Annotated in this window: 39 protein-coding genes and 3 pseudogenes (2 of these 42 running past the window's edge); 20 read left to right on the top strand and 22 right to left on the bottom strand. The window is 71.4% G+C overall.

The features are described 5' to 3' along the window. The 3 genes in view from CP982_RS36890 to CP982_RS36880 are tightly spaced (at most 39 nt apart) and all read left to right on the top strand, a layout consistent with a single transcriptional unit that may run on beyond the window. A protein-coding gene (locus CP982_RS36890) for an acyl-CoA desaturase (protein WP_150514453.1) crosses the window boundary here: on the top strand, window positions 1-251 show its end. Its footprint begins 751 nt before the window's first position; the window shows 251 of its 1002 coding nt (coding positions 752-1002); its start codon lies off the left edge, out of view; it ends in the stop codon at window positions 249-251. Window positions 252-282: 31 nt separating this feature from the next. Beyond that, window positions 283-720 carry a DUF5994 family protein gene (locus tag CP982_RS36885; RefSeq protein WP_184925386.1) on the top strand — a complete coding sequence of 146 codons (438 nt, stop codon included), beginning with the start codon at window positions 283-285 and terminating at the stop codon, window positions 718-720. A 39-nt stretch (window positions 721-759) separates the two neighbouring features. Then, on the top strand, window positions 760-1728 hold the full coding sequence (locus CP982_RS36880; RefSeq protein ID WP_150514452.1) for a helix-turn-helix domain-containing protein: 969 nt from the start codon (window positions 760-762) through the stop codon (window positions 1726-1728). A 444-nt stretch (window positions 1729-2172) separates the two neighbouring features. On the opposite strand, the gene CP982_RS36875 is transcribed toward CP982_RS36880, so the two are convergent. Beyond that, window positions 2173-2550, bottom strand: a complete 378-nt coding sequence (locus CP982_RS36875) for an STAS domain-containing protein (protein WP_150514451.1) — start codon at window positions 2548-2550, stop codon at window positions 2173-2175. 1139 nt (window positions 2551-3689) lie between these two features. Between CP982_RS36875 and CP982_RS36870 the strand changes: the two genes are divergently transcribed. After that, on the top strand, window positions 3690-4037 hold the full coding sequence (locus CP982_RS36870; RefSeq protein WP_170316573.1) for a transposase: 348 nt from the start codon (window positions 3690-3692) through the stop codon (window positions 4035-4037). A 436-nt stretch (window positions 4038-4473) separates the two neighbouring features. Next, window positions 4474-4872, top strand: a complete 399-nt coding sequence (locus CP982_RS36865) for a nuclear transport factor 2 family protein (RefSeq protein WP_150514449.1) — start codon at window positions 4474-4476, stop codon at window positions 4870-4872. Between the two features lie 47 nt (window positions 4873-4919). On the opposite strand, the pseudogene CP982_RS36860 reads toward CP982_RS36865, so the two are convergent. The 4 genes and pseudogenes from CP982_RS36860 to CP982_RS36850 form a co-directional block, all read right to left on the bottom strand. Continuing rightward, window positions 4920-5735 (bottom strand): annotated as a pseudogene (locus CP982_RS36860) (IS5 family transposase). 310 nt (window positions 5736-6045) lie between these two features. Continuing rightward, the gene (locus CP982_RS42260; protein ID WP_212669206.1) at window positions 6046-6219 is read right to left on the bottom strand and encodes a hypothetical protein; all 174 of its coding nucleotides are present in this window, start codon (window positions 6217-6219) and stop codon (window positions 6046-6048) included. Window positions 6220-6231: 12 nt separating this feature from the next. Further along, window positions 6232-6888: a hypothetical protein gene (locus CP982_RS36855; protein ID WP_212669205.1), complete on the bottom strand. Its 657-nt coding sequence runs from the start codon at window positions 6886-6888 to the stop codon at window positions 6232-6234. Beyond that, the gene (locus tag CP982_RS36850; protein ID WP_170316572.1) at window positions 6888-10943 is read right to left on the bottom strand and encodes an AAA domain-containing protein; all 4056 of its coding nucleotides are present in this window, start codon (window positions 10941-10943) and stop codon (window positions 6888-6890) included. The genes CP982_RS36855 and CP982_RS36850 overlap by 1 nt, the downstream gene beginning before the upstream one ends. Window positions 10944-11256: 313 nt before the next feature. On the opposite strand from CP982_RS36850, the gene CP982_RS36845 reads away from it, so the two are divergent. Further along, the gene (locus CP982_RS36845; protein ID WP_150514447.1) at window positions 11257-11661 is read left to right on the top strand and encodes a hypothetical protein; all 405 of its coding nucleotides are present in this window, start codon (window positions 11257-11259) and stop codon (window positions 11659-11661) included. 696 nt (window positions 11662-12357) lie between these two features. Here the strand turns inward: CP982_RS36845 and CP982_RS36840 are convergent. From CP982_RS36840 to CP982_RS36810, 7 genes are all read right to left on the bottom strand, one after another. After that, entirely contained in the window at window positions 12358-13122 is a 765-nt protein-coding gene (locus CP982_RS36840; protein ID WP_170316571.1) for a thioesterase II family protein, read from the bottom strand. Next, a complete protein-coding gene (locus CP982_RS36835; RefSeq protein WP_150514445.1) occupies window positions 13119-16106 on the bottom strand; it encodes a type I polyketide synthase in 2988 nt (995 codons plus the stop codon). Before CP982_RS36835 ends, CP982_RS36840 begins: the two co-directional genes overlap by 4 nt. Before the next feature lies 1 nt (window position 16107). After that, window positions 16108-17334 carry an MFS transporter gene (locus CP982_RS36830; protein ID WP_150514444.1) on the bottom strand — a complete coding sequence of 409 codons (1227 nt, stop codon included), beginning with the start codon at window positions 17332-17334 and terminating at the stop codon, window positions 16108-16110. Further along, the gene (locus tag CP982_RS36825) at window positions 17331-24014 is read right to left on the bottom strand and encodes a non-ribosomal peptide synthetase (RefSeq protein WP_150514443.1); all 6684 of its coding nucleotides are present in this window, start codon (window positions 24012-24014) and stop codon (window positions 17331-17333) included. The genes CP982_RS36830 and CP982_RS36825 overlap by 4 nt, the downstream gene beginning before the upstream one ends. Continuing rightward, window positions 24011-27361 (bottom strand): amino acid adenylation domain-containing protein, encoded by a 3351-nt coding sequence (locus CP982_RS36820; RefSeq protein WP_170316570.1) that lies wholly within the window; start codon window positions 27359-27361, stop codon window positions 24011-24013. Before CP982_RS36820 ends, CP982_RS36825 begins: the two co-directional genes overlap by 4 nt. 44 nt (window positions 27362-27405) lie before the next feature. Continuing rightward, a complete protein-coding gene (locus tag CP982_RS36815; protein ID WP_150514441.1) occupies window positions 27406-29157 on the bottom strand; it encodes an asparagine synthetase B family protein in 1752 nt (583 codons plus the stop codon). 76 nt (window positions 29158-29233) lie between these two features. Next, window positions 29234-31042, bottom strand: coding sequence for a non-ribosomal peptide synthetase (locus CP982_RS36810; RefSeq protein ID WP_150514440.1), 1809 nt, complete (start codon window positions 31040-31042; stop codon window positions 29234-29236). A gap of 663 nt (window positions 31043-31705) precedes the next feature. Between CP982_RS36810 and CP982_RS36805 the strand changes: the two genes are divergently transcribed. Then, window positions 31706-32722 (top strand): hypothetical protein, encoded by a 1017-nt coding sequence (locus CP982_RS36805; RefSeq protein ID WP_150514439.1) that lies wholly within the window; start codon window positions 31706-31708, stop codon window positions 32720-32722. A gap of 102 nt (window positions 32723-32824) precedes the next feature. Continuing rightward, entirely contained in the window at window positions 32825-34351 is a 1527-nt protein-coding gene (locus tag CP982_RS36800; RefSeq protein ID WP_150514438.1) for an amino acid permease, read from the top strand. A gap of 82 nt (window positions 34352-34433) precedes the next feature. On the opposite strand, the gene CP982_RS36795 is transcribed toward CP982_RS36800, so the two are convergent. Further along, on the bottom strand, window positions 34434-34925 hold the full coding sequence (locus tag CP982_RS36795; RefSeq protein ID WP_150514437.1) for a peptidylprolyl isomerase: 492 nt from the start codon (window positions 34923-34925) through the stop codon (window positions 34434-34436). Window positions 34926-35366: 441 nt separating this feature from the next. On the opposite strand from CP982_RS36795, the gene CP982_RS36790 reads away from it, so the two are divergent. From CP982_RS36790 to CP982_RS36760, 7 genes and pseudogenes are all read left to right on the top strand, one after another. Next, window positions 35367-37001, top strand: a complete 1635-nt coding sequence (locus tag CP982_RS36790; protein ID WP_150514436.1) for an ABC-F family ATP-binding cassette domain-containing protein — start codon at window positions 35367-35369, stop codon at window positions 36999-37001. A 1-nt stretch (window position 37002) separates the two neighbouring features. Next, a pseudogene (locus CP982_RS36785) lies at window positions 37003-37497 on the top strand (ATP-binding cassette domain-containing protein); the annotation flags it as partial. Between the two features lie 63 nt (window positions 37498-37560). Next, entirely contained in the window at window positions 37561-38121 is a 561-nt protein-coding gene (locus CP982_RS36780; RefSeq protein ID WP_150514435.1) for a CGNR zinc finger domain-containing protein, read from the top strand. Window positions 38122-38223: 102 nt separating this feature from the next. Then, a complete protein-coding gene (locus CP982_RS36775; RefSeq protein WP_184925384.1) occupies window positions 38224-38796 on the top strand; it encodes a BlaI/MecI/CopY family transcriptional regulator in 573 nt (190 codons plus the stop codon). A gap of 130 nt (window positions 38797-38926) precedes the next feature. Then, window positions 38927-40270 carry a diacylglycerol/lipid kinase family protein gene (locus CP982_RS36770; protein WP_150514434.1) on the top strand — a complete coding sequence of 448 codons (1344 nt, stop codon included), beginning with the start codon at window positions 38927-38929 and terminating at the stop codon, window positions 40268-40270. Beyond that, window positions 40263-40889: a phosphatase PAP2 family protein gene (locus CP982_RS36765; RefSeq protein ID WP_150514433.1), complete on the top strand. Its 627-nt coding sequence runs from the start codon at window positions 40263-40265 to the stop codon at window positions 40887-40889. Before CP982_RS36770 ends, CP982_RS36765 begins: the two co-directional genes overlap by 8 nt. A gap of 20 nt (window positions 40890-40909) precedes the next feature. Next, window positions 40910-42568: an alpha/beta hydrolase gene (locus CP982_RS36760; RefSeq protein WP_184925381.1), complete on the top strand. Its 1659-nt coding sequence runs from the start codon at window positions 40910-40912 to the stop codon at window positions 42566-42568. A gap of 330 nt (window positions 42569-42898) precedes the next feature. Here CP982_RS36760 and CP982_RS42790 read toward each other — a convergent pair. The 4 genes and pseudogenes from CP982_RS42790 to CP982_RS36740 all read right to left on the bottom strand — a co-directional run. Further along, window positions 42899-43183 (bottom strand): annotated as a pseudogene (locus CP982_RS42790) (pyridoxal-phosphate dependent enzyme); the annotation flags it as partial. Window positions 43184-43792: 609 nt separating this feature from the next. Continuing rightward, window positions 43793-45010 (bottom strand): hypothetical protein, encoded by a 1218-nt coding sequence (locus CP982_RS36750; protein WP_150514432.1) that lies wholly within the window; start codon window positions 45008-45010, stop codon window positions 43793-43795. A 338-nt stretch (window positions 45011-45348) separates the two neighbouring features. After that, window positions 45349-45966, bottom strand: a complete 618-nt coding sequence (locus CP982_RS36745) for a TOPRIM nucleotidyl transferase/hydrolase domain-containing protein (protein WP_150514431.1) — start codon at window positions 45964-45966, stop codon at window positions 45349-45351. Window positions 45967-46024: 58 nt separating this feature from the next. Further along, entirely contained in the window at window positions 46025-47140 is a 1116-nt protein-coding gene (locus tag CP982_RS36740; protein WP_150514430.1) for a hypothetical protein, read from the bottom strand. Between the two features lie 236 nt (window positions 47141-47376). On the opposite strand from CP982_RS36740, the gene CP982_RS36735 reads away from it, so the two are divergent. Next, complete coding sequence (locus tag CP982_RS36735; protein ID WP_150514429.1) at window positions 47377-48879, top strand: carotenoid oxygenase family protein; 1503 nt, start codon at window positions 47377-47379, stop codon at window positions 48877-48879. Between the two features lie 37 nt (window positions 48880-48916). Here the strand turns inward: CP982_RS36735 and CP982_RS36730 are convergent, their stop codons facing one another. The 4 genes from CP982_RS36730 to CP982_RS36715 form a co-directional block, all read right to left on the bottom strand. Beyond that, on the bottom strand, window positions 48917-50044 hold the full coding sequence (locus CP982_RS36730) for a ferritin-like domain-containing protein (protein WP_150514428.1): 1128 nt from the start codon (window positions 50042-50044) through the stop codon (window positions 48917-48919). A gap of 32 nt (window positions 50045-50076) precedes the next feature. Next, entirely contained in the window at window positions 50077-51135 is a 1059-nt protein-coding gene (locus CP982_RS36725) for a hypothetical protein (protein ID WP_150514427.1), read from the bottom strand. Next, a complete protein-coding gene (locus CP982_RS36720) occupies window positions 51135-53369 on the bottom strand; it encodes a hypothetical protein (RefSeq protein WP_150514426.1) in 2235 nt (744 codons plus the stop codon). Before CP982_RS36720 ends, CP982_RS36725 begins: the two co-directional genes overlap by 1 nt. 64 nt (window positions 53370-53433) lie before the next feature. Beyond that, window positions 53434-53667, bottom strand: a complete 234-nt coding sequence (locus CP982_RS36715) for a hypothetical protein (protein WP_150514425.1) — start codon at window positions 53665-53667, stop codon at window positions 53434-53436. A 586-nt stretch (window positions 53668-54253) separates the two neighbouring features. Between CP982_RS36715 and CP982_RS36710 the strand changes: the two genes are divergently transcribed. The 4 genes from CP982_RS36710 (at window position 54254) to CP982_RS36695 (ending at window position 57317) form a co-directional block, all read left to right on the top strand. Next, window positions 54254-55321: a polyprenyl synthetase family protein gene (locus tag CP982_RS36710; RefSeq protein WP_150514424.1), complete on the top strand. Its 1068-nt coding sequence runs from the start codon at window positions 54254-54256 to the stop codon at window positions 55319-55321. Window positions 55322-55417: 96 nt separating this feature from the next. Beyond that, on the top strand, window positions 55418-56071 hold the full coding sequence (locus CP982_RS36705; protein WP_150514423.1) for an ABC transporter ATP-binding protein: 654 nt from the start codon (window positions 55418-55420) through the stop codon (window positions 56069-56071). After that, complete coding sequence (locus CP982_RS36700; RefSeq protein WP_150514422.1) at window positions 56068-56868, top strand: ABC transporter permease; 801 nt, start codon at window positions 56068-56070, stop codon at window positions 56866-56868. Before CP982_RS36705 ends, CP982_RS36700 begins: the two co-directional genes overlap by 4 nt. Next, entirely contained in the window at window positions 56865-57317 is a 453-nt protein-coding gene (locus CP982_RS36695) for an SRPBCC family protein (RefSeq protein ID WP_170316569.1), read from the top strand. The genes CP982_RS36700 and CP982_RS36695 overlap by 4 nt, the downstream gene beginning before the upstream one ends. A gap of 46 nt (window positions 57318-57363) precedes the next feature. Here CP982_RS36695 and CP982_RS36690 read toward each other — a convergent pair whose 3' ends face one another. Beyond that, a protein-coding gene (locus tag CP982_RS36690; RefSeq protein ID WP_150514420.1) for a sulfite exporter TauE/SafE family protein crosses the window boundary here: on the bottom strand, window positions 57364-57671 show its 3' end. Its footprint extends 460 nt past the window's final position; the window shows 308 of its 768 coding nt (coding positions 461-768); the start codon falls outside the window, past its right edge; it ends in the stop codon at window positions 57364-57366.

The following is a 57671-nucleotide window of genomic DNA, read 5'->3' as shown; positions in this document are numbered from 1 at the left end:
ACGTCATCGGACGGCGCCCCTTCCGCACCCGGCGCCACGACCGCGCCACCAACCTGTGGCCCCTGGCCCTGCTCTCCTTCGGCGAGAGCTGGCACAACCTCCACCACGCCGACCCCACCAGCGCCCGCCACGGCGTGGACCGCGGACAGATCGACCCCTCCGCCGCCGCCATCCGCCTCCTCGAGCGCCTCGGCTGGGCACACGACGTGCACTGGCCCACCCCCGACCGCATCGGCACCCGCCGCGCCTGAAGTCTCCCCCCCCGTACTGGAGGACCCACCGATGACCACCACCCTGCGCCCCCTGACGTCCCTTCGACCGGTACGTCTGCGCCTGGCGCCGAGAAGAAACGGCCCCCGCCCCATCGACGGCGTCTGGTGGCCACGCTCCGACGACCTGACCGCCGAACTGCCGCTCCTGATCCGCGCCTTGCCGCGCAACTGGCCCCAGATGGCCCACGTGACCGTGAACGACACCATGTGGTCCGCCTTCCCCGGCCGGATCCTCATCGCCAATCACGTCGTCCACCTGCACCGTTCCACCGCCCGGCACACGCCGAACACGATCTGCCTCGTCGCACCCGGCAAAGGCAGGTGGGACCTGCTGGTCATCCCGCCCCGCACCGCCACACCCGAGGCCCTGCGCCTGATGGCCACCGCCGACACCACCGAAGGCCCCTCTCGGCCAGACCTCTTCCCGGAGCGGACGCTCGCCTCCTAGCGTGTCGAGTCTTCACTTCGCCATAGACGTAAGCTGTCCATGTCCCGGATGGGGCCGCTGACGGTCGAAGTGTTACTGACGGATGAGGAGCGGCAGGTCCTGCTGCGGTGGGCACGTCGGCCGACGTCGTCACAGGCTCTGGAGTTGCGGTGCCGGATGGTGCTGGCTTGTGCTGAGGGCGCTTCGCATACCAGGTCAGGGGCGGAGCTTGGGGTTCATCCGACCGCGGTGGCGAAATGGCGCAAGCGGTTCGCGGCCGACCGGCTGGAGGGGCTGGTTGACGCGCCCCGCCCGGGTGCCCCGCGCACCGTTGGCGACGACCGGGTCGAGGACGTGATCGTCAGGATCCTGGAGAGCACCCCAGGGCGCCACACACTGGTCGACGAGATTGATGGCCCAGGCCACCGGTCTGTCACAGTCGGCTGTCTCCCAGATCTGGCGGACGTTTGGCCTCAAGCCGCACATGATGGAGCATGGTGGAGATCTTCCCACTGTCCAACGATCCTCAGTTCATCGATGAGGCCCGTGACATCGTCGACCTCTACCTGGCCCCGCCCGAGCAGGCCTGGTCCTCTGCGTGGACGAGAAGTCCCAAATCCAGGCGCTGGACCGGTCCGCATCGGTGCTGCCGATGACGCCCGGCATGCCCGAGCGCCGCACCCACGACTACCTGCGCGGCGGAACCACACCCTGTTCGCCTCCCTCACCGTCGCCACCGGCGAGGTGATCGGGCAACTGCACGGCCGCCACCCCCGGCACCGGGACCGGACGCGGTTACAGCCTGGCCCCGGACTCGTCATCGCACCGATCCGTCACCGGCAGGTGGCGGTGACCCTGCCCGTCGGGTTGGGTGGACCCGGCGCTGGAACCGGACCCGGTCACCGGGCCTACCAGCGGAACACGCATCACCACGGCTCTCCCCTTGTCGCGTCCAGCCCACGGTGCTGGCCGGCCCCAGCACCCGCGGCTCCACGTCGGACCAACTCCTGGCGCCAGAGAAGGTGGTAGAGCATCGGCATCACCGCGATCCGGTCCCTTGCCACCTCACCTCCCGCGAACAGCGGCCTCGGCTCGGCGAGCACCTCCAGCAGCTGTGCGGCCGAATCCAACCACCAGTACCAGGGGCGCCCGTAACCGCGCAGCCGGCGCACCTTCGCCAGCCCGACGGGCCGGTCGCCCCCACCCGGCGAGACGACCGGCCGACCAGATCGCAGACCCGCTCGGCTGGCGCGAGCGCCTGGGCATCATCCGGCTCGATCCGGTCGCCCGGGCGGATATCAACCACCGCCCCCGTGTCGTCGGCCAGGTGGGCGAAGAAGTCGGGACCATACCCCGCCGACCGTGGCTGCGTGGCCGGGACAACCGAAACGTCCGCGCCACCAGGCCAGTTACCTGCGGATCGAAGCCCACCGGCGTCAGCGCGATCACGCTCAAAGGGGCCGGGACGTGCAATCACGGGGCCGCAACGGGCCCGGAGCCGGGGATGGCGTCGGCCACGGACGGCAGCACCGTGAAGTCGTCGTCCAGCCCGGTGATACGCAGCAGTAGCAGGATGCGGGGACGGACGCAGACGAGCACCAGATGGCCGGCTCGTGCGGCGCTCCGACGCCGCGCCCGGCACAGCAGTTCCAGCCCGCAGGCGTCGAGGAAACAGACCGCGTTCAGGTCGAGGACGACCCGGCGGCGCGGAAGCGCGGTGATCGTGTCCAGCCGGGGACCGATGGTGAGAGCGGCAGCGATATCGATCTCGCCGTGAAGGGCGACCACGGTCCAGCCACCAGTGTGACGGACGGGGAGGTATTCGAAGGACGGCGTGATGCCCTGGCGCATGGTGGTACCGCCTGAAACGGCAGGCCACCCGCCCCTGACCGGGTTCGGGTGGTGCAACGGTCGAGGAAGACCACCGGGTCCGGGGTGGCAGTGTGCGGCCAGCCTAGACCGGCCACCGCAGGCTTGTACGGCGAAGAATCGCTTTACAAGACACAACATTCCCTCAAGAGAGGGAATTGTAACCATGTTCCTTGACATAGTGGTTCGTCAATTCGACGTAGAACCCGTTGCGTTGACGCTGCTCGCCTCCATGTGGTCAAAGCCCCGCCTCGCCACACTCCACCACGCGGCGTAGGTGCCCCGACTGGTCCCAGATCCCGGACGTTGCTGTAGACACGCAGCCAGGAGGTGTCGAACTGGCCCCGCCTCCTGCGGCTGCCTCGCTCACCCGCCACGGCAGGGGCCCGTCCATGCCCACCGCCGCCCAGTACCCCGCGTCCGTGCCGCAAGCGCCGCATGCGTCACCGCTGCCTCCGCCCTGCCTGTCCCTGGTCGTGGAGGCCGACCGGGCCGAACGCATCCATGTCCTGCTGGGCGAGGCTGCCCAGAGCCTGCTCACGGCGATCGGCGCACCGGCGTCGATCATCCGGCACGTCGCGGACGCGGCCAGCGTCGCCGGTCACTGTCTGGGCGGGCACAGCGAACGGCCCCGCTGCCAGTTGCGGATCACCAGCGACGCGGCCGGGATCACCTGGCCACCACCGATTACATCGCACAGGAGGCCGTCGGCCCGCCCGCCTGGCTGTCTGCCTCACACACCGGCTGCCTCCAGCCCGCTCCCTCCCCGCTGGACAGTTGAGCGGCTGACGCTTGCCCAGGACGAAGTGCTCGTGGCAGCTCGGGCCCGGGGCCACGGGGCGGTCTGTCCGGAGTGCGGCCGGCGATCGTCTCGGGTGCGCTGCTCTTACGATCGGCGGCTCTCGGACCGGTCTCTCGCTGGGCGGCGTCTGCAGATCCGGCTGCGAGCACGTGGGTTCACCTGCGAGAACACCGCATGATCGCATCGAACTTCCGCTGAGCAGATACCAGAGCTAGCGTGTCGATACGCGCGACGGACCGAGGACCTGACGGGGCTGCTCACGGACATCGCATTGTTCCTGGGCGGTCGGCCTGGTGCTCGGCTGGCCGACCGGATGTCCATGGCGATCGGCAAGGATTCCATGTTCCGGCTGATCCGGTCCTTGCCCGAGTCGGATCACCGCCCTGTCCAGATCCTGGGCGCCGATGAAGTCGCCCTGCGCCGCCGGCGGAAGTACGCAGCCATCCTGATCGATATGGCCACCCACCGTCCCGTCGTGCTCGCCGACCGGACCGCCGCCACCTTCGCGTCTTGGCTCAAGCGGCACCCAGAAGTCCAGATGATCTGCCGCGATCGTGCTGGCTCCTTCCGTGACGGCGCCTGTGCCGGAACATCGCAGGCCAAGCAAGTTGCCGACATCTGGCACGTGCACCCCTCCCGCGAGCCCGCTCCCCTACCACGAGGCTAGGCCCACGGCAGCCGCAGCGAAGAGGGCCTTGCGCTGCTTGCCGCGCCTCCCTGGCGAAGCCGTCGCGCCTCCTTCCACACCGGCGCTCCACGACGCCAAGAAAGGGACCAGTGCCGGACCACGTCGCCCATGCGTCCGCAAGCAACATCGATCTGCCCTGGTCAGCAGCCCTCCGGCCGTGTACCACCAGCAGACGAAGAACGTTCTTTGTTCATACAGCCCTAAGAGTTCGTAACACGATCATGGTGAAGGGCTGTTGAGCCGTCTCCAGCAGATCAGTCCGCAGGCCAGGGAGACTATGGCGTTGTGGAGGTCGAGCCGTCTGCCAGCGGACTGCGAGGCGCTTGAACTGGTGCGCGACGGTCTGCCTCGACGACCTCCCGCAGCCTGTCGAGACCGACGATGTCCGGCACCCCTTCGCTGTTACTGTCGCACCATGTCCAAGATCGAGATAGACGTCGTGACCGCCGAGTTCTTCGATGCCTTTGACAACCGGGGCGGCAAGGCTGCCGACGTGGCCCGGATCCGCCGGCTGGTTCTTCCGGGTGGCGTGATCGTCAAGACCGGCCCGGAGTTCACGGTCTACACCGTGGACGAGTTCATCGAGCCTCGTCAGCGGCTGCTGACCGACGGTCGGCTGGTCGAGTTCTCCGAGTGGGAGACCTCTGAACGGACAGAGATCGCGGGCGATATCGCGTCGCGGTTCGGCGAGTACCGCAAGTCCGGGATCTTGGATGGTGAGCCGTTCGAGGGAGACGGGACCAAGACCATCCAGTTCGTTCGCACCTCAGAGGGCTGGCGGATCGCAGCGTTTGCCTGGTACGACCGGCCCTGACCGCGGGGCGGTCCGGCTGCGGCCTATCAGCTTGGGTTGATGTGGGGTCATGAGTGGTGCTTCTTGAGGCGTCTCCAGCAGATGAGGCTGCAGGCGAGGGAGACGAAGGCGTCGTGGAGTTCGGTACGGCGTTCCCATCGGACGGCGAGTCGTCTGAAGTGGTGTAGCAGGGCGAAGGTCTGCTCGACGACGTAACGGAGCTTGCCCATACCCTGGATGTTCGGGGCGCCCTTCCGGGAGATGACAGGCAGGATCCGCCGCTTGCGGAGCTCTTCGCGGTTCGGATTGGAGTCGTAGCCCTTGTCTCCGAGCAGGGCCTCTGGACGCCTTCGAGGACGGCCGGAGCGGCCGGCGACGGGTGGGATGCCGTCGACGAGGGCGAGGGTCTGGGTGACGTCGTTGACGTTGCCTGCGGTGGTGACGACCTTGAGCGGAGTTCCGCGTCCGTCGCAGATCAGGTGGTGTTTGCTGCCCGTGTTGCGCCGGTCGACCGGCGACGGACCGGTGTCGGCACCCCCTTTTTCGCACGGACATGGGAGCCGTCCACGCAGGCCCGCGACCAGTCGAGTTGGCCGGCCGCGTTCAGCTCGGCGAGCAGGATGCGGTGCAGCTGGTCGAAGACTCCTGCCTGCTGCCGCCGCTCCAGGCGCCGCCAGCAGGTCTGTCCGGAGCCGAACCCCAGCTCCAGCGGCAGGAGTTGCCAGTTGCCAGGCTATGTCGTTGCAGAGGACATAGAGGATGCCCTGGAGGCAGAGCCTATCTGCCACCGGCCGCGGACCCGGTGACCGCTCGGGCCAGGGCGGCAACAGCGGTTCGATCAGCGCCCACAAGCCGTCGTCCACGATCCAGGGCCGAGTACTCACAGCATCACGAACGGCCGAATCATCAGACCGGTCACGCCCAACCAGCGCACCTGAACAAGATCGTGTTACGAGCTCTAAGAAACCTGGGTTCTTCTAGAGCCTCAAGTTGGGTGCCTGGAGGGAGCTGTCCCCCTTCCAGGCACCCACAGACCGCAGCCACCATCCGTGACCATTCAGTGGCCTTCCGCACTCGTTTGCTGCGAATCTGCGCGCGTCCCGGACCAGCCACGGACCAGCTGGGTCGCTACATTGCGTCGCCCTCGGCGGGGCGAAGCATGCGAAGAAGTGCGGACGTGGGTGACGGGCGTGATCACACGGCAGTGGGCTCTCGGGTGGTCTCGAGGTCGTTGAGCACCGCGAGGACTGGCCCCCAGCACATGCCAACGGTGTCGCGGTCCGGGATGACGCCACGTTCTCGTTGTTTGCGGAGGTGCACGAAATTTCGGTACTCACGGACGATCGCCATGAAGTCGTGGGCGTCCATCTGGATCCATCCTCAGGTGCGCGCGGTGTCCAGCAACAGAGCGAAGCTAGCTCGTTCAGGGGCAACACGCCTCTCCCCTTGAGGGAAGCCCCGCTGCAGGCTCGGATCTCTGTGTGTGAGGACGTCGAGGAGGAGAGCCTCAGTGAAGCTGCCGATGCCGATGAGCGCCATTCCGTACGCACCGTGCTTCTCACAGATCTGCGTCTCGGTGACCCTCTCCATAAGTTGTTGCAGGAACTCCCCACTGCTGACGAGGGGGCGGATGCGCTCTTCCAGATCCTCGGGGGCGGAGAACACCGTGCTGTGGCCGTCGAGGCCGACCTCTCCCAGGACAGGGCGGTCGGCGACGTAGGTGATGGCCACTCCTTCGGCCGCCAGGAGGCTATTCAGCTCTTGGCGGATGAGGTCGGCGGAAGACAGGCCGTCGTCGTATTCGAGTGGGTCACAGATCCGGCAGAGCAGCCGACTGACAGCGGCGTGATCATCGGTTTCCGTCATGATGTCCGTGAGCCACACTATGCGCGGGGAGCCGTCATACTCGGGAGGTGATGGCCAGGCTGCGCGTCGCAGGAGTTGTTCGAGCTGATAGCCGCGGCGCTCAAAGGGGCCGTCGATGTCGACGATGAGACGAGCAACGCGCTCAATGGTCAGGACGTCGAGCGTTTTCATCACTGCTGTTCCTTGTCTGCCGGGTGCTGGGCCTGTTCGAAGGCGCGGAGGAGACGTTCGGTGATGACGCGACCGCGGCGTTTGAAGCCGAGTTCGGCGAGGGCCTGACCTACGCGGGTGTCGCGATCGAGCTGGTACCCGTCGCTCAGAAGCCAGTTGGCCAGCATGAGCAGGTCGGTGTCGCTGTAGTCGCCGGTGCGTCCTCCTTGCGGCACGGCCGGGCGGGCGCCACGGCCAACCGCCGGAGGCGAAGCTGGCTCGCGGTGGATCGGATCGGGGGCAGGTGTGCGATCGGCTTGCTCCGTGGCATCTCTCCAGGCAACAAGGAGCCGTTCGAGCTCGGCACTTGGGTTGGCGAACCAACTGGACGCCCAGATGCGGTGGAAACGCCACCCCAATCGTTGGAGGTGCTCTTGGCGCAGTCGGTCGCGGTCGCGGGCACTGGGGGCTCGGTGGTACCGGTCGCCGTCCGTTTCGACTGCGAGGACCATCCGTCCGGGCCGTTTGGGGTGGCCGAGCGCGAAATCGATGCGGTAGCCAGACACGCCCCATTGCGGTGTGACGGGGACGTCGGCTGCTTCGAGAGCGGCGAGGATCTGCTGTTCGAATCCATTCAGGTTCCAGTCGGTGCGTGCGCTTCCCATGCGCTGGAGGTTCCCTCCGTGGGAGGCGTACTCCAAAAAGGCACGCAGCATTTCGGGGCCGCGGTGCCGGGTGGCCAGGAGTTTGGAGGGGTCGAAATCGTGGTGGGTGAAGGAGGTGACGACGGTCATGGACTGGCGGGCGCGGGTGATGGCCACGTTGAGGCGCCGTTCTCCCCCGTCATTGTTGAGCGGGCCGAAGTTCATGGCCAGGCGTCCGTTGGCGGCCTTTCCGTAGCCGATACTGAGGATGATGGCGTCACGTTCATCGCCTTGCACTTGTTCAAGGCTTTTGGCGAAGAAGCGTCGGCGTGGGCCTGCTTCGGGGCTGAAGTAGTCCTGCAGGTCAGGGTGTTCCTGGAGGGCTTGTCTCAGAGCGAGGTCGATCCGGTCCGCGTGGCGCTGTCCCATAGTGATGACGCCGAGGCTCTGGTGCGGTGTGTGGGTGGCATGCGCCAGAGCGAGGTCGACGACACGCTGTACTTCTTCGTCCGACGAGCCGGACTGGCCGGGACGTATCTGGGCGTCGACGATGTCCAGGCGTAGCGGGCTGGCCTGGGTGGTGCCCGGGAAGGTGACGAGTGTGTCGTTGTAGATGGTGTGGTTGGCGAAGGCGATGAGGCGTTCGTCGCGGCTGCGGTAGTGCCATTTGAGGGTGTGGACGGGCAGGCGACTGCAGAGCATGTCGAGGAGGGACTCGAAGGCATCGGGTGCGGCGTCGCCGGAGTCTTCGTCCTCGGTGTTTTCGTTTGCGCCGCTGAGAAGTTTCTGGAAGAAGGTCGTCGGGGGGAGCTGGTGCGGGTCGCCAGCGACGATGACCTGGCGGGCGCGCATGATGGATGTGATGGCATCGTGCGGGAGGACCTGGCTGGCTTCGTCGAAGATGACGACGTCGAAGAGGCGGGTGGGGGGAAGGACGCGGCTGACGACGAGTGGGGACATGGCCCAGCACGGTTTGGCGGCCATGAGGACATCCGGTGCCCTCTCAACGAGTCTGCGCAGGGCCAGGTGCCGTGATTTGCGGTGTGCCTGGGTGCGCACGAGGGTGTTCTGTTCGGGGTGGGTGTCGCGGGCTTTTCGCAGGCGGGTGGCGACTTGGTATCGGATGCGGGCAGGGTTGAGGTCGCGGTGGGTACGGTCGAGGCGTTGGAACTGTTCGATTGTGTGGTCGTGCTCGGTTCCGGTGAAGGAGCGCAGGTAGGGGTGCTGCATGCGGGCCTCGTCAAGGACGGAAGCCCACCAGAGGTGGTTCAGGGTTCCTACGGCGATGTCCGGGGTGGTGCTGCCGACTTCGGCGAGCTCGTCCAGGAGGTGGCCGAGCCCGGCTGACTCCAGGCGGTCTGTGAGCTGGTTGAGCTCGGGCATCCGCAGCAGCGTCTCTCGGTCTTGGTCAAGACGCTGGATGAACCGGTCTACTTCGCCGGTGGAGGTGTTGTCCCATCCGTGCCAGTGGACGCACAGTGCTATCGCGGCCAGATGATTGCGTACTTCTGTGAATGAGGCGATGGCGGAGGACAGGCCGGGAACAGCCCACGGACTGCTGTCGTCATCTGCGGCCTGTTCCTGCCACCGGGTCTTCTGATCGGCAGCGTCCATGAGTGCCGCGTGCAGCAAGCGGCGAGTACGGCAGCCGTCCTTGGCCAGTCCCCGTGCTCTCGCTGCCAGTTTTCGGCGTCGCCACCAACTAACCCTGAGTGAGTACTCCTTGCGCCAGGCGCGGTCAGCTGTCGCGGCGATCATGTCGTTCAGGTCAGAGTCGAAGACGGCTGCCTCGAAGCGACTGAGGGTGGTGGTGACGTCGTGCAGCAAGGTGAGAAGGGATTGCCATCCTAGGACGTCGTCGGCCCGTCGCAGCCCCGCGGTGTCCACCAGCTTCTCGACGCTGCGTCGGGCATCTGTCAAGGCACGGCCGGTGAGCTGGTCGAGGCTGACTACGACGGAATGCAGTTCGCTGTCGGAGCGAACCGGCAGGTGAGACCAGGGGGATGAGCCACGCCGCACCAGGAGGCCGTTCTTGGCTACGAGCGCGCGGAGATCTTTTACGGTCTGGAGCAGCTGCTCGCCGTGGAGGCGGTGCAGGTCGCTTCCGCGCAATCGCAGTCGAGTGTGCTCCTCGCGAGGGCTGGCCATGAGGTGCGTGAGCAATTGGTGCGGGCTGATCTCCCAGGGCTCCAGAGGCTGGTGAAACTCCTGGACGTGTTGCAGGGCCTGCTGGCGATGGCCTTCCAGACTTCTGTGGAGATCGTCAGGGCGGGGTGGGGGTTCTTGTCCGGCGCGTTCCAGGGCCTCGTACAGCTGCTGGGCGGTCTGGCGGCGGCTGAGTTTGTTGCCGTGCAGGTCGAAGACCAGTCCATCGAGGTCGGCTTCGGCAAGGTTGTCGGTCACCGCTTCGATCGCGGCACGCTTCTCGGCGACGAAAAGCGTGCGTTTACCCAACGCCGCAAAGGCAGCGATCAGGTTGGCGATGGTCTGGCTCTTTCCTGTGCCGGGTGGCCCCTCGATGACCAGGTGGGCGCCGGCCAGTGCGGCGCTGATGGCCCTGTGTTGGGAGCCATCAGCGTCCCTGACCAGGTACTCCGACCGGGGTGTGATGGCGTCCGCGCTGGAGGGCGCGCGGGGAACTGCGTCTGCGCGCAAGGTGCGTTCGGCGTCCTTGTCGTTAGCGAGGGCCGCTACCACAGGGTGGCTCGCCAATAGGTCGACCGACTGGGCTAGGTCATTGACCATGGGAAGCCGGTCGAAGCTGAAGACGCCGGCGACCAGGCGCTCTTCCAGTTCGACGGTGAGATTGCTACGCGTGCAGGCCGTCCGCAGCACCTCATAGGCGCAACGCGTACGGTCATCGAGATCCGCACACTCGTCGACCGCGTTCGTGAACTTGTCGGTCAGTTCCTCAAGGTCACCGTCCAGGCCGTACTGGTGGCTCAGGGCGTAGAGCAGAACCGGGTTGATCTCGGCTTCGCCCACCGCTTCGAGGACGAAGTCGTTCTCCGTCGCGGTGCGCGGTTCAATGGATAGCGGCTGCAAAAGAAGGGGAGCACGCAGAGCTGCGAGCGGCCGACTGCCACGCGTTGTTGGGGGATCGACACACACCAGGCCAAGTGCCAGGCGCCCGGCGTCGATGCCTTGCTCCTCCGCCAGTTCGACCATCTTGCGGCGGAGACCACGCGCTCGCGCCCACGCCGCTTTGTGATCCTCAGAGGCCGGGAAAAGGCTGGCCAGCCGGGTTGCGCGGCCGTTCAGTAGCGAGGCCAGTGCCTGCGGTGCCGCATCGGTGACGTCCAGCGTCGCCCGCTTCGTGTCCTTGAAGTGCAGCAGAGTGTTGTAGGGACCGAAGTCGATCAGCGCATCGGACCACTGCTGCGCGCAGACATCCATCGCCCGGCAGCGTACAGGTCCCACGTGCTCGTCCACGTCTCCCCCTTGGATCAACTGGCTTGCCAGCCCCGACCTGTTAAAGGTCGTGGTCCGCTCTCGGTCCGAGACGAACAGACCAACACACGAGCTGAAGGAGCCATGCCACAGGCAAAATCCGGGCACGCAGGGGGCGCGCAGGAAGCACGAACGGCGCAGATTCAGCGCATCCGCACGCATAAATCTCTATCGGTGTGCGCAACGGCCATGGGCTGCAGAACCAGAGCAGCTCGTTTCACGCACCTGCGCGCGTAAGTGCCAGTACGTGCTCCGTGTCGGCAACCTGATCGGTGCCCGCCAAACCGACCCGGCTATGACCTTCGAAGCGGCCGTCGCCTCAGTCCCCACCGACAAACTGCCGGGCGGCACGCTGCACAGCCTGGCCTCACACTCCATGGGCCGGGCCATGGGCATAGACACCCTGCACAAGGCCAGGCAGGCCCGGAACTGGATCGCCCACGAAGGCGCCTCGATCGGCGCCATCTGGTCAGTGGACCGCGACCGCACCCTTCAGCAAGCCGTCGAGCTGCGCACTGCCGTCACGGATCTCGCTCTCGGCGACAACATCATCTCGCAGTGGTGCTACGGCCTGGCTCAACCACACGACCCGCCGCCCACGGACTGGATCAACGGCTACCCCGACGCCGTCGACACCTGGGTCTTCGGCCATCTCCGTGGCCTGCTGCCCAAGCAAGCCCCGAGCTCCGCAAACTCGTAGTAACGGCAAAGACCCGGTGGTCGCAACGTTGGTGCAGATCACGATGCCCCCGTCGTCGGCCTGGAGGCTCTCGAACGAGACGTTGTCCACTACGGGCACGTACGACGACGGGTCGATGGTCGCGGACTGAATCCACGGCGCAGGGCGCAGCTGGGAAATCACCGTGTTGAAGTCCCGCCTGAGGTCACTCACAAGCGTCTGTCGCGCTACGAGTTCAGCTGTGCGGGCCTTCTTCTCGGCCGCTGCACCGGCCCACTGTGATGGGATTCGAGCCTGCTGTGGCTCGGTCGACCCCGGGGCACGACCTCCGACTCCGCACGATCTTGGGCCAGCCCACGGGTCCACCACCACACCCTCGACCCCAGATAGCCAGCGTCCGGGCGGCCAACCATCTGCCCTGTCCAGTCCCGCTCGCTCCCAATCGCTCGCACTGCGGCCGCAGCATGCCCAAACCGGCGCCGCCGGACCAAGATCCGGACCGTTTCCGGACCAGCCCCCCGCCTGAAGGCCACGCCAACTATCGTTTTGCCTGGTCAGCGTGGGTACAACTGCTGTACCACCAGCAGACCAAGAACCTCTTGGTGTCGTACTCCCCGAAGAAGCTCGGCTTCTTCTAGAGGCCCGAGAAGAGGCGCCTGACCTGGGCTTTTGCCCGTCAGGCGCCTTTCTCTCGGGCCGGGCGGCGCGAGGCCCGGGCTACGGGCGGTCCTCGGCGGCCGCTGCTTGGATCAGGGGACCCAGTACGTCGAAGATGTCCGTGTGCCGAAAGTAGAAGTGCCCGCCGGGGAACCGGTGCGTACGGAAGGCACGGGTGGTGTGGGGCCGCCACTGTTCGATGGCCGACAGGGGTACGGTGTCGGCTTCGCCGTAGAAGGCGTCGATGGGTATGGCCAAGGGGTCCTCGGCGCGGGGCCGGTGAGCGTCCAGCAAGGCGAAGTCCGCGCGTATCGCCTTCAACGACATGGCCATGAGGTGCGGATCGGCGGATACGTGCTCGGGGATGCTGTCGTACGACTCGTTCAGGAGGCGGATCAGTTCGTCGTCCGGCAGGGCGTGCCACGGGGCCCGCCCCAGGTGCGTGCCGGGTGCCGCGTGGGCGGAGACGATGAGCCGTTGAGGCCCTGTGCGGCCCCGGGCGCGCAGGGCCCGCGCCGTCTCGAAGGCGACCAGTGCGCCCAGGCTGTGCCCGAAGAACACGAAGGGCGGCTCGAATTCCGTCTCGTCGAGGAGCGCGGTGACCAGATCGGGCAGCCGGGTGAGCGACGGTTCGCCCACCCGGGGGCCGCGGCCCGGCGGGCAGATGCCGTACACCTGCACTCCGGGCAGCTCACGGTCCCACCGCACGTACTCGCTGGGCAGTCCCCCGGAGTGCGGGAAGCAGTACAGGCGTACCAGCGGTGGCTGTTTGAGCCGTCTCCCGACAGTCCACGGGCTGCGTACGGATACCGATCGGCCGGTCATGGCCGCGCCTCCTCTTCCTGTGCGCCGACGGCGACTTCCTGTGGGCCGACGGCGACTTCCTGTGGGCCGGCGGCGACGCGCTCCTCGATGAGGCGGGCCAGTCGGCCCGCGTCGCCGCTCCTGATGATGTCCGCCACGCTGACGGTGGCCGCGAACCGCGCCCGGGCCCATGCGGCGACCTTGGTCGCTATCAGCGAATCGCCGCCCAGGTCGAAGAAGTTGTCCTCGGGCTCCACGTCCGGGAGTCCGAGGGCCCCGCCGAAGGCGTCAAGCACCGCTTCGAGCACGGTGGGGCGGGGCGCGTGGGCGTCCTCCGCACGCCGAGGTGGCGCTGGCATGGGCGCCGGATGGGTGCCGGTGCCGTCGCCCTCGCCCGCCAGCAGGCGCGTGCGCTCGAAGGGGTAGGTGGGCAAGGGGACCCGCCGGTGCCGCTCGTCGTCGTGGAGGGCTCGGAGGTCGATGCGTCCTCCGGCCGCCCAGACCTGTCCGACTCCGGTCAGCAACGTGGCCGCGTCCGCCGCCTCCTCCGTGGGGTGCGGTGCGAGCGCCACGATCGGCTGGTCCGCGTTCCGGCTCGGATGCTGCCGGGCGAGTGAGGACAGGGCACGGCCCGGGCCCAGGTCCACCAGCATGCTCTCCGGCGCGCCGAACAGCCTGGACAACACCGCGTCGAAGCGCACCGGCCGCCGCAGGTGCTCGGTCCAGTAGGACACCGACGTCACCGCCGACGGCTCGGACCAGTCGCCCGTCGTGTCGGAGAGGAAGGGGATCTCGGGTTTGTGCAGCGGCAGTTCGCGCAGGAGATCCGCGTAGGCGGGCAGAATCGGCTCGGTCAGCGGGGAGTGCCCGGCGGTCGAGATCCGCAGCAGCTGCGTCTCCACTCCCCGCCGGTTCTGCTCCTCGACGAACCTCCGCACCCCGTCCGCCGGACCCGACACCGTGCACTGCTCGGGACCGTTGACGGCGCCCACGCTAAGGCCGGGCGGCAGCAGCCCGGCCACGTCGGCGTACGGCAGCCGTACCGCGGCCATGGCACCGGCGGGCACGCTGCCCAGCAGCCGCCCCCGCTCGGCCACCAGGCGCACGGCGTCCGGCAGGGTGAGGATCCCGGCCGCGCAGGCCGCCGCGTACGCGCCGAGGCTGTGGCCGGTCACCGCGTCCGGCGTCAGCCCCCAGGAGCCGAGCAGCCCGGTCAGCGCGTACTGCACGGCGAACACCGCGGGTTGGGCCACCGTGATGTCGGCGAGCCGTGCGGACGCCGCGGCCGCGTCATCGCCCTCGGCGAACAGGATGTGCCGCAGGTCGGCCCCGAGCGGGGATGCGGCCAGCTCCGCGACCTCGTCGAGATGTCGACGGAAGACAGGCTCCTGCGCGTACAGTTCGGCGGCCATGCCGACGTGCTGGCCGCCCTGGCCGGCGTAGAGGAAGATCACCGGGCGGTCGTCGTGGTGGACGGCCCCCGCGCGTACCTGCCCGGCGCTCGACGCGGCCGCCGCTTCGCCGGTCCGCCGCGCCACCACGAACCGGCGGTGGGCGTGGTGGGTCCGGCCTGCCCGGAGCGTCCAGCTCACGTCCGCCGGGGCCACGGCCGGGTGCTCGGCGAGGAAGCCCGCAAGCCGCCCGACCGCGGCATCGGCCGCGGAGGCGGTCTTGGCGGAGACGGGCAGCAGCACATGGCTCCGGGAGGAGGCCGTCGGCTCGCGCCGCGGGGGCTCGGCCACCACCGCGTGGGCGTTGGTGCCGCCGATGCCGAGCGAGTTGACGGCAGCGATCCGGGGACGCCCGCCGCTCTCCGGCCAGGGCACGGTCGCGGCGTTGACCTGGAACGGGGAGTCAGCGAAGTCGATCACCGGGTTGGGCTCCCGGAAGTGCAGACTGGCCGGGAGGACACCGTGCTCCACGGCGAGAACGGCCTTGATCAGACCGGTGACTCCGGCCGCCGCGTCGGTGTGACCGATGTTGGTCTTGACCGAGCCGATGCGGCAGTAGCCGCGCCGGTCCGTGGTCCGGCGGAAGGCCTGGGTCAGTGCCGCGACCTCGATCGGGTCGCCCAGGATGGTGCCGGTGCCGTGTGCCTCCACATAGCCGATCTCGTCGGCCCCGACCCCGGCGACGGAGTGCGCCGCGAGGACGGCGGCCGTCTGTCCCGTCAGGCTGGGCGCGGTGAAGCCGATCTTGTCCCGTCCGTCGTTGTTGACGGCCGATCCCCGGACGACCGCGTGGATGTGGTCGCCTGCGGCAAGGGCGTCGGCGAGCGGGCGGAGCACCACGACCCCGGCGCCGCTGGCGTTGACCGTGCCCGCCGCCGACGCGTCGAAGGCGCGGCAGTGCCCGTCCGGCGAGAGGACCCCGCCGGGCGTGTGGCGGGTGCGGGGCGGAGTGGCGAGCACGGTGGTGCCGCCGGCGAGCGCGATGTCGCAGTCCCCCACGAGCAGCGCCTGGACGGCGACGTGCACGGCCACCAGCGAGGTGGAACACGCTGTCTGCACGGACACGGCGGGGCCGTGCAGGCCCAGCTTGTAGGCAAGTCGGCCGCTGAGGAAGTCGAGGTCGTTGCCGTGGCTGATCTGCCAGTCGTCGACGAACGGCAGACCGTCGCCGAGGGCTCGCAGGCGCTCGCCGTAGCGGGTGCTGGCCCCGCCGACGAACACGCCGGTCAGCGGCCGGTCCGCGTTGCCGTATCCGGCCCGGTCGAGTGCCTCGTGCGCCACTTCCAGGAGCACCCTCTGCTGCGGGTCGATGACCAGCGCGGACTGGGGCGGGTAGTCGAAGAACGGTGCGTCGAAGTCGGCGGCCCGGTCGATGATCCCGTACGCGGGGACGTAGTCGGGCTGGTCGGGCGGGGCCAGCTCGGGCAGTGGAGTGAGCGACTCCCGTGCGGCGCACAGATTCGCCCACAGGGCGTCGACGTCCGCCGCGCCGGGGAATCGGCCTGCCATGCCGATGACCGCGACGAATCCGTCTTCTGGTGCAGTGCTGGACATCTCAGCCTTCCGATGCGGTGACGGCGCGGGCGGGGCACGCGCCGAAGACGAAGAGGAGTGTCGCGGCGGTCTGTACCGCCACCGTCGCGGCCAGGGCCGTATCCTCTCCCGCGGCCTGCCCGGTCGCTCCGGCAAGGACCCATCCGAGTGCCCCGCCGGACAGCGCCACCGCGGTGGCCACGGTCAGGGTCTCCGACCGGGTCGCCGCCGGGACGCGGGTGAGGCGCAGGGAGACGATCGGTGCCCCCGTCAGCCCGTTGAGCAGTCCGACCACGGCCAGACAGGCGATCAGCTGGCCCAGGTCCAACGGCGCCAGGAGCGCGGCGAAGACCAGCGCCAGTGCCACGCGTCCGGCCACCACCAGGCGCTGGGCCGACACGACCCGCAGCACGGGAGAGAGCAGGAGGGTCCCCAGGATCGCACCGCCGCCGAACGCGGCGAGCAGGACACCGGCCACGGACGGAGCCTCGTCGTAGCGGGCCAGTGCCATCAGCGGCATCAGCGCGAACAGAGCCTGCCATGCCGTCTCGGCCAGCGCGAGGCCGAGTGACCAGGCCCCCAGCAGACGGTCTTCGAACAGCGCGCGCACTCCGGCGGCCAGCGCCGGCCGACGCCGTCCGGCCTTCTCGGCGGCGTCCGCCGGCAGGTACCGCCACACGATGACGGCCGACAAGGCGAAGCTGGCGGAGTCGAGGAGCAGCACGCCGGGTGCCCGCACGGTCGACACGAGCACACCGGCGACGGCGGGACCGACGAGCATGGCGAGCCGGGTGGCCGCCTGGAGGGCCGCGTTGGCACGGCTCAGCAGGACCTCGTCCCCGCCGAGGCGGTCCAGGACCAGTTGCTGACTGGTGAGGTAGGGCGCGGTGCACCCTCCCACGACGAACATGACGGCCATCACCAGGGGCAGCGGAAGGCAGTCGTACCGGTGGAGCAGGGGCACCAGGGCCAGCAGTGACGCGCAGAGCAGGTCCGCGGCCAGCATGGTCCGGCGCGGCCCGAACCGCCCGGCCCAGTGGGAGCCGACCGCACCGATCACCGCGATGCCGACCCACTGGGCACCCATGACAAGGCCCATGTCACCGGCCGAACCAGTCGCCTCTAGGACGAACCAGGGGATGGCGACCGCGCTGAGTTGGGTTCCGGTCATGGAGGTCAGTTCGGCGGCCACAAGGCCTCTCAACACGGGCTGCCCGCGAAGCCGCGGCACCGCCGCCTCGACGCTCATGCGCTCCTCCCGCCGGGCTCGGCCCCGATGTGCGGCAAGGCCGACACAGGACGGTCCAGGAGGGCCGGCAGGTCCGTCAGCAGGCGGCCCAGCACGGCGGCGAGGCGCTTCGCGCGCTCCCGGCTCACCTGGTCGCCGCGGTGCGCGACACGGGCGGACAGGCGGTCACCGCACTGCACGAACGAGATGGTCAGAGCCGTCTTGCCGATGTAGTCGGCGTCCTCACGCGACATGTCGACGGGGGCCAAGGGGCAGCCGCCCAGGGTCCGTTGCTGTTCGGGACGCACCTCGAATGCCAGCGCGACATCGCCCCAGGGGGTGCGGCCGGGCCGACGTGGCGGCGCAAGCCGTGCGACGACGTCGGTGAACGGCACTCCGGAGTGCGCCAGGGCGTCGACCACGGTCGAGCGCACCGCGCGCAGGACGTCGAGGACCGTGTCGTCGCGGCCCTGGCTGTGACGGAACACCACCGTGTTGAGCAGGGGGCCGATCACGTCGGTGCACTCGGCTCCCCGGGTGCTCGTCTCGCTGGTCAGCACCAGGTCCGACCGGCCGGTCCACAGGTGCAGCGCGAGCATGGTGGCGGCGGTCGCGATCATGTACGACGACAGGCCGTACTCGGCCCGCAGCGGCCGCAGCGCCGCGGTCAGGCCGGCGGGCAGCGGTACGTCGACCGCTCCGTTGAGTTCGGGCTCGTCCGGGCCGGGAAGCTCCAGCCGGTAGGGCGCGCCGGCCAGTTGACGCTCCCAGTAGTCCAGAGAGGCCTGGTGGTCGGGTCCTGAACGGACCTGGGCATCGGCCGTGGTGACGTCGGCGTACTGCGGCAGTGCGGCACCGGCCGCCGCGTGCGGCACGGCGTCAGGCGCGTCGTCAGGCGCGTCGGCCAGCTCCGTCAGGGCCCGTACGATGCCCCGCCCAAGCTCGGTGGCGCCCTCCCCCGCCACGTGCGCCCCCTGGTAGGCCAGGAGGGCGGTGACACCGCCCTCCTGCTCGGCCACGGTCAGCGTCAACGGGAAGGCGGTGCCGCCGGCCCACACGGACTCGGCGATGAAGGGCTTCAGCGTCGCGTCGCCCAGCAGTGCCGTGCGGTCGTCCCGCAGATTCAGGTTCAGCAGGACGTCGGCGTACGGCGTCCGTCCGGGCAGGCGCGAGGGAGCCAGGTCGCGCACCACCTCATCGAACGGGACGTCCATGTGCTCCATGGCGTCGAGCAGTTCGGCACGGAACCGGGCGAGGTACGCGGCGGGAGTCGTGCCGGGGGTGAGGTCCGAGCGCAGCACCACCGTGTTGAGGAGGGGGCCGAGCACGTCCTGGGCGCCCGTGCGGGCTCGGTCGGTGACCGGCACGGCGAGGGTGAGCGCGGCCTGCCCCGTCCACCGGTGCAGTGCGGTGCCCAGGGCGGCGCCGAAGAGCATGAACCAACTCGCCCCGTGGGTCTCCCGGATCCGCTTGAGCCGCCGCGTCACGGCCTCCGGCAGGTCCACGCGGACCACGCCGTCCGGAGCGCGGCCCGGCTGGGGCGGGAGGTCGAGATGGGCGGGGGCGTCCGACAGGCGGGAGCGCCAGTGGGCGAGGCCCGCCGCGCCGCCGGTGGTCCGCCGCGGCCCGTGGGGGGCGGCCTCCCGGTACTGCCGGGCCGGCGGCGGGGCCGGACGGCCGTCCCTGGCGGCGAGGTAGTACCGCTGAAGTTCCGACAGCAGTACGGGAATCGCGCCGTCGTCGATGACGAGGTGGTGCAGACACAGCAGCAGGGCGTGGCCGCGAGCACCGAGGTCGGCGAGGGCCGCCCGGAGCGGTTCGCCCCGTGTGAGGTCGAAACGCCGTCCGGCCGCCTGGCCGAGCCACGCCGTGAGCGCCGCGTCGGCGTCGGGCGCCGTGCTCAGGTCGAGCCGTTGCAGCTCCGGCCGCCAGGGCGCGACGGTCCTCTGGTACATCCCCTCCGGGTCGGCGACGAAGGCCGTACGCAGGATCTCGTGGCCGGCCACCAGGTCGGCCAGGCTCTGTTCCAGTACGGCGGGGTCGATCCGGCCGGTCGTCGTCCAGGCCAGGAAGACGTTGTGGGCGCGTCGTTCCTCGGACAGCTCCGCGAGCAGCAGCCGCTCCTGGAACGCGAAGAGGGGCTGTCCGGGGCCGGAGGCCGGGGCGGGCGCGGGCGTGTCGGGGCCCGCGGCGGCACCGTGGACGTCGAGGTACGCGGCCAGATCGCTCAGGCGCGGACGATCGAACAGCTCCCGCATGCCGGGCCGCACCCCGAGGACACGTTCAAGGCGTCCCAGCAGGCGGAAGGCGAGCAGTGAGTGGCCGCCGAGGGCGAAGAAGGAGTCGTCGGGGTCCACGTCGTCGACGTCGAGCAGTTCGGACCAGAGCGACGCCAGGATCCTCTCGGTACGGCTCGCGGGTCTTGTGCCGCTTCCCTTCGGGACGGAGTCCTCGGCGAGCGGGACGGCCGTCGTCCTCAGCGCCGGCACGTCGAGCTTTCCGTGAGGGGTCAGGGGAATGTGGTCGACCCGCCGGAAGACGGACGGGACGAGGTGGGCGGGCAACCGCTCGGCGGTGTGCCGGCGCAGTTCGGCGGCGGACACATCGGCGGACAGCCGCACCGTGGCGACCAGCCGGTCCTCGTCGGCGAGCACCACCGCGTCGGCGACCGCGGGATGGGCGCGCAGGTTCGCCTCGACCTCGCCCGGCTCGACGCGGAAGCCGCGCACCTTCACCTGGTCGTCCGCGCGGCCGAGGTACTCAAGGGCGCCGTCCGGCCGGTACCGCACGAGGTCGCCGCTGCGGTACAGGGTCCGGCCGTCGACAGGGGACTTCACGAAGCGTTCCCCGGTCAGCTCCGGCCGGTTGAGATAGCCGTCGGCCAGGCCCGCTCCGCCGATGTACAGCTCGCCCACCGCTCCGACCGGCAGCAGCCGGGAGCCGGTGTGCCGGTCGAGCACCAGCAGCGTCGTCGTCGGCAAGGGGGTGCCGATGACGCTGGCGCCGGTCTCGATGTCCGTCTCGTCGACGGTGTGCACGCTGGCGTACACCGTGGTCTCGGTCGGACCGTACATGTTGACCAGGCGCACGTGGGGGAATCGGTCCACCCATGTCCGCAGGGCGGCGGGGCGCAGGGCCTCACCGGCGAGGATGACGTGCCTGAGGCGGCTCAGGGCGCCGGAGGGCGCTTCGAGCGTGAGCAGACGGGAGAAGGCGCTGGGCGTCTGGCACACCACGGTGACGCCCTCGCGCCGCAGCAGCTCCCAGAACAGCCAGGGGTCGTCCGCCTCCTCGTCGGTCACGACGACCAGTCGTCCGCCGTGGGAGAGACAGGCGAACATCTCCCACACCGACACGTCGAAGGTGTAGGCGTGGAACATGGTCCACACGTCGAGGCCCGAGAAGGAGAACGGGAACCGGTCGTTGCGCAGCAGCCGCACGAGGTTGCGATGGCTGATCACCACTCCTTTGGGCAGGCCGGTGGTTCCCGAGGTGTAGATGCAGTAGGCGGGGGCGTCCAGGGGCACCACCGGCAGGCCGTACGTGTCCGCCGCCGCGGTCACGGCGGTGTCGAGGACCGCACCGGCGAAGTCGGACAGGCCTTCGTGGCGGTCGGTGGCCTCGGGGACCAGGGCCCACTGGACCTCGGCGTCCGAGAGGAGCAGTCGGACGCGCCCGGCCGGATACGCGGGGTCGATCGGGAGGTAGGCCGCCCCGGCAAGGAGTACGGCGAGTACGGAGACGACCTGCTCGGCTCCGCGCGGCAGCAGCAGCGCGACCAGGTCTCCCGGGCGGACTCCGGCCGCCACGAGTCCGCGGGCCCGCTGTTCGGCACGGTCGAGGAGTTCGCCGTAGGTGACGTCGTGTCCGTGGGCGGTGAGGGCGACCGCGTCGGGGCGGGCCGCCGCGCGCTGCCGCACCAGGTCGGTGACCGGGGTGTCGGGGTACCGGGCGGCGGTGTCGTTCCACACCACGGTCTGGGTGTGCCGTTCGACGTCCGTCAGCGGTTCGGCGGCCGCCAAGGGGCGTTCGGGGGCCTCGGTGAGGGCAGTGACCATCCGAACGTAGTGCTCCGCGGCGGCGGCCATCTGGTCGCGGTCGAACCTGCGCGTGTCGAACACGAGCCGGCCGGTGTGGCGGCCGTCGGCGGGGCGGAGCATCAGGTGCACGGAGGGACGGCCGGGCACGGCCGGTGCGTCGCCGTACGAGAACGCCGCGTCGGCCACCGGGGCCGGGTCCGGAGTACCGGCGCGTACGTCGCGCAGCAGGTCGGCGAAGGACTCCGCCGCGGCGGGCCGCAGCCGGACGACGTGGCCGTCGGAGGCCACGGCCAGGTCCTGCCGACCGGTGTACCAGCCGAGCAGCGCGGCCCAGGAGGCGAGGAGCACGTCGCGGACGGTGCTGCCCGAGTCCCGGGCGGCGGCCGCGAGGGCGGGGGTGTCGGGCACGGTGACGGCGACCTCGCCGAGGCCGGTCCCGGGCAGCTCGGGCCGCCACACCGGCATGTCCAGCGCCTCCGGCGGCGCGGCCGGTTCCGCGTTCTCCGCGTTCTCGCGGTGACTGGTGTAGGCCGCGTCGAGGTCACGCAGGAAGACGTCCAGGGAGGCCGCGTCCCACACCAGGTGGTGCAGGCAGAGGAAGAAGACCTGGTCGCCCCCGGCGTCCAGGAGTGCGGCGCGCAGCAGGCGTCCGGACTCCGGCAGGAACGCGCGGTGGGATTGGGCATACAGCCAGTCGTCGAGCTCCTCCGGCGTGGCCCCGCCCAGGTCGACGCGGGTCAGCTCAGGCTCCCACGGCTCACCCACCACTTGCCACAACTCGTCCCCGCGCTGCCGGAAGGCGGTGCGCAGGATCTCGTGGCGGGCCACCACGTCGGCGAGCGCGAGCCGCAGCGCGTCGGCGTCGAGGCCGCCGCCCCTGACCCGCCAGGCCATCGGCACGTTGTAGAGCGCTTCACCCGGCGCCATGAGTCCGGCCAGCCACATGCCGTACTGGACACCGGAGGCCGGGGCCTCCCGGCTCACGGGCTGCGCGGGCGGCACGGACGACATGGACGGCACGGTCGGGGGGAGGACGTGGTCGGTGAACTCGTCGAGGTAGGGGTGGTCGAAGAGGGTACGGATCGAGACGTCGATGCCAAAGCGCTGGGAGACGGCCAGGACGAGTGATTCGGCCAGGAGCGAGTGGCCACCGAGCTCGAAGAAGGAGTCGGCGGGCGTGATGTCGTCGACACCGAGCACATCGCGCCAGACGGCGACCATGTCGTCCAGAGGACCGTGCTCGCCGGGTTCCTGGGCCGGCGCGGCGGGCACCGGCGCGGCGGACACCGGCGTAGTGGGCATCGGCGCGGTGGGCACCGGCGCGGTGGGCACCGGCGCAGCGATGGCGGGCGGCACCACCGCGTCGGCGGCGACCGCGATCACGGACCGTCCCGGATCCGCGGCGATGGCGCGCAGCACCTCCAGGTAGTCGGCCGCCATGGCGCTCACCCGGGTCGGCCCCACGGCACCGGTGGGGTCCTTCCACAGCAGGTGGGTGCCGGCGCTGTCCTCGCGCACCATGAGGGCGAGCGGGAAACCCGCGCTGCTCTCCATGCCGAGCAGGCCGAGCCGGGCGTGGGCACGCTCCGTGCGCAGTTCCACGTGCTGCACGTCGACGCCATCACGCAGCCCGGCGTGCCAGAACTGGAACACCGTCTGCAGGGTGCGGGCCTGCGCCTGGGGGCCGGTCACCCCGGCGGCGCGGAGAATGGCGGGCAGCGGCAGGTCGCCGTGGGCCGTCGCCTCCTTGACCCGCTTGCGTACCCGCAGGACGAGGTCGGCGTAGCTGTCGCACGCGGCCACGTCGACCCGGACGGGCAGCGTGTTGACGAAATAGCCGACCGTGTCCTTCACCGCCTCCAGGGTCCGGCCGTGGAAGGGGACGAACACCAGGACCTCGTCGGCTCCGCTGCGCCGGCGCAGCAGTGCGCAGTAGGCCGCGAGGAGGACACTGGTGTAGCTCACGCCGAGGGCACGGGCCTGATCGCGCAGCGGACCGGCGAGATCGGGCGGCACCTGCCCGTGGAGGGCGACGTACTGCGGCTCGTCGACGGTGGCGGGCAGGGCGAAGGGCCGAGCCGCAGGCTGGAGCGCCGCACGCCAGTAGTCGCGGTGCGCGTCTCCCTCGGGGGAGTCCGCGAGACGGCGGGACCGTTCGGCGAAGGCCCTCTGGGCGGCGACGTCGCTGCCGGGCGTCAGCCGGTCCCCGGCATACGCACGCGCCAGCGCGTCGATGGTCACCAGTGCCGACGCCCCGTCGTGGACGATGTGGTGCACCGCTACGAGCAGCACGGTCCAGCCCCGGCCGCGGATCACGTCGACGCGTGCCAGAGGTCCCTGCCACAGGTCGAACGGCCGCTGCCACACCCGGCGCACGGCCTCGTCGCGCTCCAGCGTCGTCTCGTGCTCGCACACCGGGATCGGCGGGGCGTCCGACCAGTCCAGTAACGGGCCGTTGTCGGTCTTCACGACGCGGCCGCGCAGCTGCGGACAGGCGTGCCCGACCGCCTCGACCGCGGACCGCAGTCGCGTCGTATCGAGGTCGCCGCTGACCGCGTACGGCGTCGGAATGATGTGGATCCACTGCTGCGGATCGAGCCGCCAGGCCAGCCACATGGCCTCCTGCCCGACCGACAGGGGTACTTGCTGAGGGGTGGTCACGTCGTGTGCTCCCTGTTCCTGTCGCTCCGGTCCCGGTCGTCGGGTGACTCGGTGGCCTCATCGGCACTGGGGTGGCCGGTCGCCGGTCCCGCCAGCCACGCCGCGGCGACCTGGGCTCGAGGGGCGGCATCCGGGGTGTCGAGGCGGTGCAGCAGGTCCGCGACGCGGTGCCGTGCCTCGGTGCAGTGAATGTCGGCAAGGGACAGGGCCGACGAATCACCCGCCTCTGCCGAGGTGGCCGCGCGGGCCAGGACCAGGGCGCAGACCATGAGTTCCCGGGCGACGCCGGTGAGCCGGATGAGCGTGGGCTCGTCCGCCAGCAGGGCGTCCTTGTCCTGGTGCGCCCGCGCGAGCGTCAGGCAGCGCTTCCCGAACGCGTGGACCTGATCGGCCACCCAGCGCAGATGCCCGGCGTTCCGTCCGGTGAGCCGTGGATCCGCCACGTCGCCCAGGGCGGCCGGTGACAGCAGCTCGTCGGCATGGGCGGGCTCGGGGTAGTAGTAGGACAGGATCGACATGCGCGCTATCCAGTTGTCGACCTGGAAGTCCACGCCTCCGGCCACCCGGGTCTGACGGATGTCCCGCATGAGCCGCTCCAGCGGCCGGGCGGGGGCCCCGCGCCGCGCCTTGCTCGCCGAGGTCTCGTATCCTTCGGCACCCAGCAGCGCCATGGTGCGGTCGACGACCTGCCAGCCGAGGAGCGAGGTCGCGTTCTTGGCCATGTTCTGCTCGAAGCGCACGTTGAGCGGCGCGCCCTGGTCCTCCGGCAGCAGGCACCACTGGCACACCGTCTCGATCGCGAAGGTGTCGGCGAGGGTCTGCGCGACCTGCGCCTGGATCTCGCGGTGCTCGCCGAGCGGGCGTCCGTCGATCGTCCGCCGGTTCACGAACTCACGGCTCCAGGCGGCGCAGAGTCCTGCGGCCGCGAGCGATGTCGCGCCCATGTGGTGCAGGCGTCCCCGGGTGACCAGTCGGCTGGTCGTCCGCGTCATCCGCACCTGGTGTGCGGTGTCCGGCTCGACCAGCATGTGTTCCCGGGGCACCCGGACGTCGTCGAAGCGGAACCATCCGTTGGGGAAGCCCCGGATGCCCATGTACTCGTGCCAGACCCCGGCGCTCACACCGGGGGCGTCGGTGGGCACGAAGAACTCGCGTATCACGTCCCGGCCGTCCTGACGGACCGTCGCCGAGACGCCGACGAGCTCCGCGACAGGCGCGTGGCCGGCGAACAGCTTGACGCCGTTGAGCAGATACGCGGCACCGCCGTCGACGGGGGTCGCCGTCGTGCTGCGCGCCTGGTTCCCTGCACCTTCCGGTTCGGTGTCGGCAGTGGCGCTGAACCGGCCGGCCGCGACATGGCCCCGCACCAGGTCGCGCAGCGCCGCCGGGAGCGGCAGCGTGGCGAAGGCACCCGCGCCCAGGGTGTTCTCAAGACCCAGCGACATGGCCACGGGCATGCACCAGCGCGCCGCCGTCTCGACCACCCGGAAGAGGTTGAAGTGCGACAGCGCATGGCCGTCGGCACCGGCGTCGACCTGGAGCCGGAAGTACCCGCGCTTGGCGAGCTCCGGCAGGAAGTCCTCCGGCAGCCGCCCTTCCCTGTCCACCAGGTCCGGGTCGATCCGGTCGCGCAGCAGGGCCGACAGCTCCTCCACGAACGCGTCTCCGTGTGCCCGGTCGGCCGCCGTCTGTACGGGGAAGTCACGGATCAGGTCCCAGCGGAACCTGCCCTGGTACAACTCCTCCAGGAATCCGGCCCGTTCGGGGTCGCTGGTCGCGTTGCGCGTGCGCTGCGGCACGGAGGCTCGCTGGTCCTGCGGCCCACGCTCGGCGAGCGCACGCCGGTCGGTCTTGCCCGAGGGATTCAGCGGCAGTTCCGCGAGCCGTACGAACCGGCTCGGCACCATGTGCTTCGGCAGCGCCTCGGCGAGGTGTCCGGCAAGCCGCGCGGCGGTCACGTCCTCGTCGGCGACGTAATAGGCGGTCAGCATGTGCCCGCCGACCCGGCTGGTCCCGCACACCACGGCGGCGTCCCGTACGTCCCGCAGGCGGCGCAGGGCCGTCTCGATCTCCCCCAGCTCGATGCGGAAGCCGTTGATCTTCACCTGGTCGTCGGCGCGGCCGACGAAGCAGAAGACGTCGTCGGCGGTCCGGGTGGCGAGGTCGCCGCTGCGGTAGTAGCGGCGGGGACCGTCGGGCGGGAGCGTCAGCGTCCTGAAACGCTCCGCGGTGAGTTCGGGAAGACCGAGGTATCCGGCCGCGACTCCGGCCCCGGCCACCCAGATCTCGCCCGTCTCGCCCGGCCCGACCGGACGGGCGTGCTCGTTCAGTACCGCGATCCGCCAGCCGTCCAGCGGCCGGCCGAGGTCGCGGTCGAAGCCGGTGGACGCGGGTGCGTCGATCTCCTCGGGCGTCAGGACGCGGGAGGTGACGAACACCGTCGTCTCGGTGATGCCGTAGGTATTGACGAACTCGCAGTCGCGGCTGACCGTCTCCCGCCACCGCCGGATGTCACCGGCGTCGACCGACTCCCCGCCGAAGATGATGCGCCGCACGCTCTCGGGGCGCGGTTCCTCCTTCTTGCCCGCGGCGGTGACGACGTGCCGGAAGACCGACGGCACGATGCTCACCACGGTCGCCTTCTCACGCACCAGCAGGTCCACCGTGGCGCGGGGGGACGACGCGACGTGCGTCGGCACGACCACCAGGCATCCTCCGGTGGCCAGCGCCCCCCACATCTCCCACACGGAGAAGTCGAAACTGTACGAGTGGAACAGTGTCCACACGTCGTCCGGAGTGACGGTGTGGCGCGCGCAGAACGACGTCACCATGGCGGCGACGTTCGCGCACGGCACCTCGACCCCCTTGGGACGGCCGGTCGTTCCGGAGGTGTAGATCACGTAGGCGATGGCCTCCGGGTTCGCCGGGACGTCCGCGGCGGGTTCGGCGGCGTCCTCGACGCGGGGCGGCTCCGCCGTCCGGTCGAGGCGCAGTTCCGGCACACCGGCAAGGGCCCCGGGCAGGTCCTGATCCGAAACAATCAGGGACAGCGCGCTGTCCGCCGCCACGAAGCCGAGGCGTTGCGCGGGATAGGCCGGGTCCAGCGGGACATACGTGTGACCGGCCGCGGTGACCGCCAGGACGCCGGTCAGCACGTCGGCCGTGCGGCGCAGGTGCAGCCCGATCCGCTGCCCCGGCGCCGGGCAGCGCCCGCGCAGCGCCGCGGCGAGGGCTGTGCTGCGGCGCAGCAACTGCCCGTAGGTGAGTGATCCGTGTTCGTCCCGGACCGCTGTCCGTTCGGCGTTCGTACGTGCCTGCCGGATGAATAACGCGTACAGCTCGTTCAAGGGGGTGTACCAATCGTCGTGAGGGGGGTGGGAGCGGAGCGAGGTCACAGAGCGAGGCGGACGCGCAAGTGCCGCAACCATGCGTCGAGTTGCAGCACCATCTCCACGTCCGCCCGCCCCAGCCAGCCGCCCCGGTCCAAGAGGCGGGGCGTCGTGACGTACCGCTGCACCTGCTCGCGGTCCAGCAGCGTGCGCACGGGAGCGGAGGGATCGTCGAGCAACGTCCGCAACCTCTCCACGAGGGCCTGCTTGTAGCCGCGGTCGTAGGTGATCGGGTAGGGCACCTTGCGGCGGCTCAGCACCGAGGGCGGGACGAGGGGCGCGCCGAGGGCCCGCAGCAGACTCTTCTCGCGGCCGTCGAAGGACTTCCACCGTGCCGGAACGTTGTAGAGGAGGGTGAACAGCCGGTGGTCGGCGAAGGGGAATCGCAGGTGGAGGCCCGCGGCGGCGCTCATCCGTTCCGAGTGGAGCACGGTCTGCTCCAGCAGCCGCGTGGCCGTCAGGTAGTCCGTCTGCCGCCCCAGGCGGTCGACCGGGTCCTCACCCGGCACCTGGGGGACCTCCTCCAGCGCCTCGGCGAAGCGGCTGTCGATGTACGCCGCGATGCCGATGTCGTGCAGGACCTCGGCTTGCAGCAGGCCCGTGCCGAGCCCATGAGGCATGCCCATGGCACGGGCCCGCGCGATCCACGGAAACGTGGTGAGCACCTGCTTCTCGTCGGCGCCCGGTCCCAGGCCGCCGAACATCGCGTCCGCGCCCTCGCCGCTCAGGGCGATCGGTGTCCGGCGGCCCACGTGCCCGCTGAAGAGATACGGGGTGATGTTCTTGTCCCCGAACGGCGTCGGCCAGTCCTTGGCCAGGAGCGAGTCCGTGAGTGTGCCGGGCTGCGACAGCAGGTCCGGCTCGATGGTGACGCGCTCGTGGTCGCAGTGCCAGAAGCGCACCACCTCCTCGGCGTACGGCAGGTCCGGTACGGCCGACGCCGTCCCGCCGAAGGAGACGGTGAACGTCCGCGGCGGTCGGCCGACGGCCTCGGCCACGAGACCGGTCAGCACGCTGGAGTCGAGGCCGCCCGACAGGAGCACGGCGGGATCGGCGTCCCCGAGGTCGTCGTGAACCACCTCGTCGAGCAACTTCCGCACCCGGCCGATTGTTTCCTCGCGGGACTCCTTGTGTGCGAACGCCTCAAGGGACCAGTACCGGCGGCGGCGCTCACCGGCGGCCGAGAAGCGCACCGTGGTGCCGGGCGGCACCTCCCGCATCCCGCGCAGCGTGCCGTGTCCCGGACGGCGCAGCTGGGTCAGCAGCGCGCTGAGCCCGGTGCCGTCGAGTTCCACCGGGACGTCCGGATGTGCCGCCAACGCCCCGGCCTCGGACGCGAACACCACACCGTCGTCCTGCCGTACGAAGGAGAGCGGTTTGATGCCCAACCGGTCGCGTCCCAGGACGAGTTCTCCCGTGCGGCCGTCCCAGACGGCGAACGCGAAGGCGCCTTCCCACCGTTCGGCTGCCGCCTCGTTCTCGGCCAGGTAGCCGTCGAGCAGCGTCCGGGCGAGGTTCCGGCTTCCGTGTATGTAGCCGTCCACGACGACCACGACGGGGTTTCCGGTCCCCCGCGACACCAGTGGCCCGTTCTCCTGCGCCGGTTCACCTCCGGCGGCCAGGACCGCGTGCTCGGACGTCCACGACCGGTGCGGGCCGCCGCGTCGGCTGCTCTCCGCCATCGCCGCGACCGCGGCCGGACCGGTCCGGTCCAGGCCTCCCCGGTGGGTCCACCATCCGAAGACTGCGGACATGAGTGCCCCTTTCTTGTCCTCGCTGTGCCGTCAGTTCCGACCGGCCGGTGCCGGTCGGTGGGTGTGAGCCGCGGCCTCAGCCGGCCGCACGACGGCGCCGGACCACCGGACGCGCCCGCCGCTCCGGTGCCGCCGGGGCCGGGACCGGCTCGGTCAGATGGGTGGCGAGCTGGGCGATCGTCGGATGCTCGAAGAGAGTCAGCAGGCCGACCGGGTCGGATCGGAACGCGTTGATGCGGGAGAGCACGGCCGCAAGCGAGCCCGACGTTCCGCCGACGTCGAAGAAGCTGTCGCGGACCCCGATGTCATCGGTCCCCAGCACCTCCCGCCAGATGTCGAGCAGCCGGGACTCCACCGCGGAGCGCGGGTCGGTCAACGGCTCGCGCCGCACATGGCGCCCGGGGTCGGGCAGAGCGTCCCGGTCCAGCTTCCCGTTCCTGGTCACCGGCAGTTCGGGGACCGCCATCAGCGCGGCGGGCAGCAGGTGTGCGGTCAGCCGCTCCGACAGGTGTGCGCGCAGGTCCGTCGGCACATGCGTCCCACCGTCGTGCAGGACCACATAGCCCACCAGCCTCCGGCCGCCGACGGGGTCCTGGCGCACCGCGACCGCCGCGAGGGCGACCAGTGGGTGCGCCGTCAGGGCCGCCTCCACCTGTGCCGGTTCCACCCGGTGGCCGTTGACCTTGACCTGGTCGTCCATGCGGCCCAGGACTTCCACGGCGCCGTCCGGCCGGCGGCGGGCCCTGTCGCCCGTGCGGTGCATCAGCGCGCCGGTCACCGCGGAGAACGGATCCGGAAGGAACCGCCCGGCGGTCTCCGCTGGTCGGCCGAGGTAGCCCGACGCCACACCGGCACCGCCGATGTACAGCTCTCCCTCCCTGCTTTCGGACACCGGCCGCAGGTCAGGATCGAGTACGTATGCCGACACACCGGCGATCGGACGGCCCACGGCGACGACGTCTGTGTCGGCGTCCGCGTCGACCCGGTGCACCAGCGAGGTGATGGTGGTCTCGGTCAGTCCGTACGCGTTCACCAGCGCGACATCGGTCGACCCGCACCATGCGACCGCGGCTGACGCGTCCACCCCTTCGCTGCCGATGACGACCAGCCGCAGCCGCTCGGGCAGCGGGCCGCCGCCCCGGCCGACGTTCCACTGCTGCCAGTATCCGGACGGCAGGTTGGCGACGGTGATCCGGCCATCGGCCAGTACGCGGGTCAGTTCCCGGGGGGCGGGAGGGTCGGGGCACAGGACGACGCAGCCGCCGGCCACCAGGGTGGGAAAGATCTCCTCGGCCGCCACGTCGAACCCGATCGTGGCGAACTGGAGGACTCGGTCGTCGGAGGTCAGTCCGAAGGACCGCGCCGTCTCCGCGGCGTGATGGGCCAGCGCGCGGTGGGGGACGACGACGCCCTTGGGCTCACCCGTCGTCCCCGAGGTGAAGACAACGTACGCCGGGTCGGTCGGCCGCACGGGAGGATTGACGACGTCGCGGCGGTCCGTCGACTGCGGGGGCGGCACGACGGTGACGTCCGGTGCCATGTTCAGCCGGTGCCGCAGCGAGTCGGCGCCGACCACGAACCGGCTGCCCGCCGCGGCCATCAGCCGCGCGATCTGGGCAGGAGAGTTACGAGGGTCGAGAGGAAGATAGGCGGCTCCCGCTCGCAGGACGCCGAGCAGCGCCGGAACGAGGTCCAGGTCGGCGTGGGTCAGTACCCCGACGACGTCCCCAGAGCCCGCTCCGGCGGCCATTAACTCCTCGGCTAACGCGCCGGAACGACGGCCCAGTTCGGCATAGGTCAGCGTGCGGCCGTTCAGATCCAGAGCCGTGGCATGCGGCTGCCGGGCCGTGCGGCTGCTGATCGCCTCCAGCAGAGTGGACGGCATGGATCCACACCCTTCTTCGTGGGTTGATCGCGGTCATGCGCAGGATCGGAACATCCGGGGATGAAACCTTCGCGGCGCGGCGTTGCCCCACGACCTGCGACCACAACCTGACCCAGAGCAATCAACAAGTGATCAACAGCTACTCACCGCAGTCGAGAATCGGCCGCGCCGGTCAACTAGTGGCTGACCAGGGGGTCTTGACCGACCATCACCTCGGGCCCGGGTTACAGAGGGAGGGTCCCGTGATGCTCACATCCCCCGGTGTCGGCGGCCGCCGCACCGCCCGGGGGGGGCAGCGCGGCTCGCCTGCCGCATGGCCGAAACTCGCATCCGAGCAACTGGCCAATTCTGCGATTCGCTGGTCATGCGCCTCTCCAGGCACTTAAGTACTGTCTGGCATTCGCGACCAGCCAGGGGCGACAGCTACAGCCGAGTGATGCGTCTGCGGTCATCTCCGCCCCGCTCGTCAGTCGACGCCGCTACCCTTGGCATGACCATGCCTTTTCGCTCCAACTGCCCGAGGAGTCCCGCGCCTATGGCCGCCAGCGCACACCGTACGGTGTCGTGCTCACACCACCCGGCGGGCCGCAGCGCTGACGGCAGCGGCCTCCAGCTGTGCGACTGCCCCCTGCGGCCCGCCCCCCGCCGGGCCGAGGGGCGCTGATGGCGGGTGCGAACCCGGCCGGCCGCGACACAGACCTCTACGCGGCGGTGCAGGACATACAGGCGGGTTACTGGATGCAGATGCGGCAGGTCCTTGCCCGGACGGGCACCTGGCCGCAGTGGACGTCCCGCACCCAGGTGCTGGGGATTGCCGCAGCTCAGAACAATGTCGTGGAGTTGTGGCTGGAAGAGGAGCCGTGGAGCCTCGCCGCCCGGGTGATGTACGCCAGGGTCGCCACCGAACGGGTGCTGCAAGCCCACCGCAGGCACTGGGCGCACGACTCCAAGCAGGCCCGTGACCTGGAGAGACTGGCAGACCGGGCCCGGCAGGCGTGCGACAAGGCGGGCGAGGGAAACCCCGACGACGTGGTGCCCTGGATCTGCCGTCTGGCCCTGGCCGAAACGGACACACAAGCACGCCACCCAGAGCATCACATGGCGCCGCCGCCCCATGAGTATCTGCTGCCCCATGGGCCATGGGGACTTCTGGGGGAAGCGCACCGACGAGATCCGTTCAACCGCGAGGCATGGCACCGCATGTCCCAGGCGCTCCAGGCCCGCCCGGGTCCGGCGGGCCGCCAGGCGGTCGCGATGGACTTCGCCCGCTGGACGGTCTCTTTCGCGCCATCCGACTCGCCCTTGCTCCTGCTGCCTCTCTACGTCCGCGTACAGGAGCACCGGGAGCAACTGGACAAGGGCGCCGAGGTCACGCTGAACCTGCTGTGGACCAGGGAGGACACCACCCGCGCCGTCACGCAGGCGTTCGAGGGATGGTTCCAGAAGTGCGATCCGGCCACCAGTTCCCAGCTGGATCTCAACTACCTCGCCTACGCCCTGTCGAGAGGCGGCTTCGCCCAGTGGGCCACCGAAGTCTTCGACGCCATCGGCGAATTCGCCACGCCCGCCCCCTGGCAGTACGACGCCCGGCACCCGAGGGACCAGTGGCGCAAGGCGTTCGAGGAAGACCGCTACGCCTGCCTGAGGTCCCGCCCGCGCCCTACGGGGAACGGCACATGAGCGTCGGCCGGGCCTCCCGGGCGGGCCCCGCCGCGTCCCACTAGCGGACCGTCAGCCACCTCGCCTGCACCCCCCATGTCAGCCTTCCTGTGCGGAGAACCCATGACTTCGGCAAGAACCCGGCGCCAGCAGCCGAACCCGGTCCACGACGACGGCGAGGACGCGCGCATCCTCCAGTCGCTGGGCTACACCCAGCAACTGCACCGCCGGATGGGGGCGTTCGGCAACTTCTCCGCCTCCCTGTCGGTCATCTCGATCATGTCGGGGACCCTGCTCCTCTTCGGCTACGGCCTGAACTCGGGAGGCCCCGCGGTGATCACGTGGGGGTGGCTCGCCGTCGGACCCCTCGTGCTGTGCCTGGCCGCGGCCCTGGCGGAGATCACCTCCCGCTACCCCACCAGCGGCGGCCTGTACTACATGGCTCGCCAGCTCGGCGGCGAGCGGTGGAGCTGGTACACCGGCTGGCTCAACCTCCTGGGCCTGCTCGGCGGCATCGCCGCCCAGGACTACGGCATCGCGACGTTCACCGCCGCGTGGATGAACCTGCAGTTCGACTACACGCCGACCCCGGGCTCCCTGCTGGTCCTGTACGCGGTCATCCTCGCGCTGCACGCGGTCCTGAACCTCTTCGGCACCCGGCTGATGAACATCTTGACGTCCGTGAGCGCGTGGTGGCACCTGGCAGGGGCCGTCGTCATCATCGGCGCCCTGGCGTTCGTGCCCTCCGACCACCAGTCGGCCGGCTTCGTCTTCTCCGAGTTCACCAACAACACCGGCTGGGGCGCCCCGGTGTACGTCATCCTGCTCGGCATGCTGCTTCCGGTCTTCGCCCTGGCCGGTTACGACACCTCGGCCCACCTGAGCGAGGAGACCAACCACGCCTCCGTCGCCGCGGCCCGCGGGGTCTTCCGCTCGGTGGCCGTGTCCTGGATCGCCGGCGGCATCCTGCTGACCACGCTGCTGTTCGCCGTCCAGGACTACACCACGACTCTGGACAGCCCGTCCGGTGTGCCGGTGGCGCAGATCCTTCTGGACGCGCTGGGCATGGCGGCGGCCAAGGCCCTGCTGCTCGTGATCATCGTGGCCCAGTTCCTGTGCGGCTACACCGTGACCGCCAGCACCAGCCGGATGATCTACGCCTTCGCCCGGGACGGTGCCCTGCCCGGATCGGCGCTCTGGAAGAAGGTCAGCCGCCGCACGGCCATCCCCGCCAACGCGGTCTGGCTCGCGGTCGCCGTGGCGTTCGTGCTCGCGCTGCCGTCCTTGTACTCCTCAACGGCGTTCGCGGCGGTGACCGCCATCTCGGTCGTGGGATTCACCTCGGCCTACGCCATCCCGGTGCTGCTGCGGCTCATCCACAGCGACCGGTTCACCCCGGGGCCCTGGCACCTGGGCCGCTGGAGCCGGCCGATCGGCTGGGTGGCGGTGCTGTGGGCGGCCGGTGTCTCGGTGCTGTTCCTGCTGCCGCAGAGCAGCCCCGTCACGGCCAGCACGTTCAACTACACGCCTGTCGCCGTCGTGGTGGCCCTCCTCATCGCCGCCCTGTGGCGGCGCTTCGGACGCCGCTCGTACCACGTGCCCCGCTCCGACTCTCACACCGAGGACAAGCAGTTCGAAGGCATCATCTGAGGCGGCGGCTCCCCATGCCACGGCGTCGGCCGTGCGGCACTGTCCGCACGGCCGACGCCGATCTCCTGCCCGAGTCCGGACCTCAGGCGACGGTGCCGCTCGCCTTGATGACGACGTCGGAGCTCAGGGCGCCGCTGCCGGAGCCGAGGGCCTCGATCTGCTTGACGAGGTCCTCGCCCTCGGCGACCTCGCCGAAGACGACGTGCTTGCCGTCGAGCCAGGGCGTGACGACGGTCGTCACGAAGAACTGGGAGCTGTTGGTGTTCGGGCCGCGGTTGGCCATCGACAGCAGGAACGGCCGGTCGTGCTTGAGGGAGAAGTTCTCGTCGGCGAACGTCGCGCCGAAGATGCTCTTGCCGCCGGTGCCGTTGCCGTGCGTGAAGTCGCCGCCCTGGAGCATGAACTGCGGAATGACCCGGTGGAAGGCCGAACCGGCGTAGCCGTAGCCGTTCTGCCCCGTGGCCAGCTCACGGAAGTTGCGCGCGGTCTCCGGCACGACGTCGTCGAAGAGCCGGAAGACAATGCGCCCGGCGTCCTTGCCGTCAATGGTGATGTCGAAATAAACGTTCTGCATGGGCCCCATCCTGACATCACCCGCTCCACCCCTCAGGACGGACCCCTCCCCCGGACACACACCCCGTCGCCCCCGCCCGGAACCGGACCGGGCTGTGCGTATCACGGCATCGACACCCTGAGCGGTTGCGCGACATCAGTCGTCGTACGACACGTGTGCATGCCGTGCCCACGCCCCGCTCTCACACCTGCCGACACCACATGTGGCTCGGGCCTGTCGGAGCACGGAGACGCCTGCTAGGCTGCCAGCGATCTGAACCATGTGATCGAGGAGACACAGACGTGGCGGGTGACGACGACATCTCCGGGTGAGACCCGGATGTGACAGGCCAGCGGACGGCGCTGTACGAGCGCTGACGCCGTGGCCTCCTTCGTCGTACCCCCTCCCCCGTCCTGCCCAGGGCAGAGGCCTGTCTGCCCGTGGATCTCCGAGGTCACCTCCATGTCCGACGCCGCTGTCGTCTGCTCGAACGTCTCCTTCGCCTGGCCCGACGACACCCCCGTCTTCCACGACCTGTCCTTCACCGTGGCCACCGGCCGTACCGGCCTGGTCGCGCCCAACGGCTCCGGCAAGAGCACCCTGCTGAAGCTGATCGCCGGTGAACTGAGGCCCGCCACCGGCTCGTTGGCGGTCCACGGCACGCTCGCCCACCTCCCGCAGAGCCTGCCTCTGACCAGCGGGCTCACCGTCGCCGAGGTGCTCGGCGTCGCCGCGGTGATCCGCGCGCTCGACGCCGTCGAGTCCGGTGACGTGAGCGAGGAGCACTTCGCCACCATCGGCGACGACTGGGACATCGAGGAGCGCACCCGCTCCCAGCTCGACCGTCTCGGCCTGGGCGACCTCGCCCTGGACCGCCGCCTGGGCACGCTCAGCGGCGGCCAGGTCGTCTCCCTCGGCCTCGCCGCCCAGCTGCTCAAGCGCCCCGACGTCCTGCTGCTCGACGAGCCGACCAACAACCTCGACCTCCAGGCCCGGCACAAGCTCTACGACGTGCTTTCGGACTTCACCGGCTGTCTGCTCCTGGTCAGCCACGACCGCGCGCTGCTCGACCGCATGGAGCGCATCGCGGAACTCGGCAGCGACGAACTGCGCTTCTACGGCGGCGACTTCACCGCGTACGAGGAGGCCGTACGGGCCGAGCGGGAGGTCGCGGAGAAGAACGTCCGCAACGCCGAGCAGGAGCTGAAGCGCGAGAAGCGCGAGCTGCAACAGGCCCGCGAGCGCGCCGAGCGCCGCCAGAGCAACGCCGCCCGCAACCTCAAGAACGCCGGTCTGCCCCGCATCTTCGCGGGCAACATGAAGCGCGGCGCCCAGGAGTCCGCGGGCCGGGCCGGGCAGATGCACGCGGCCCGGGTCAGCGAGGCCAGGACCCGGCTCGACGAGGCCGGGCGCGCGCTGCGCGAGGAGCAGCGCATCACCCTCGAACTGCCCGACACACATGTGCCCGCAGGGCGCAACCTCTTCCTCGGCGAGGGGATGTGGGTCCACCACTCCGGCACGCCGGTGTTCGCCGACGGAGGCGTGGACCTCACCGTTCGCGGCCCCGAGCGGATCGCCCTCACCGGGCCCAACGGCGCGGGCAAGACCACCCTGCTGCGGCTGGTCACCGGCGAACTCGTCCCGGACAGCGGCGAGATCAAGCGCAACGACGGCCGGATCGCGTATCTGTCGCAACGCCTCGACCTGCTGGATCCGGACCGGACCGTGGCGGAGAACTTCGCCGCGTTCGCCCCCGAGCGGCCCGAGGCGGAGCGGATGAACCTGCTCGCCCGCTTCCTCTTCCGGGGCCCGCGCGCACACCTTCCCGTCGGGGTGCTCTCCGGCGGCGAGCGGCTGCGCGCCACGCTGGCCTGCGTGCTGTGCGCCGAACCGGCCCCCCAGCTGCTCCTGCTCGACGAGCCGACCAACAACCTCGACCTGGTCAGCGCGGGCCAGCTGGAGAGCGCCCTCAACTCCTACCAGGGCGCCTTCGTCGTGATCAGCCACGACGAGCGGTTCCTCGCCGCGATCGGGGTGAACCGCTGGCTGCGGCTCGCCGACGGGCGCCTCAAGGAGACCGGAGCCCCTGAGATGTGAGTCCCTCGCCTCCCTGGAGGTGTCGCCGACCGACCGGCTGCTGGTCACGGGCGACGACGGGGCGGGGAAGTCGACGCTGCTCGCCGGGCGTCTGGCCGTCGAGGGCGTGGTGCGCGCGGCGTCACCTGACGGCGGGGCTGCTCGACCAGGACACCGTGTTCGACCGGCCCGACCGCACGGCGCGCGACACCTACGCGCTGTCGCCGGGCCCTGCGCGGGCCGAGAAGGTGCCGCTCGGCTCGCTCGGCCTGCTGCGCGCGGAGGACCTGGACACACCCGTCGACCGGCTGCCCGTCGGGCAGCGGCGACGGCTCGCCCTGGCCCTCCTCGTGGCCCGCCCGCCCCAGTTGCTGCTGCTCGACGAACCCACCAACCACCTCTGGAGGAGGCCCTGGGCAGTGGCCCGGGCGCGATCGTCCTCGCGAGCCACGACCGCTGGCTGCGGCGGCGGTGGCAGGGCCGCACGGTCCGCCTCGAAGGCGGCTGCGGGAGGTAAGGAGAGGGCCGGGGGCGGTGGCGATTCTTGCACCGTCCGACAGTCACCTGCCAGGATGGTGATGTGAATCTCGACCACGTCTTCGTCTGCGGACATCCGGCCCTCGACTTCGCGGCCACGCTCCGTGCACGGCGCTCGGCGCGGTTCGAGATGTTCGTGACCCCGGGGCGGCTGAACGCGTGGTACCTCGAATCCGGGCTCGTCGACACGATCACGCCCGGCGTCGAGGAGGACGTGCGGGCGGCGGTCACCGTCCGCGAGGCCGTCTACCGGCTCCTCACCAACCGCCGCCTCGGCGAGGAGTTCGACCGCGAGGCGCTCGCCGTGCTCAACGGCGCGGCCCGCGAGACCCCGGTGACGCCCCAGCTCTCACCGGCCGGGCGGCACAACGAGGCGACCCCCGCGCAGGCCCTGGCGACCGTCGCCCGGCAGGCCGTCGAACTGCTCAGCGGACCGGACGTCCCGCTCCTGAAGGAGTGCGGCAACCCGGAGTGCACCCGGGTCTACGTCGATCGCTCCCGCGGCCTGCGGCGCCAGTGGTGCGGCATGGAGTCCTGCGGCAACAAGATCAAGGCCGCGGCCTACCGCGCACGGAAGAAGACCGCGCCCGCCGTGACCGGTTGACTCACCCGGCCCGGGCGGTGGTCACACGTGTGACCCGACCACGTCGCTTCCTCCGCGTGGGTACGATGCGCAGCATCATCCAGATCGAGGGAGTGAACGGTTGTGAGCAGCCGATCAGCCGCCAAGCTCCGGTCGCGGTACGTGGAACAGGTCGCGTCGGAACTCACGGAGAACCGCAGGCGTCAGGAAGAGCTGGCGAAGAAGATCGAGCTGCTGAAGCAGGAGGAGACCCTCCTGACGGACATCCTCACCCTCGCCGAGCGGTACGAGGGCTTCGCGGGCGCCTCCCGGCTGCCGGAGCAGACGCAGGACGAGCCCGTGGTCGCGCAGGCGCAGCGCCGAGGCTCGGCCGGAGCCACCGCGCGGCGCTCGACGCCGGGCGGGGCGGCTCCCGAGAAGGCCGACGCGCAGGCCGCAGCGCAGGGCCGCGCGCAGGATTCGTCGCGTCAACCACTGCTCGGCGACCTGCTGTTGGAACTGCTGACCGGCCATGACGAGCCGCGTCCGGCGAAGGAGCTGCGGGACGAACTCCTGGCGCAGCACCCGGGTCGCAATCCCACCCCTCAAGTGGTGCGGAACACCCTTGAGTCGCTGGTCGCCAAGGGCCGCGTAGAGCGCCACAAGCAGCAGCGGTCGGTCCTGTACACCCCGGTGACGTCGGGCGGCACCGACTGACCCCTTCGCCAGGACTCACCCGCACGGCCCGGCCGGGGTGCTCCGCGCTTGCGGAGTGCGCAGGATGGTGCACCGGACCAGGCGGAGAGGCGGAGCACGGCATGGGAGAGCGGCCAGGGGCAGGGCGCGGATGACGGGCTCCGGCGCGGGCGGGGCCGCACGGCTCCTCGCGCGCCTGGCCGTGCTCGCCGCGATCGGCACCCTGCTCGTGCTGGTGCTCGCGCTGCGCGCGGGCGGCCTCCTCATCCTCGGGGCCGGGCTCCTCGGCCTCGTCGTCTGTGCCGCGGGGCTGTGGTGGTTCCTCGCGCACCGTGGCGCGCTGCGCCTGTTCGGGGCGCTCGTCGCGGTGGCCGCGCCCGTCGCGGTCCTGGTGTACTTCGCGTACGACGGCCTGTGGCTGGCCGCGCTCGTCCTGATCCTGTGTTGGGGCGCGACGCTCGTCTGCGCCCGGGCGGCGCTGCGCAGATCGGTCGCGGCGCGGCCGCGGCGGGCGGTCCCCGCGGCCCGGGTCCAGCGCCCGGTGCTCATCATGAATCCGAGGTCCGGGGGCGGAAAGGTCGGCCGGTTCGGCCTTGCGGAGCGGGCGCGGGAGCTCGGCGCACACGTGCTCCTGCTCGACCCGTCCGCGCCCGCCGACGTCGCCGAGCTGGCCCGCCGCGCGGTGGCCGACGGCGCGGACCTGCTCGGCGTCGCGGGCGGCGACGGCACCCAGGCCCTCGTCGCCGCGGTCGCCGCCGAGCACGACCTGCCGTTCCTCGTGGTCTCGGCGGGCACCCGCAACCACTTCGCCATGGACCTCGGCCTCGACAGGTCCGACCCGGCCCGGTGCCTGGACGCCCTGACCGACGGCGAGGAACTCCGGGTCGACCTCGGCGACGTCGCGGGCCGGGCCTTCGTCAACACGGTCTCCTTCGGGGTGTACGCGGACGTCGTGCAACGGCCCGAGTACCGCGACGACAAGGCGGGCACGGCCCTGAGCCTCATGCCGGACCTGCTGGTCGGCGACGGGGTGCGGCGCCTCGACGCGCGGGCCGACACGGTCGCGCTCGCGGCCCAGCAGGCACTCCTCGTCAGCAACAATCCCTACGGCTCGCCCGACGACCTCGGTGCCAGCGGCCGCCGCCCCCGGCTCGACAGCGGTGAGCTGGGAGTGCTCGGCATCCGCGTGGAGGGCGCCGCCCAGGCCGCTGACCTGGCCGTGCGGGGCTCGCAGTCCACAGGCCTCACCGTCATGACCGCACGCCGGGTCGAGGTGACCTCCGACGCGGACGAGATCCCCGTGGCGGTGGACGGCGAGGCGCTGCGGATGCCCACGCCGGTGGTGTGCACGCTGCGCCCGCGCGCGCTGCGGGTCCTGGTGCCGCGCGACCGCCCGGGCACCGTGGTCCCCGCGCCGCCCGTGAACTGGCGGCGGCTCATCGACCTCGCCGTCGGCGGGCCCGATCGGACCTCTGGACGGAGGACCCATGGCTGACCCGGACGCCGCCCCGCCCACCGCGTCGGACCACAGGACCGCGGCGGCCGCCCGGTCGTCCGCGGCGGCCGTGCTCAGGGACCTGCGCGCGATCGACGGGGCGCTGTACGCCGCCGTGGCCGCCACGCCCACGCCGACCCTGGACCGGGCGCTGCGGCGCCTCTCGCACGCGGCCGATCACTCGAAGATCTCGCTCGCCGTCGCGGCGGGCCTGGCCCTCGTGCCCGGACGTCCCCGGCGCGCGGCCCTTGCCGGAGTAGGTGCGGTGACGCTGGCCTCGGCGGCGGCGAACCTGTTCGGCAAGCGCATGGTCCGCCGCCGACGGCCCGACCGGGAGCGGGCCCGCGTGGTCGTGGACCGGCACGTGCCGATGCCGCGCTCCGCCTCCTTCCCCTCCGGGCACACGGCGTCGGCTGCCGCGTTCGCCACCGCCGTGGGCGTCGTGCTGCCCGCGGCGGCGGTGCCGCTCGGGGCGCTCGCGGCCGCCGTCGGCTACTCCCGCGTCCATACGGGCGTGCACTACCCCGGCGACGTCGCGGCCGGAGCGGTCCTCGGCTTCGCCGCCGCGGCGACGTCCCTCGCGGTCACGCGCGCCCGCCTCGACCGCCTCGGCGGCTGAGAAGGAACGCGGCCACAACCATGGGCCAGGAGCCACCGGCGGCACCGGACGCGCCGTCAGCGCCGTACGTCACCCTCCCCGGTGCCTGGGGAGCGCTGCTCCTCGTGTGCCTCTCCTTCACCCCCTCCCTCCTCCCCCGCGGCGGCGTCCTCCAGGGGGTGATCTCCGGGATCCTCGCCGCGATCGGGTACGGGCTCGGGGTGACCGCCGCGTGGATCTGGCGGGCCTTCGCCGACCGCGGGCCGCGTCCCGTACGGCGGTCGTCCTGGCCGGTCTTCGCCGTCGCCGGGGCCGCCCTGCTCGGCACCGCGTTCGGGCTCGGCCAGTACTGGCAGCACCGGATCCGCCGACTGCTCGCCGTGACGGAGTACAGCCTCCTCCAGACCGTCGCGGCGCTGCCGATCGCGCTCCTGCTCTTCTGTCTGCTGCTGCTCGCCGCCCGGGGGATCCGCGGGATCCACCGCCGGGTGGCCCGACTGCTGCTCCGCTGGATCGGCGCACGGGCGGCGAAGGCCGTCGGCGGGATCCTCGTGGCCGCCGCGTCCGTCCTGGTCGTCAGCGGGGTGCTCGTCGACGGCCTCGTCGCCGCGGCGAACCAGGCCTTCTCCCTGCGCGACACCCGGACCGAGGAGGGGGTGCGGCGGCCGACGACCGCCCTGCGCTCCGGCGGCCCGGGGTCCGGCGTCCCGTGGGACTCACTGGGCAGGAACGGCCGCACCTTCGTCTCCGGCGGCGCCGGGCCGGACGAGATCGCGCGGTTCACCGGCCGCCGGGCGAAACCGCCCGTCCGCGCGTACGCGGGGCTCCAGACGGCGGACGACACGGAGGCCAGGGCCGCGCGCGCCGTCGCCGACCTGCGGCGCGCCGGCGGCTTCGAGCGCCGCGCCCTCCTCGTCACGACGACGACCGGCAGCGGCTGGGTCGACCCCGCCGCGGTGGACAGCTTCGAGTACCTCGTCGGCGGCGACTGCGCGACCGTGGCGCTCCAGTACTCGTACCTGCCGTCGTGGATGTCGTACCTCGTCGACCAGTCCAAGGCCCGCGAGGCGGGCCGCGAGCTCTTCGACGCGGTCTACGACGTGTGGTCGAAACTTCCCGCCGACGACCGGCCGCGCTTGTACGTCGCGGGCGAGAGCCTGGGGTCGTTCGGCGCCGAGACCGCGTTCAGCGGGGAGTACGACCTCCGCAACCGCACCTCGGGTGCGCTCTTCGCGGGCCCGCCGAACTTCAACACCCTCTTCCGGCGGTTCAGCGACGACCGCGACTCCGGCAGCCCCGAGGTCCAGCCGGTGTACAAGGACGGGCGTACCGTGCGGTTCACCGACGACGCCGCGGCGGGCGTCCCGCCGTCGGACGCGCCGTGGGAGGGCACCCGCGTGCTGTACCTCCTGCACGCCTCCGACCCGATCGTCTGGTGGGGGCCGCAGCTGACGCTCGACCAGCCGGACTGGATCGGTGAGGCCCCGGGCGACGACGTGCTCCCGAGCATCTTCTGGGTGCCGTTCGTGACGTTCTGGCAGGTCACCGCGGACCTGCCGTTCGCCACCGGGGTGCCCGACGGCCACGGCCACCGGTACCGGGCCGAGTACGTCGACGGGTGGCACGCCGTCCTGCGGCCGACCGGCGTCGACGAGCGGGACCTCGCCCGCCTCCGCCGGATCGTGTCGCAGGACGCGTGACCACGGCCGGACACGCATGCCGCGCCGTCGTCGGCCCGGCGCCTCACCCACCCCCGGGCCTCCCCCATCGAATAGGCGGGGACCTCCGGCGTGAAGCCGCCGAGGTCGGCGCGGCCGTAGGTGTAGGTGCCCGCCGTGAGCCGGAGAGCGGCGGTGGATTCCGCGGCGAGGAATCGAAGATCGGCTCCGTCGGCGCGGGCTCGGAGATAGGGGCCCATCAGACCGCAGAGATTGCTGCCGCCGCCGGAGCACGCGATGAGGTGGTCGCCGCGCCCTGCGGCGAAGCCCGAACATCTGCGCCGCTAGCGCGACGCTCATGCCCCATGGCCCGGCGCCGGTCTCGGTCACGAGAGTCGTGCGCCCCTCGTGTGCCGCATGGAACGCCTGCGCTATTGCGGTGTTCAACTTGAAGCTGCCCGTGGGCAGTACATCCTCGCGCTTCAGATAGATGCGCGCGGCCGTGCCCAGGTGCTTCTCCAGCTGGTGGGCGCGGTGCAGTGGGGTCGGGCGGCCGCATTGCCGGAGCCGCTCACCGACCTGCTCGGGTACCGCGACCCAGCACTCGGAAGGGTTGTCCTGTGCCGCGAGAGCTCGTGGTCGGACCTTTGCGGCCACTTCCGCCACCGCCGGACTCGCTCGGAGTTGCGGCGTTGGCCAATACCGATGGGATGCGCACAGCGTCGTGTGCACGATGAGATGTCACTTCATTCCCCCGCCTGAATCTCATTGCACGCGATCATTTGCCCACGCCAGTTGATCATTCAGACGATCTTTAAAAATCCCGCGATGGGGCGTCAGCCCACTCGGACGCTCGGCGATGGCGCAACAGTAGATACCGTCCGGGCGCAATTTGCTATTGATCTCAGATGCGACGGATAGCGAATTGATCGTCAATAGCCAAATGATCGCATTGTGAGGGGTCGATGCCGGGGCCATGGGACTGCCACGCGTTGTTCAAGTGCGATCGGGTGTGACCGGAATTGAGCATGTGCGTCGGCGGGTGACTGCCTCGCGGGGGCTCCGGTGGCGCGTGGTGGGGTGGGGCGCTCTCCGCCCCGGCTCGTTCACCGGGAAGCGAGCCGGGGTGGCGGACGGCCGTTGCGCGGGGTACGCCGGGGCGGCGGTACCGGGCGGGTGGGGACGCGCGGGAGCGGGTGCGGACGCGCAGCGGCCGGAGCCGGGGCGCGGAAGCCGGGGCTGCCGCGCGGGAGCCGGGGCGCGGCCCTACTTGCCGGGTTCGCCCTCCGGGCTCCCGCCCGGCCCCTCGTCCGAGGCCTTGCCCGAGCCCTTGCCCGAGCCCCTGTCCGGATCCCTGCGGAAGCGGCCGAACGCCTTCGTGAGGGCGCTCAGCGGCGAGCCCTCCGCCTTGGCCGGTGCCGGCCCGGTCAGCCCGTCGCCACCGGACGCGTCGGCCAGCGCGGCCCGGGCCGCCTCGGCCGCTTCCCGGTACAGGTCACGCGACTTCGTCATGGCGTCGAGCGCCTCGGCGTACTTGGTGACCATGGTCTGGGCGTGGGCCAGCTCCTCGTCCGGGGTGAGCAGGTGCCAGCCCTGGCGCAGCCGGGTCAGGGCCCGCTCGGCCTCGTCCGGCAGCGGCCGCGGCAGCGCGGCGAACTCCGCGATCTTCTCCAGGAGTTCGGTGGGTTCCGAGCCGTCCAAGAAGACGCTGCGCACGGTGAAGCGCTCCGCGTCGTAGTCCGGGCTCACCGGCTCCACGGGCAGGATGACGGCGCCGCCGCGCGGCATCCGGACGCTCAGCTCGCGCTTCATCGCGAAGTCGGCGATCTGTGCCTGCTCCGGCGTGCCCCGGTGCTCGACGACGCGGTGCCGCAGGCTCGGCGGCAGGAACGTCGAGACCGGCCGCTCCCCTATCGCGTCCGGCGTCATCGCCTCGTGCACGACGACGTGGACGAACCAGCTCTGCCGGATGCTGTCCCGCAGTCGGCGGCGCAGCTCGCCGTCGTCCTTCGGCAGGTGGTTCGTCGTCCGCAGGCTCAGGCCCTGCACCGTGTCGTGGTCCCAGGCGACCCGGTCGCTGTCGGGCCAGAACATGGTGGCGGGCGAGGGCCAGTGCGCGTCCCACACCCGCTCCGCCTCCGCGGCGAGGACCCAGGTGACGCCCTCGCCGTCCTTGCGGCGGCCTTCGGGGTCGTACGTGGTCAGCTGCGCGCGCACCGTGACGTCGTCGGCCACGCGCCAGCGGGCCTCGAAGAGGCGGCGGGCGGACGGGCCGGGGTCGGCGGCCTCGTCCCGCGGATGCAGGACCGTGGAGCGGGCCGCGTCGGCGGGGTCGAGGTCCAGGAAGTCGTCGAGCACCCCGGCCGCCTTGAGGGCGATCAGGTTACGCCGGACGTCCTGCTCGGGCTCGGGCCCGAGGTGGCGCCCGCGCCCCAGCCACGCGGTGTCGGGGGCGGTGGTTGAGGAGGTGCTGTTCTCGGCCATTGACTCGTTCTGTGGGTGATCAGGGCCTGACCAGTATGGTCGGTGATTCTGCCGAAGGAAGCGCTACCCCGTCCACCATGGGCACAAGCCTGCCTCCACCCGGGCGATTCCCCCCACCACGAGCACACCGCGCGGGCCCCTTCGGCGAGGCCGGTGAGCAGGGGCAGCACCGCAGGGCCTGTGCACGCCTCCCTGCGGACGTGGTGATCAGCCGGGCCCGAGCGCCTGGCCCGCCTCCGCCAAAGCCCGTGCCGGGTCGGCGAGTTCGTGGAACACCCTGCGTCAGGAGGCCGATGCCCCGCGCTCCCGCATCGCGGGGGCGGGGGCGGGACCCGGCCTCAGAGGCTGGTGAGCAGCTCGTCGAGCGGAGCGGGTACGCGGTCGGGTTCGAGGCCCTCGACGAGGACGCGGCCGTAGTGGATCTTGCGGCCCTTCTTCGTGCCGAAGAAGCGCCGGAGCCGCTGGTGTGCGGTGCGGTCCCGCTGCGCGGGCTGGCGCGCGAAGGTCTCCAGGGCGCGCAGGTCGCCCTCCGCCCGGACGAGTTCCTCGACGCGTGCCGTGCCCAGCGCGCGGATGAGTTCGTCCTCCAGGTCCGCCGCGCAGACGAAGAAGTCCCGCGGTGGCGCGCTCGCCCGCTCCCAGCCGCGGGCGTAGTAGCGGCGCTCCGCCTCGTCGCACAGTCCCGTGAGCCGCAGGCCGAGTCCTTGAGGACCGAGGAGGTGGGTGAAGCGCCCGACGCTCATCGCGCCGCCGATCGCCAGGACGCAGACGCCCTCGGCCGCCAGGTCCCGGCCGCGGCGCGCGGCGAGGGCGTCGACCGCCGCGACGTCGCTGGGCCCTTCGAGCAGGACGACCGCCCGGACGGGCAGCCGCACGGCCAGCTCGCGCGCGAGGTCACCGGGCCCGCCGGCCGCCCACTCGGTGACCGCTTCCCGGAACGCCCCCATGTCAGACATGGGGCGAGTCTCCGCTGTTTCCGGCCGGGGCGGTAGTGGATTTCCGCGGCCGCGCCGCTCAGCGGGGCCCCGGCAGGCTCAACCGCTCGATCCGCACCTGGCCCGGCGGACGCGGGAAGAAGGACGTCGACCCCACCGCCCAGTACGTGCGCGTCCCGGGCACCCGCTCGATCCCGTTCATCAGCACCGGGGAGGCGGACGCCGGTCCGCGCTCGCTGATCCAGCTCCCGTCCGCCCACCGCAGGTGGTGCGCCTGGTTCCAGTTCGGGTACTCCCAGCCCGCGATGCGGTCCGGGCGGTCCCGCGCGTCGCCGACGATCCCGACGAGCTCCCCGGCGACGAAGGGCGTCTCGACGTGGTGCCAGGCCGTGCCGTCGTAGTGGCGCAGCCGCGCGCCGGGAGGGCGGCCGCCGGTGAGCACCCAGTTGTAGCCGCACACCCAGATGTCGTCCGAGGCGGTCGGGAGCATGCCGGTGACGTACTGCGGATGTCCCTCCACCGGGATCTCGTGCCAGGCGCCGTCCCAGCGGGCGCACACCCCGCTGCCGTGGATCCAGATGTCCCCGCGGCGCGTGCGCCGCACCCCGACCGCGGGGTTGTTGTTGCCGCTGGGCAGCGGGCGGAGCCGGCGCCAGCGGCGCCCGTTCCAGTGCAGCGTCCGCGGCGTGCCGTCGTACGACCCGACGGCCCAGGCGTCGCCGTCGGGGGCGACGGTGATGTCGTACACGGGGTTGCCCGGGGTGCTGTCACCGGGGAGGGGGACCCGTTCCCAGCCGTCGCCGTCCCAGGCGTACAGGTGCCACAGGCTGTTCTCCCGGTCGAGCCCGACGGCCCACGCGTCGCCGGAGGCGTTGGCCGCGACGTCCATGAGGGAGCCGTCGAAGCCCAGCCCGGCCGTGTCCGTGCGGGACCACGCGGTGCCGTTCCAGACGTACGAGAGCGGCTTGCCGTACGTGTCGCGGTCCAGGCCCTCCGTGCCCACGGCCCAGGCCAGGCGCGGCCCCGCGGCGGCCACGGCGCGCAGGGCCGCCATCTCCGCCCCGTCCGGTACCGGGACCTGCTGCCAGCCGTCGGCCCGCGCGGCGGCCCCGGCCGACGGCACGGGCAGCAGGGCGGCTCCCGCGGCCCCTGCCGCCACGCCCAGCGCGCCGCCGACGAAGCGTCTTCTGTCCATGGCGATGCCCCCGTGACGTGCGGCCGTATGGGCGGTGCGAGCCGTGCGTGGGGAGAGCGTGCAGCAACGGGGCCGCAAGGGGAACGCACGCGGGTGAGTGTTTTCGAGGTGTTCCCAACACCACCCCCGGTCCGGGCCCCAGGCCTCCTGACCCGCCGCCCCTGTCGGCACAGGCTTGTTCCCGTCAGCAGCGACCGGTCCGGCACCCGGACGACGACGAGGGGCAAGGAGACGTGATGGCAAGTCACACGCGGCGGAGGATCCTCCAGGGCGCGGCGCTCGCGGCGGCGGGCAGCGTGGTCGGCGGTTACGGCGGCGGTCACTACGCGGCCGCCGCACAGGCCGCGACGGGCCGTGCGGCGGACGGGGGTGAACTCCCCTTCCTCGAGGGCGCTCTCGCGCCGGTCACGGAGGAGCTGACCGCCTTCGACCTGACGGTGACCGGCCGGGTGCCGCGCGACCTGGACGGCCGCTATCTGCGCACCGGCCCGAACGCGCTCGGCCTGGAGGACCCGCGGGCACACCACTGGATGCTGGGCGACGGCATGGTGCACGGGGTGCGGCTGCGCGGCGGGCGCGCCGAGTGGTACCGCAACCGCTGGGTGCGCTCCTCGGGGGTGGCGCGGAAGCTGGGCGAGACCTACCCGGGCCGGGTGCCGCCGGACGACTTCGCGTGCAACACCCACGTCATCCCGTACAAGGGGCGGATCGTGGCGCTCCAGGAGGGCGGTCCGCTGCCGTACGAACTGGACGGGGAGCTGGGCACGGTGCGCCCCTACGACTTCCGCCGCACCCTGAAGGGCGCGTTCACCGCGCACACGAAGTACGACGCGGCGGCGGACGAGCTGCACGCGGTGACGTACTACCCGACGTGGGACCACGTGCGGCACCTCGTGGTCGACGGCACCGGGCGGGTGGCGCGGACCACCAGGATCCCGGTGGCGGACGCGCCGATGATGCACGACTTCGCCCTCACCCGGAAGTACGTGGTCATCGTGGACGTGCCGATCACCTTCGACCCGGCGGCCGCGGACGCGGGGGCGCCGGTGCCGTACGTGTGGAACGAGCGCCACCCCATGCGCGTGGGCGTCGTGCCGCGGTCCGGCGGGGCCGCCCGCTGGTTCGAGATCGACCCGGTCTACTACTCGCACACGCTGAACGCCTACGACCAGGGCCACGAGGTGGTGGTGGAGTACACCTCCATGCCCGCCCCCTTCCACGCGGCGGGCCGGGGCAGCGGCGGCCCCTCCGCGACCGGGGCGCCGACGCTCGACCGCTGGACGATCGACCTGCGCGGGGGCCGGGTGCGCGGCACCCGCCTCGACGACCTGCCGCAGGAGTTCCCGCGCGTCAACGAGTCCCTGGTCTCCCGCAGGCACCGCTTCGGGTACACGGCGAGCGCGGCGGAGATGTGGCGCGCGTACGAGACGGTCGACGGGGTGCCGCCGGACGAGAAGTTCACCAACTGTCTCGTCAAGCACGACATGGCGCGCGGCACCAAGGAGGTGCACCGCTTCCCGAAGGGTGCGGCGGCGAGCGAGCCGGTGTTCGTGCCGCGCCGGGGCGCGCGGGACGAGGACGACGGCTACGTGCTCTCCTACGTGAACGACCCCGACCGGGGCGCGACCGACCTGGTGGTCCTCTCGGCGCAGGACTTCACCGGCCGGCCGCAGGCCCGGATCCAGCTGCCCGGCCGGGTGCCGCTCGGCTTCCACGGCAGCTGGGTCGCGGACCGCTAGCCGGGGCCATGTCGTGGCGCGCCCCACCAGGAAGCGGCTACAGCTCGGGGAGCAGCGAGCGGTGGTCGGTGTACGGCCTGCACTCGAAGGTCGGCGCCGCGTAGTAGCCCGCGTAGGCGCCGTCGGTGATGCGGCACTTCAGGACCTCGTCGGCGAGCGCCTCCAGCTGGTGCATCTGTCCCACGGCGCTGTCGACCTGCTGCGGGTGGCCCGTGAGGCCGGTCTCCAGGTTCGCCACGAGCTGCTCGTAGAAGCGGTTGAACGCGTCCGCCGCCCGCCATTCCGGGGTGCCCTTGGCGTACGCGCTCATCTGCGGGTCCGGCAGGACGTTCACGATGTCGGTGGCCACGGGCAGCTCGATGCGCGGGCCCGTGGGGTGGCAGGGCTTGTCGTCCGGCAGGTACCACCGGCCCTGCGCCAGCTCGTCGAACTTGTAGTAGTGGGACAACTCGCCGTTGTCGTCCCACATGCGGTGCGGGTCTCCCTCGCCCTCGTGGACGACGTCGGTCAGCAGAGCGATGGCCTCGGCGGAGTTCCGGACGCCGATGTTGTCCTGCCCGCCGAAGTGCGTGTACTGCCGCCCGATGGTCCCCGGGTGGAAGACGTCCTCCTCCTTGCCGTGCCCCACCAGATAGGTGATGCCGTCGATGAGGGCGTTGTAGAAGTCCCCGATGGACTGGAACCGGAGCGGGATCGGGCTCGGCAGGGCCTTGATCAGGTCGAGCGCTCCGCTGCTGCGCAGCCGCGGCGACTCCAGGTCGATCGCGCCGCGGATCCGCTCCCGGACGTCCGAGGGCACGGGGTCGGGCTGCTCGATGAAGAGCCCGAGCTGCCAGAGGTCGGCGCCGCAGGGCAGCAGCCGCACCAGGCCCGCCCGGCTGAAGTCGGGGATCTGGCAGGGGTAGGCGGGCGTCGCCCGCGTGACGTCCGGCAGTCCGCCCACGGCGGTGAGCACGTTCGCCACGATGGCCATGTGCCGCATCTCGGAGATCACGATGCTCTGCACGGCCCGGGTGACGTCGGGGAACTTCGACCGCCGGTCCTTGATGGTGAGCCATCCGAAGAGATAGGCGGGAATGGTGGTGAACTCCAGCGCCATGGCGTCCTGGAGCTCCGCCCGCAGATCCTCGATGGTGTGGATCGGCGGAGGATCGGTCTGGGACATGTCGGGTTCTCCCTTGCGGCGAGGTGCGGCGGCTACCTGCTGAGCACCCCGCCGATCCCGGTGAGCAGGCCGGGGGTCGGCAGCAGCGCGGCGAAGACGACGTTCTGGGCGATGATCTCGTCCGGGTGGAAGAGCTCCGACGTGGCGTTGCGCCCCACCTTCTCCAGGTACTGGTCCCACAGCGCCCTGTCGTCGTCGGGCCTGTCCGGCATGAGGTACGTCAGCGGGCGCCCGTCATCCCCGGTGACGGGCGCCCACCGCCCCCCTCCCTGGTCCTCGACCGCCAGGAAGTACCAGCGCAGATAGCCGAAGAAGCTGCCGCCCGCGTACGGTCCCGCCGCCATGAGGACCGGCACCAGGTCGCGCGGGACCAGGTCCTGCGCCGGACCGGCGTACGGGCCCTTGGGCACGTTCAGCCGGATCCGGACGTCGAGGAGCGGGGTGTCCGGGTTGGTGATCCTCAGGTCCGGCATGGCGGTGGGCGACGTCGCCTCCGGCCAGGGCACGGACGGCACCTGGACCGGTGTGCTCATGAGGGTGTAGCCGATGAGGTCGTACAGCCGGGCACGGAGGTCCCGGTTGTTCTTGCTGATCAGATGGAAGAACTCGTGGACGAGCAGGTCCCGCAGGCTCCTGGTGTTCTGCGCGGAGTAGAGCGGGTCGCTGTCGGGGGACGGCATGCGCAGCGTCTCCGCCTTGCCCGCCGGGACCACGATGGTGTCCTCGCCCCGGGTGTAGGCCGCGCGGCCCTCCTCCTGGCCGGAGGTCTTCACCAGGAGGACCGTCTGGGGCAGTTGGAAGGACCAGCCCCCGAAGAGCCCGTCGATCTCCGCGACGATGTGCTTGAGGGCGGCCAGCTCGTCGTCCGACCAGTCGACGACCTGGTTGCCCACGTAGTCGAGGTAGCCCTCGACCGTGGCGTCGAGCACGTCGTGGCGCAGACACAGCCGCGCCTGCCGGTCGAAGGGGCTCAGCTGCGCCACGAAGGCGTCGCGGCGCCGCAGCAGCTCCCGGCCCCGCGCCGCCGACGCGGCGACGACCTCCGAGGCCGCGACCTCGCCCACCCTGGTGCCCGCGCTCGCCGCCGCCATCACCACTCCCCCAGCTTCTCCGCCGGCCAGCCCTTGTTCACCAGGCCCTGATACGTCTTCAGTACGCGCCGCTGCCCCTCGGAGAGCTCGCGCGTCACGGGCATGTAGAGGGTGGAGTGCAGCAGGTCCCGCTCGGCCAGGGCGACGATCTGGTCGATGTTGCGGTCCACGGACTCCTTGTCGCCCAGGTCGAGGCGGGCGTAGTACTTCATCACCGGGTACACCACGTCGTGCACGTACAGGACCTTGCGGTAGAGGAAGTCCCAGGCGTCCTGCGGCGAGAAGCCCGCGTTCCAGCACTCGGCGAACCGCCGGGGCAGGTCGTCGTGGAACGGCAGCACGCGCACGCAGGCGTAGGAGGCCCAGGAGATGCCGTAGGGGACGCCCGACTCTTCCTCCGTGCCCGGCGCCGGGCCGATGACCTCGGGCGGCGTGCCGGGGCCGTAGCGCTCGACGGGGAAGAAGGCGACGGTGGCGCAGCCGGGGCGCACGGGCCGGAACGTCACGGTGGCCCGGCCTGTGCCCGCCGACACCGTGACGGTCTCCGTCGCGAGGTCGAGTACCTCCTTGTACGCGTTCCCGTCCGGCTTGTGCCAGGCACCGCCGCCCGCGTACGGCTGCGGCGGGTCGGGGACGTACTGCTGGACGACGAGTTCCACGTCGTGCCGGGGGATGCCGCCGCGCTCGCGCACCTGCACGGTGATCGATCCGGGCTCGCCCTGGTCCAGGTAGACGCTGCGCTCGTCGGTCTCGGCGGTGACGGTGCTCTCCGTGAGCAGCGGCACCGCGTCGCCGCCCGGGAGGTAGTGGAGTTCCAGGGTGCCCGTGTCGAGCAGCGGCACGACGTCCGACGGCACCTGGATGTCGACGATCCCCGCGGTCTCCTCGTACGCCGAGGCGCGGTACGCGTCGAAGGGGATGTCACCGATGACGTGGTGGGCATGGGACGCGTCGCGCACGACGAGGCGCAGCTCGCCGAGGTTCGCCTTCTCGCCCCGGGAGTCGGACTCCGGGATGGAGTTGCCGAGGTCGAGGCTCACGAACACCGCGCCGTTCACCGTCTGCGTCTCCGCGACCGCCGGGGCGCACCACCCTTGGAGGGACGTCGTCCGCTCGTGGCCGTGCCCCTCCTTGTGCTCGTACGCGCACTGGAACATCCGCGACGGCAGCAGACACCGGCCGCCGGGCGCGCTGGTCACCTTCTCGTCCTCGTGCCACAGGCCGACGGTCCCCAGGACCGTGGACACGCACGGGTTCTGTGACGGTGTCCGCCCCTCCCTCAGCTCCCGGTCCCACAGCTCGGTAAGCCGCCGGTACTGCGCCGTCGTCCGTTCGTTGGGGTCGCTGATGCTGTCGCAGTGCTCGAACTCGGCGGCCGTGAAGTACTGCGTCCGGTACGCGGTGAGGCGCACCATGAGGCCCCGGACGCCGGGTCGGGCGAGGGCCGCCTTGAGCGCGTCGAGGAGGTCCGACACGCCGGACGCGATCCGCAGCGTCCGTGCGTCGCCGGGAATGCAGGCCTGGAGGACCGCGCCGCCCACGCCCGCGATCTGGAGCTGTCCGTCGGCGTTGAGGTTGCGGGCCAGGTTCAGCCACCGGGAGTTCATCGACGAGCCCTGCGCGACGTCCCCGCTGAGGTAGCACTGCGGTGCGATGCGCGAGCCGATCTGGAAGCGCTTGAGGTAGAAGGAGGTGCCCCACCAGGCGTCCGGGTTGTTGTCGACCATGCGGCCCGGGGTGTTGAAGGTGCTGTGCGGGAAGGGGTCTCCGACGATGTCGATGATCCCGCCGCTGTCCGGGTCCTGCGGGTGGTGGACCAGCGGGTCGGAGGTGATCAGGGGTCCGCCGGGCGTCAGCAGGCCGCCCGTGAACCGGGTGTCCGTCACCGCGCCGGGCCCGGCGTCGTCGGGCCGTGCGGTGTCGTGCAGACACCACTCCATGCCGCCGAAGTAGCCCCACTCGCCGGGGTTCTGCCACCAGCCCGGCAGGGGCCTGCCCCGCTCGTCCACCGGCTGGTACCAGCGCGGCTTGCGGGCCCAGGCAGGGAAGGCCTCGCGGACGTTGTCCGGCGTGATGCCGATGGGCGGCCGCTGCTGCGGATCGTTGAGGAAGTCCCAGTTCAGCTCGGCCCGGGTGAAGTCGTAGAGCGGCCACTGGTCGTTGTTGTTCCCGGTGGCCGGGTTCCACGACGCCTTCCCCTTGAAGAAGAGGCGCGGGACGGACAGCACGCTCACGGTTCCTCCCGATCGGACGCGACTGCGGTGTACGGGGGTGTGGTGCTGACGTGCGGGCTCCGGATCAGTACGGGCGGGGCCGGGCCCGGACGCCGAACGTCCCTAGTTCGGTGCCGCCCGCGAGCAGGACGAGCTCGCTCGCCTCGTCGCCGTACAGCTCCAACTGGGCGCGCAGCGCCTCCCGTTGCTCTTCGGTGAGCTCGATGAGGATCCGCTTCCGCCCCTCTTCGCCGTCCGCCGCGAGCCGTGCGCCGGCCGCCTCGGGCTCGCCCGCGAGGGACCTCAGATCTCCGACCATGACCTCGTCCGCCGTTCTTCCGCCGCCGGTGCGCCTGCCGATGGCAAGCGCCGGGCGCACAGTTTCCAGGCACGCCGGGACCGCGGAAAGCCCCTCGCGGCACGAACGAGCCGACAGGATGTTGGGAAAAACCGCGCGCTCCGGGCCCGCACGGGGCGGGAGCATTCGAGCGATTCCGGCTGCGGCCGCGCGCACTTCGGGCCACTCGCCCCCTGCGTGCACGGACCCGGCCGGTCGGCTGCCCAGCGGTGCCCGCGCGCCCGGGACGCGTGCCGCGCCGCGAACCGCGTCCCGCAGGCCGCCGGGCCCCGGCCGAGACGCGCCGCGGGGCCCGGCCGCAGTTCGAATCCGATTCCGCCGCCGGAACGACGGGGGACGCCCCGCCCTTTGGCGCGCGGAACCCTCCGCGCGACCCGTGCGCCTACGTTCCGCCTACGCCAGCCGTCGCCCCGTAGGCACGCCGTCGTGCCCGCTCCCGCCGGACCGTCACTCCGTAGCGCGAACCGTCACAACCAGTGATCTCCACCGTCGTTAGGCGACCGGAGGGGCTTCAGACCGGTGAGGGACGACGGACGGGCGGAGATCCATGACAGACACGTCGTTGTACGGCACCGGCCGACCGCGCACGGCCGGTGCCGGTGCGGACGGTGAGGAGCTCCTGCGCCGCGGGACGGCGCTCGTCGATCCGCCGCTGCGGGTGGCCGTGGACCGGCTGCACCCGTCGATGGCCGCCGTCTGCCGGTACCACCTGGGGTGGGACGCCGACGCGGCCCCGACCGCGGTGCGGCACGTGGCCAAGCGGGTGCGCGCGGCGCTCGCGCTGCTCTCGGTGCGCTCCGTCGGAGCCCCTGAGCGGCTCGCCGCCGTCGCCGGTACGGCCGTGGAACTGGTGCACCAGCTCTCCCTGTTGCACGACGACATCATGGACGGCGACACCGAGCGGCGCGGCAGGCTCGCGGCGTGGGCCCGGTTCGGCACCGGCGCCGCGGTGCTTGCCGGTGACGCCCTCGTCGTCCAGGCCGTCGCCACCGTCTTCCGCGCGCAGGCGCCGGGCGCCCGCGCCGCCATGGAGGACCTCATCGTCACGGTGGAGCAGATGGTGGAGGGCCAGGCGGAGGACCTCGCCCTGGAGCGGCGGGCTCTGCGCGAGGTGTCCGCGAGCCGGTACGCGCGCATGGCGCGCGGCAAGACCGGAGCGCTCTTCGGCTGCGCGGCGGCCCTCGGCGCCGTGCTCGCCGACGCGCCGCCGCCGGTGGTGCGCGCCCTGCGCGAGGCGGGCAGCGACCTCGGCGTGGCGTTCCAGATCCTGGACGACGTGCTCGGCCTGTGGGGCGACAGCGCGCTCACCGGAAAGCCCGTCGGCACGGATCTGGTCCGCGGCAAGAAGACGCTGCCGCTCGTCCTGGCCGCGGCGGTGGAGTCCGCCGACGGCCGCGGGGTCGCGGAGCTGCTCGACTCGGTGCCGCTGCCCCAGGACCGCGTGCCCGAGGTCATGCGCCGTCTCGGAGCCCTGGGCAGCCGGGAGCACGCCGAGGCGGCTGCCGCCCGCCACGTGGCGTCGGCCCTCGCCGCGCTCGACGCGGTGGAACTGCCCGGCGCGGTGCGGCAGGAGTGGAGTTCCCTCGTCGACTGCCTGTCCCGCCGCAGGCGCTGAGGCCGGCGCGCGGGGCCACCGCACAGCTCGCGCCCCGCGCCGCCCGCCGACGACGTGCGCCCCGGCCCGCCCCCACCCCCGCAGGAGGAGATCGCCGTGCCGACCGCCCCGTACGCCCTGCGCGTGCGCGACGTGCACAAGGCCTACCGCTCGCGCCGCGTCCTGAGAGGGGTCTCGTTCGGCCTCGAACCGGGCACCCTGGCGGGCGTCGTGGGCGAGAACGGCTCGGGCAAGAGCACGCTCCTGCGCATCCTGTGCGGGCAGCTCGCCGCCGACGCGGGCGAGGTGGAGCGCCGCGGCTCCCTGGGGTACTGCCCGCAGGAGGCGGTGCTCAACGAGGCGCTCACCGTCGACCAGCACCTGCGCTGGTTCCGGACGGCGTACCGCCTCGACGGGCCGGGGCGCGCCGAGGAACTCCTGGACGAGCTGCACTTCGCCGAGTACCGGCACACCCGCGTGGGCCTCCTCAGCGGCGGCACCCGGCAGAAGCTGAACCTGGCCCTCGCGCTCCTGCACGACCCGCGGGTGCTGCTGCTCGACGAGCCGTACCAGGGCTTCGACTGGGAGACGTACCTGCGGTTCTGGGACGTGGCGACCCGGCTGCGCGACCGAGGCCGCTGCGTCCTCGTCGTGTCGCACCTGGCCTGGGACGCCAGGCGCCTCGACGTCGTGCACCGGCTGCGCGACGGCGTGGCGACCCCGTGGGCCGGGGAGGGCCGTCCGGCCGGTGTCCGGGGAGCGGCACGGTGAGCCGGACCTGGGAGGCCTTCCGCACGGGCGCCGGGTTCGCGCTGCTCGAACACGCCCGCAACCGGCTCGCCCTGGTGCTCGTCGTCGGCTACATCCCGCTCTGGCTGACCCTCGAGCACTGGTTCGTCACCCCCGACCGCCTCCGCTTCCTGCTGCGCGCGGCCGGGCGGACCGTGACTGTGAACGGCAACCACCTGACGATGGTGTCCGGGGCCGTCAACACGGTCACGCTCATCGTCGGCTTCATGATGTTCATGACGACGTTCAAGGCGCTCGCCTTCGACCGCAGGCTCGCCCTCGCGGGCTACCCCCGCTCCTGTCTGCTGCTGAGCAAGGTCGTCGCGATGGCGGCCGCCTCCGCGCTCATCGCGGCGTACGCCACCGCGGTGGTGTGCTGGTACTGGGACCCGGTCCGGCCCGCGCTCCTCGCGCTCGGCCTGTTCACGGCCGCCGTGAGCTACGGCGGCATCGGCATCCTGCTCGGCGCCTTCCTGCGCAACGAACTCGCGGGGCTCTTCGTCATCATCATGGCCAGCCTGCTCGACACCATGCTCCAGAACCCGATGAGCAACGCGGGAGCCGACAAGGACGGGCTCCAGCTCCTGCCCGGGTACGGCCCCACCCAGGTCGCGGTCGCCGCGAGCTTCACGCCCGCCGTCACTCCGTACGGTCATCTGCTGCTCGGCCCCGTCTGGTTCCTCGCCATATGGCTGCTCGGCACGGCCGCGTTCTTCGCCAGGACCCGCGACCACCTGCCCCCGCCCTCCGCCCCGCTGCCGACAGGGAGAACCGCGTGAACCGCCACGACATCCGTCTCTCCGGGACCTGGCGCGCGCCGCTCGCGCCGGACACCGTGTACGCGAAACTCGCCGACGTGGGGAACTACCCGGCGTGGTGGCCCGCCTTCCGCTCCGTGCGGCGCACCGGGGAGCGGGAGTGCGAGGTCGTGATCAGGTCGGCGCTCCCCTACGCGCTGCGGGCCACGCTGACGGCGGTGGCGGAGGACCCGGTCGCGCACGTCCTGGAGGCGGCGCTCGACGGGGACATCTCGGGCAGCGTCCGCTGGGTCGTGGCCCCCGACGGGCACCACGGCTGCGTCGCCACGCTCACCCAGTACGTGACCGTCCGCAAGGCCGCACTCCGGCGCTGGATGCCGCTGGCGCGCCCGGTCTTCCGCGTCAACCACGCGCTGGCCGTGCGGGGCGGGCAGCGGGCGCTGACGGCTCTGGCGCGGCGGTCCCGCTAGCGTCCGTCCGCGCCGCCGGGCAGGCCGCCGGACACCGGGGCCGCGCTCAGCCCCAGCTGCGGACGGAGTACAGGACCGTCATGGTGACGGCGGTGGTGAGGATGACGCCTCTCAGGACCCGCGCGGACAGCCGGCGGGCGACGTGGGCGCCCGTGAAGCCGCCCGTCACCGCGCCGGTGAGCATGGCGACGAGGAGCCAGGGCGTGTTCAGGGCGTCCGACGCGACGAGGAACAGCACGGCCGCGGTGAGGTAGATGGCCGCGATCTGGACGGTCCGCATGGGGTTGCTGACCGCGGTGTCGAGGCCGAGGCCGACGCTCCACAGGGCCATCATCATGATGCCTACGGCTCCGC

Source organism: Streptomyces spectabilis (genome assembly GCF_008704795.1).
Lineage (GTDB): Bacteria > Actinomycetota > Actinomycetes > Streptomycetales > Streptomycetaceae > Streptomyces > Streptomyces spectabilis.
This window is presented reverse-complemented; position numbering and strand designations above follow the sequence as displayed.

Excerpts from the sequence above, each read along its gene's own strand:
- CP982_RS36770 (WP_150514434.1), top strand. The coding sequence starts at position 38,927 with ATGACGGGCTCCGGCGCGGGCGGGGCCGCACGGCTCCTCGCGCGCCTG.
- CP982_RS36805 (WP_150514439.1), top strand. The coding sequence starts at position 31,706 with ATGGCGGGTGCGAACCCGGCCGGCCGCGACACAGACCTCTACGCGGCG.
- CP982_RS36735 (WP_150514429.1), top strand. The coding sequence starts at position 47,377 with ATGGCAAGTCACACGCGGCGGAGGATCCTCCAGGGCGCGGCGCTCGCG.
- CP982_RS36855 (WP_212669205.1), bottom strand. The coding sequence starts at position 6,888 with ATGAAAACGCTCGACGTCCTGACCATTGAGCGCGTTGCTCGTCTCATC.
- CP982_RS36765 (WP_150514433.1), top strand. The coding sequence starts at position 40,263 with ATGGCTGACCCGGACGCCGCCCCGCCCACCGCGTCGGACCACAGGACC.
- CP982_RS36730 (WP_150514428.1), bottom strand. The coding sequence starts at position 50,044 with ATGTCCCAGACCGATCCTCCGCCGATCCACACCATCGAGGATCTGCGG.
- CP982_RS36750 (WP_150514432.1), bottom strand. The coding sequence starts at position 45,010 with ATGGCCGAGAACAGCACCTCCTCAACCACCGCCCCCGACACCGCGTGG.
- CP982_RS36865 (WP_150514449.1), top strand. The coding sequence starts at position 4,474 with ATGTCCAAGATCGAGATAGACGTCGTGACCGCCGAGTTCTTCGATGCC.
- CP982_RS36790 (WP_150514436.1), top strand. The coding sequence starts at position 35,367 with ATGTCCGACGCCGCTGTCGTCTGCTCGAACGTCTCCTTCGCCTGGCCC.
- CP982_RS36810 (WP_150514440.1), bottom strand. The coding sequence starts at position 31,042 with ATGCCGTCCACTCTGCTGGAGGCGATCAGCAGCCGCACGGCCCGGCAG.
- CP982_RS36885 (WP_184925386.1), top strand. The coding sequence starts at position 283 with ATGACCACCACCCTGCGCCCCCTGACGTCCCTTCGACCGGTACGTCTG.
- CP982_RS36870 (WP_170316573.1), top strand. The coding sequence starts at position 3,690 with ATGGCGATCGGCAAGGATTCCATGTTCCGGCTGATCCGGTCCTTGCCC.
- CP982_RS36740 (WP_150514430.1), bottom strand. The coding sequence starts at position 47,140 with ATGGACAGAAGACGCTTCGTCGGCGGCGCGCTGGGCGTGGCGGCAGGG.
- CP982_RS36880 (WP_150514452.1), top strand. The coding sequence starts at position 760 with ATGTCCCGGATGGGGCCGCTGACGGTCGAAGTGTTACTGACGGATGAG.
- CP982_RS36710 (WP_150514424.1), top strand. The coding sequence starts at position 54,254 with ATGACAGACACGTCGTTGTACGGCACCGGCCGACCGCGCACGGCCGGT.
- CP982_RS36830 (WP_150514444.1), bottom strand. The coding sequence starts at position 17,334 with ATGAGCGTCGAGGCGGCGGTGCCGCGGCTTCGCGGGCAGCCCGTGTTG.
- CP982_RS36725 (WP_150514427.1), bottom strand. The coding sequence starts at position 51,135 with ATGGCGGCGGCGAGCGCGGGCACCAGGGTGGGCGAGGTCGCGGCCTCG.
- CP982_RS36745 (WP_150514431.1), bottom strand. The coding sequence starts at position 45,966 with ATGTCTGACATGGGGGCGTTCCGGGAAGCGGTCACCGAGTGGGCGGCC.
- CP982_RS36815 (WP_150514441.1), bottom strand. The coding sequence starts at position 29,157 with ATGTCCGCAGTCTTCGGATGGTGGACCCACCGGGGAGGCCTGGACCGG.
- CP982_RS36800 (WP_150514438.1), top strand. The coding sequence starts at position 32,825 with ATGACTTCGGCAAGAACCCGGCGCCAGCAGCCGAACCCGGTCCACGAC.
- CP982_RS36795 (WP_150514437.1), bottom strand. The coding sequence starts at position 34,925 with ATGCAGAACGTTTATTTCGACATCACCATTGACGGCAAGGACGCCGGG.
- CP982_RS36875 (WP_150514451.1), bottom strand. The coding sequence starts at position 2,550 with ATGCGCCAGGGCATCACGCCGTCCTTCGAATACCTCCCCGTCCGTCAC.
- CP982_RS36760 (WP_184925381.1), top strand. The coding sequence starts at position 40,910 with ATGGGCCAGGAGCCACCGGCGGCACCGGACGCGCCGTCAGCGCCGTAC.
- CP982_RS42260 (WP_212669206.1), bottom strand. The coding sequence starts at position 6,219 with ATGGACGCCCACGACTTCATGGCGATCGTCCGTGAGTACCGAAATTTC.
- CP982_RS36840 (WP_170316571.1), bottom strand. The coding sequence starts at position 13,122 with ATGACCGGCCGATCGGTATCCGTACGCAGCCCGTGGACTGTCGGGAGA.
- CP982_RS36835 (WP_150514445.1), bottom strand. The coding sequence starts at position 16,106 with ATGTCCAGCACTGCACCAGAAGACGGATTCGTCGCGGTCATCGGCATG.
- CP982_RS36845 (WP_150514447.1), top strand. The coding sequence starts at position 11,257 with ATGACCTTCGAAGCGGCCGTCGCCTCAGTCCCCACCGACAAACTGCCG.
- CP982_RS36715 (WP_150514425.1), bottom strand. The coding sequence starts at position 53,667 with ATGGTCGGAGATCTGAGGTCCCTCGCGGGCGAGCCCGAGGCGGCCGGC.